At 32.2% G+C, this 57,108-nt stretch carries 72 protein-coding genes (1 of these 72 only partly in view); 70 read left to right on the top strand and 2 right to left on the bottom strand.

The genetic code is table 11. From position 1 onward, the window contains the following. Positions 1-671: 671 nt before the first annotated feature. The 54 genes from rpsJ (at position 672) to B2P65_RS14305 (ending at position 38,807) form a co-directional block, all read left to right on the top strand. Positions 672-980 (top strand): 30S ribosomal protein S10, encoded by a 309-nt coding sequence (rpsJ, locus tag B2P65_RS14040; RefSeq protein ID WP_035133283.1) that lies wholly within the window; start codon positions 672-674, stop codon positions 978-980. Positions 981-1,087: 107 nt separating this feature from the next. Continuing rightward, entirely contained in the window at positions 1,088-1,717 is a 630-nt protein-coding gene (rplC, locus tag B2P65_RS14045; RefSeq protein WP_346876707.1) for a 50S ribosomal protein L3, read from the top strand. Between the two features lie 17 nt (positions 1,718-1,734). Further along, a complete protein-coding gene (rplD, locus tag B2P65_RS14050; protein WP_035133287.1) occupies positions 1,735-2,355 on the top strand; it encodes a 50S ribosomal protein L4 in 621 nt (206 codons plus the stop codon). Then, a complete protein-coding gene (rplW, locus tag B2P65_RS14055; protein ID WP_150845873.1) occupies positions 2,355-2,651 on the top strand; it encodes a 50S ribosomal protein L23 in 297 nt (98 codons plus the stop codon). The genes rplD and rplW overlap by 1 nt, the downstream gene beginning before the upstream one ends. 52 nt (positions 2,652-2,703) lie before the next feature. Then, on the top strand, positions 2,704-3,537 hold the full coding sequence (gene rplB, locus B2P65_RS14060) for a 50S ribosomal protein L2 (RefSeq protein WP_035133291.1): 834 nt from the start codon (positions 2,704-2,706) through the stop codon (positions 3,535-3,537). Positions 3,538-3,599: 62 nt separating this feature from the next. Then, positions 3,600-3,881 carry a 30S ribosomal protein S19 gene (rpsS, locus tag B2P65_RS14065; RefSeq protein WP_035133294.1) on the top strand — a complete coding sequence of 94 codons (282 nt, stop codon included), beginning with the start codon at positions 3,600-3,602 and terminating at the stop codon, positions 3,879-3,881. A 22-nt stretch (positions 3,882-3,903) separates the two neighbouring features. Continuing rightward, positions 3,904-4,239 carry a 50S ribosomal protein L22 gene (gene rplV / locus B2P65_RS14070; protein WP_035133296.1) on the top strand — a complete coding sequence of 112 codons (336 nt, stop codon included), beginning with the start codon at positions 3,904-3,906 and terminating at the stop codon, positions 4,237-4,239. Between the two features lie 16 nt (positions 4,240-4,255). Then, positions 4,256-4,921, top strand: coding sequence for a 30S ribosomal protein S3 (gene rpsC / locus B2P65_RS14075; protein WP_150845876.1), 666 nt, complete (start codon positions 4,256-4,258; stop codon positions 4,919-4,921). Between the two features lie 27 nt (positions 4,922-4,948). Next, the gene (gene rplP / locus B2P65_RS14080; RefSeq protein ID WP_035133300.1) at positions 4,949-5,392 is read left to right on the top strand and encodes a 50S ribosomal protein L16; all 444 of its coding nucleotides are present in this window, start codon (positions 4,949-4,951) and stop codon (positions 5,390-5,392) included. Then, positions 5,382-5,594 carry a 50S ribosomal protein L29 gene (rpmC, locus tag B2P65_RS14085; protein ID WP_035133305.1) on the top strand — a complete coding sequence of 71 codons (213 nt, stop codon included), beginning with the start codon at positions 5,382-5,384 and terminating at the stop codon, positions 5,592-5,594. The genes rplP and rpmC overlap by 11 nt, the downstream gene beginning before the upstream one ends. Before the next feature lie 21 nt (positions 5,595-5,615). Continuing rightward, entirely contained in the window at positions 5,616-5,870 is a 255-nt protein-coding gene (gene rpsQ, locus B2P65_RS14090) for a 30S ribosomal protein S17 (RefSeq protein WP_035133308.1), read from the top strand. 23 nt (positions 5,871-5,893) lie between these two features. Further along, positions 5,894-6,262, top strand: a complete 369-nt coding sequence (rplN, locus tag B2P65_RS14095; RefSeq protein ID WP_035133311.1) for a 50S ribosomal protein L14 — start codon at positions 5,894-5,896, stop codon at positions 6,260-6,262. Positions 6,263-6,279: 17 nt separating this feature from the next. Then, positions 6,280-6,594 carry a 50S ribosomal protein L24 gene (gene rplX, locus B2P65_RS14100; RefSeq protein WP_035133314.1) on the top strand — a complete coding sequence of 105 codons (315 nt, stop codon included), beginning with the start codon at positions 6,280-6,282 and terminating at the stop codon, positions 6,592-6,594. A 22-nt stretch (positions 6,595-6,616) separates the two neighbouring features. Then, positions 6,617-7,159, top strand: a complete 543-nt coding sequence (rplE, locus tag B2P65_RS14105) for a 50S ribosomal protein L5 (RefSeq protein WP_035133316.1) — start codon at positions 6,617-6,619, stop codon at positions 7,157-7,159. A 14-nt stretch (positions 7,160-7,173) separates the two neighbouring features. Further along, positions 7,174-7,359: a type Z 30S ribosomal protein S14 gene (locus tag B2P65_RS14110; RefSeq protein WP_035133318.1), complete on the top strand. Its 186-nt coding sequence runs from the start codon at positions 7,174-7,176 to the stop codon at positions 7,357-7,359. Between the two features lie 32 nt (positions 7,360-7,391). After that, a complete protein-coding gene (gene rpsH / locus B2P65_RS14115; RefSeq protein ID WP_035133320.1) occupies positions 7,392-7,790 on the top strand; it encodes a 30S ribosomal protein S8 in 399 nt (132 codons plus the stop codon). A gap of 23 nt (positions 7,791-7,813) precedes the next feature. Next, positions 7,814-8,353 (top strand): 50S ribosomal protein L6, encoded by a 540-nt coding sequence (gene rplF / locus B2P65_RS14120; RefSeq protein WP_035133322.1) that lies wholly within the window; start codon positions 7,814-7,816, stop codon positions 8,351-8,353. A 25-nt stretch (positions 8,354-8,378) separates the two neighbouring features. Continuing rightward, positions 8,379-8,741 (top strand): 50S ribosomal protein L18, encoded by a 363-nt coding sequence (gene rplR / locus B2P65_RS14125; RefSeq protein ID WP_150845878.1) that lies wholly within the window; start codon positions 8,379-8,381, stop codon positions 8,739-8,741. Between the two features lie 17 nt (positions 8,742-8,758). Continuing rightward, the gene (gene rpsE / locus B2P65_RS14130; RefSeq protein ID WP_035133326.1) at positions 8,759-9,256 is read left to right on the top strand and encodes a 30S ribosomal protein S5; all 498 of its coding nucleotides are present in this window, start codon (positions 8,759-8,761) and stop codon (positions 9,254-9,256) included. 12 nt (positions 9,257-9,268) lie between these two features. Continuing rightward, positions 9,269-9,448, top strand: a complete 180-nt coding sequence (rpmD, locus tag B2P65_RS14135; protein WP_035133328.1) for a 50S ribosomal protein L30 — start codon at positions 9,269-9,271, stop codon at positions 9,446-9,448. A 17-nt stretch (positions 9,449-9,465) separates the two neighbouring features. Further along, the gene (rplO, locus tag B2P65_RS14140; protein ID WP_035133331.1) at positions 9,466-9,906 is read left to right on the top strand and encodes a 50S ribosomal protein L15; all 441 of its coding nucleotides are present in this window, start codon (positions 9,466-9,468) and stop codon (positions 9,904-9,906) included. Beyond that, positions 9,907-11,190 carry a preprotein translocase subunit SecY gene (gene secY / locus B2P65_RS14145; RefSeq protein WP_346847801.1) on the top strand — a complete coding sequence of 428 codons (1,284 nt, stop codon included), beginning with the start codon at positions 9,907-9,909 and terminating at the stop codon, positions 11,188-11,190. A gap of 25 nt (positions 11,191-11,215) precedes the next feature. Then, positions 11,216-11,878: an adenylate kinase gene (locus tag B2P65_RS14150; RefSeq protein ID WP_035133451.1), complete on the top strand. Its 663-nt coding sequence runs from the start codon at positions 11,216-11,218 to the stop codon at positions 11,876-11,878. After that, the gene (gene map, locus B2P65_RS14155) at positions 11,865-12,611 is read left to right on the top strand and encodes a type I methionyl aminopeptidase (RefSeq protein WP_346880370.1); all 747 of its coding nucleotides are present in this window, start codon (positions 11,865-11,867) and stop codon (positions 12,609-12,611) included. The genes B2P65_RS14150 and map overlap by 14 nt, the downstream gene beginning before the upstream one ends. 13 nt (positions 12,612-12,624) lie before the next feature. Then, positions 12,625-12,906 (top strand): KOW domain-containing RNA-binding protein, encoded by a 282-nt coding sequence (locus B2P65_RS14160; RefSeq protein WP_346847798.1) that lies wholly within the window; start codon positions 12,625-12,627, stop codon positions 12,904-12,906. A gap of 8 nt (positions 12,907-12,914) precedes the next feature. Beyond that, a complete protein-coding gene (infA, locus tag B2P65_RS14165; RefSeq protein ID WP_035133338.1) occupies positions 12,915-13,133 on the top strand; it encodes a translation initiation factor IF-1 in 219 nt (72 codons plus the stop codon). A 15-nt stretch (positions 13,134-13,148) separates the two neighbouring features. Then, a complete protein-coding gene (rpmJ, locus tag B2P65_RS14170) occupies positions 13,149-13,262 on the top strand; it encodes a 50S ribosomal protein L36 (RefSeq protein ID WP_003373491.1) in 114 nt (37 codons plus the stop codon). A 43-nt stretch (positions 13,263-13,305) separates the two neighbouring features. Continuing rightward, on the top strand, positions 13,306-13,674 hold the full coding sequence (gene rpsM, locus B2P65_RS14175; RefSeq protein ID WP_150845881.1) for a 30S ribosomal protein S13: 369 nt from the start codon (positions 13,306-13,308) through the stop codon (positions 13,672-13,674). Between the two features lie 15 nt (positions 13,675-13,689). Then, positions 13,690-14,082: a 30S ribosomal protein S11 gene (gene rpsK / locus B2P65_RS14180; protein WP_035133342.1), complete on the top strand. Its 393-nt coding sequence runs from the start codon at positions 13,690-13,692 to the stop codon at positions 14,080-14,082. Between the two features lie 19 nt (positions 14,083-14,101). Then, positions 14,102-14,722, top strand: coding sequence for a 30S ribosomal protein S4 (rpsD, locus tag B2P65_RS14185; RefSeq protein ID WP_150845882.1), 621 nt, complete (start codon positions 14,102-14,104; stop codon positions 14,720-14,722). A gap of 63 nt (positions 14,723-14,785) precedes the next feature. Continuing rightward, positions 14,786-15,733 (top strand): DNA-directed RNA polymerase subunit alpha, encoded by a 948-nt coding sequence (locus B2P65_RS14190; RefSeq protein WP_035133346.1) that lies wholly within the window; start codon positions 14,786-14,788, stop codon positions 15,731-15,733. Positions 15,734-15,745: 12 nt separating this feature from the next. Then, entirely contained in the window at positions 15,746-16,087 is a 342-nt protein-coding gene (gene rplQ, locus B2P65_RS14195; protein WP_035133348.1) for a 50S ribosomal protein L17, read from the top strand. Between the two features lie 91 nt (positions 16,088-16,178). After that, complete coding sequence (locus tag B2P65_RS14200) at positions 16,179-17,108, top strand: energy-coupling factor transporter ATPase (protein WP_084178155.1); 930 nt, start codon at positions 16,179-16,181, stop codon at positions 17,106-17,108. Next, positions 17,093-17,947: an energy-coupling factor transporter ATPase gene (locus tag B2P65_RS14205; RefSeq protein WP_346880371.1), complete on the top strand. Its 855-nt coding sequence runs from the start codon at positions 17,093-17,095 to the stop codon at positions 17,945-17,947. Before B2P65_RS14200 ends, B2P65_RS14205 begins: the two co-directional genes overlap by 16 nt. A gap of 30 nt (positions 17,948-17,977) precedes the next feature. Continuing rightward, on the top strand, positions 17,978-18,775 hold the full coding sequence (locus B2P65_RS14210) for an energy-coupling factor transporter transmembrane component T (RefSeq protein WP_346847796.1): 798 nt from the start codon (positions 17,978-17,980) through the stop codon (positions 18,773-18,775). A gap of 26 nt (positions 18,776-18,801) precedes the next feature. Continuing rightward, positions 18,802-19,536, top strand: coding sequence for a tRNA pseudouridine(38-40) synthase TruA (truA, locus tag B2P65_RS14215; protein WP_035133355.1), 735 nt, complete (start codon positions 18,802-18,804; stop codon positions 19,534-19,536). Between the two features lie 142 nt (positions 19,537-19,678). After that, entirely contained in the window at positions 19,679-20,113 is a 435-nt protein-coding gene (gene rplM / locus B2P65_RS14220) for a 50S ribosomal protein L13 (protein WP_035133357.1), read from the top strand. A 26-nt stretch (positions 20,114-20,139) separates the two neighbouring features. Then, entirely contained in the window at positions 20,140-20,532 is a 393-nt protein-coding gene (gene rpsI, locus B2P65_RS14225) for a 30S ribosomal protein S9 (RefSeq protein ID WP_035133359.1), read from the top strand. A gap of 294 nt (positions 20,533-20,826) precedes the next feature. Beyond that, positions 20,827-22,452, top strand: a complete 1,626-nt coding sequence (locus tag B2P65_RS14230; protein ID WP_346847795.1) for a Na/Pi cotransporter family protein — start codon at positions 20,827-20,829, stop codon at positions 22,450-22,452. A gap of 202 nt (positions 22,453-22,654) precedes the next feature. Continuing rightward, positions 22,655-23,314: an N-acetylmuramoyl-L-alanine amidase CwlD gene (gene cwlD, locus B2P65_RS14235; protein WP_346880372.1), complete on the top strand. Its 660-nt coding sequence runs from the start codon at positions 22,655-22,657 to the stop codon at positions 23,312-23,314. Between the two features lie 141 nt (positions 23,315-23,455). Next, positions 23,456-24,427 carry a winged helix-turn-helix domain-containing protein gene (locus B2P65_RS14240; RefSeq protein ID WP_346847793.1) on the top strand — a complete coding sequence of 324 codons (972 nt, stop codon included), beginning with the start codon at positions 23,456-23,458 and terminating at the stop codon, positions 24,425-24,427. A 17-nt stretch (positions 24,428-24,444) separates the two neighbouring features. Beyond that, entirely contained in the window at positions 24,445-24,858 is a 414-nt protein-coding gene (glmS, locus tag B2P65_RS14245) for a methylaspartate mutase subunit S (protein WP_150845891.1), read from the top strand. A 72-nt stretch (positions 24,859-24,930) separates the two neighbouring features. After that, the gene (gene glmL, locus B2P65_RS14250; protein ID WP_346847792.1) at positions 24,931-26,325 is read left to right on the top strand and encodes a methylaspartate mutase accessory protein GlmL; all 1,395 of its coding nucleotides are present in this window, start codon (positions 24,931-24,933) and stop codon (positions 26,323-26,325) included. A 21-nt stretch (positions 26,326-26,346) separates the two neighbouring features. Further along, entirely contained in the window at positions 26,347-27,801 is a 1,455-nt protein-coding gene (locus B2P65_RS14255; protein ID WP_035133368.1) for a methylaspartate mutase subunit E, read from the top strand. A gap of 71 nt (positions 27,802-27,872) precedes the next feature. Next, the gene (locus tag B2P65_RS14260; RefSeq protein WP_035133370.1) at positions 27,873-29,117 is read left to right on the top strand and encodes a methylaspartate ammonia-lyase; all 1,245 of its coding nucleotides are present in this window, start codon (positions 27,873-27,875) and stop codon (positions 29,115-29,117) included. Positions 29,118-29,278: 161 nt separating this feature from the next. After that, positions 29,279-30,121 carry a fumarate hydratase gene (locus B2P65_RS14265; protein WP_346880373.1) on the top strand — a complete coding sequence of 281 codons (843 nt, stop codon included), beginning with the start codon at positions 29,279-29,281 and terminating at the stop codon, positions 30,119-30,121. A 16-nt stretch (positions 30,122-30,137) separates the two neighbouring features. Beyond that, positions 30,138-30,695, top strand: a complete 558-nt coding sequence (locus B2P65_RS14270; RefSeq protein ID WP_150845894.1) for a Fe-S-containing hydro-lyase — start codon at positions 30,138-30,140, stop codon at positions 30,693-30,695. Positions 30,696-30,719: 24 nt separating this feature from the next. Beyond that, positions 30,720-30,983, top strand: coding sequence for a citrate lyase acyl carrier protein (citD, locus tag B2P65_RS14275; RefSeq protein ID WP_150845895.1), 264 nt, complete (start codon positions 30,720-30,722; stop codon positions 30,981-30,983). Positions 30,984-30,994: 11 nt separating this feature from the next. Next, positions 30,995-31,864: an HpcH/HpaI aldolase/citrate lyase family protein gene (locus B2P65_RS14280; protein ID WP_346876703.1), complete on the top strand. Its 870-nt coding sequence runs from the start codon at positions 30,995-30,997 to the stop codon at positions 31,862-31,864. 24 nt (positions 31,865-31,888) lie between these two features. Then, positions 31,889-33,427 carry a citrate lyase subunit alpha gene (gene citF, locus B2P65_RS14285; protein WP_346876702.1) on the top strand — a complete coding sequence of 513 codons (1,539 nt, stop codon included), beginning with the start codon at positions 31,889-31,891 and terminating at the stop codon, positions 33,425-33,427. A 161-nt stretch (positions 33,428-33,588) separates the two neighbouring features. Further along, complete coding sequence (locus B2P65_RS14290; protein ID WP_346880374.1) at positions 33,589-35,343, top strand: methyl-accepting chemotaxis protein; 1,755 nt, start codon at positions 33,589-33,591, stop codon at positions 35,341-35,343. Between the two features lie 389 nt (positions 35,344-35,732). Beyond that, positions 35,733-36,287 (top strand): sigma-70 family RNA polymerase sigma factor, encoded by a 555-nt coding sequence (locus tag B2P65_RS14295; RefSeq protein WP_346876700.1) that lies wholly within the window; start codon positions 35,733-35,735, stop codon positions 36,285-36,287. Between the two features lie 17 nt (positions 36,288-36,304). After that, positions 36,305-37,330: a DUF4652 domain-containing protein gene (locus tag B2P65_RS14300; protein ID WP_346847785.1), complete on the top strand. Its 1,026-nt coding sequence runs from the start codon at positions 36,305-36,307 to the stop codon at positions 37,328-37,330. Positions 37,331-37,490: 160 nt separating this feature from the next. Continuing rightward, on the top strand, positions 37,491-38,807 hold the full coding sequence (locus B2P65_RS14305; RefSeq protein ID WP_346880375.1) for a tetratricopeptide repeat protein: 1,317 nt from the start codon (positions 37,491-37,493) through the stop codon (positions 38,805-38,807). A gap of 205 nt (positions 38,808-39,012) precedes the next feature. Here the strand turns inward: B2P65_RS14305 and B2P65_RS14310 are convergent, their stop codons facing one another. Continuing rightward, positions 39,013-40,023, bottom strand: a complete 1,011-nt coding sequence (locus tag B2P65_RS14310) for a hypothetical protein (protein WP_346876698.1) — start codon at positions 40,021-40,023, stop codon at positions 39,013-39,015. A gap of 188 nt (positions 40,024-40,211) precedes the next feature. Here B2P65_RS14310 and cdaA point away from each other — a divergent pair, with 188 nt between their 5' ends. From cdaA to glmM, 16 genes are all read left to right on the top strand, one after another. Continuing rightward, a complete protein-coding gene (cdaA, locus tag B2P65_RS14315; RefSeq protein WP_035133386.1) occupies positions 40,212-41,060 on the top strand; it encodes a diadenylate cyclase CdaA in 849 nt (282 codons plus the stop codon). After that, the gene (locus B2P65_RS14320) at positions 41,030-42,268 is read left to right on the top strand and encodes a CdaR family protein (RefSeq protein WP_346880376.1); all 1,239 of its coding nucleotides are present in this window, start codon (positions 41,030-41,032) and stop codon (positions 42,266-42,268) included. The genes cdaA and B2P65_RS14320 overlap by 31 nt, the downstream gene beginning before the upstream one ends. Then, positions 42,258-43,859 carry an NAD(P)/FAD-dependent oxidoreductase gene (locus tag B2P65_RS14325; protein ID WP_346880377.1) on the top strand — a complete coding sequence of 534 codons (1,602 nt, stop codon included), beginning with the start codon at positions 42,258-42,260 and terminating at the stop codon, positions 43,857-43,859. The genes B2P65_RS14320 and B2P65_RS14325 overlap by 11 nt, the downstream gene beginning before the upstream one ends. 279 nt (positions 43,860-44,138) lie before the next feature. Continuing rightward, the gene (buk, locus tag B2P65_RS14330; protein ID WP_346880378.1) at positions 44,139-45,230 is read left to right on the top strand and encodes a butyrate kinase; all 1,092 of its coding nucleotides are present in this window, start codon (positions 44,139-44,141) and stop codon (positions 45,228-45,230) included. An 18-nt stretch (positions 45,231-45,248) separates the two neighbouring features. Beyond that, entirely contained in the window at positions 45,249-46,151 is a 903-nt protein-coding gene (gene ptb / locus B2P65_RS14335; RefSeq protein ID WP_346847779.1) for a phosphate butyryltransferase, read from the top strand. Positions 46,152-46,165: 14 nt separating this feature from the next. Beyond that, complete coding sequence (buk, locus tag B2P65_RS14340) at positions 46,166-47,236, top strand: butyrate kinase (protein WP_346867645.1); 1,071 nt, start codon at positions 46,166-46,168, stop codon at positions 47,234-47,236. Between the two features lie 9 nt (positions 47,237-47,245). Then, on the top strand, positions 47,246-47,923 hold the full coding sequence (locus B2P65_RS14345) for an ATP-binding protein (protein WP_346847777.1): 678 nt from the start codon (positions 47,246-47,248) through the stop codon (positions 47,921-47,923). A gap of 193 nt (positions 47,924-48,116) precedes the next feature. Then, entirely contained in the window at positions 48,117-48,326 is a 210-nt protein-coding gene (locus B2P65_RS14350; RefSeq protein WP_035133400.1) for a 4Fe-4S binding protein, read from the top strand. A gap of 16 nt (positions 48,327-48,342) precedes the next feature. Continuing rightward, positions 48,343-49,413 carry a 3-methyl-2-oxobutanoate dehydrogenase subunit VorB gene (locus tag B2P65_RS14355; protein ID WP_035133402.1) on the top strand — a complete coding sequence of 357 codons (1,071 nt, stop codon included), beginning with the start codon at positions 48,343-48,345 and terminating at the stop codon, positions 49,411-49,413. After that, entirely contained in the window at positions 49,413-50,165 is a 753-nt protein-coding gene (locus tag B2P65_RS14360; RefSeq protein ID WP_035133404.1) for a thiamine pyrophosphate-dependent enzyme, read from the top strand. Before B2P65_RS14355 ends, B2P65_RS14360 begins: the two co-directional genes overlap by 1 nt. Before the next feature lies 1 nt (position 50,166). Beyond that, positions 50,167-50,700, top strand: coding sequence for a 2-oxoacid:acceptor oxidoreductase family protein (locus B2P65_RS14365; protein ID WP_346847776.1), 534 nt, complete (start codon positions 50,167-50,169; stop codon positions 50,698-50,700). Between the two features lie 619 nt (positions 50,701-51,319). Further along, on the top strand, positions 51,320-52,114 hold the full coding sequence (locus tag B2P65_RS14370; RefSeq protein WP_346880379.1) for a polymer-forming cytoskeletal protein: 795 nt from the start codon (positions 51,320-51,322) through the stop codon (positions 52,112-52,114). Between the two features lie 79 nt (positions 52,115-52,193). Continuing rightward, entirely contained in the window at positions 52,194-52,817 is a 624-nt protein-coding gene (locus tag B2P65_RS14375; protein ID WP_346880380.1) for a DUF4004 family protein, read from the top strand. 27 nt (positions 52,818-52,844) lie between these two features. Further along, entirely contained in the window at positions 52,845-53,741 is an 897-nt protein-coding gene (locus B2P65_RS14380; RefSeq protein ID WP_346880381.1) for a polymer-forming cytoskeletal protein, read from the top strand. A gap of 40 nt (positions 53,742-53,781) precedes the next feature. Then, on the top strand, positions 53,782-55,077 hold the full coding sequence (locus B2P65_RS14385; RefSeq protein WP_346880382.1) for an MFS transporter: 1,296 nt from the start codon (positions 53,782-53,784) through the stop codon (positions 55,075-55,077). 217 nt (positions 55,078-55,294) lie between these two features. Next, on the top strand, positions 55,295-56,644 hold the full coding sequence (glmM, locus tag B2P65_RS14390; RefSeq protein ID WP_346880383.1) for a phosphoglucosamine mutase: 1,350 nt from the start codon (positions 55,295-55,297) through the stop codon (positions 56,642-56,644). Between the two features lie 48 nt (positions 56,645-56,692). Here the strand turns inward: glmM and B2P65_RS14395 are convergent, their stop codons facing one another. Further along, positions 56,693-57,108, bottom strand: the 3' portion of a protein-coding gene (locus tag B2P65_RS14395) for a hypothetical protein (RefSeq protein ID WP_346880384.1). 64 nt of this gene lie beyond the right edge of the window; the window shows 416 of its 480 coding nt (coding positions 65-480); the start codon falls outside the window, past its right edge; its stop codon occupies positions 56,693-56,695.

The raw sequence follows: 57,108 nt of genomic DNA on the forward strand, positions 1-57,108 counted from the left end.
GAATAATTAAGATTTAAAATAATAAATTATTTATTATCCTGAAAAGGAAATGTGCACAATAAAACCTAGGTAAAAAGAGAGATGGGGACGCCTATCTCTCTTTTTTTTATATCTAAATAACTTCTCCTACAATATATACAACAATAAAATATAGATTGCATATATAAATATGGAGAAAAATCTATTTTTATAGATTCAGCATAATTTTACCTATTGAATTTATATGCTATATGATGTACTATACATAAATATAACTTATATAGTATATTTAATTAAATATAAAAAAAGATTACTAATAACTTTATATATTCTGAATTTTAGGCAATTATATAAACAAATAGTTAGTAAAGTTACATATTAAATATATAATATTTTTATTAAAGAAAATTAAAGATATTAAAAATTTACAGGAGTAAAAAATGAATAAAAACTCTTGTCAAAGCTAACAAAATAATGTATACTATAGAAGTTGCAATATGGTAACAGCGATGAGGTAAGAGGTTGCCGGGCTTCCGGGGGAATTCTTAACCGAGCATGCTCAATCACGAATTGGGCGACGGGGTCTGTAGTGCTGTTGTGTTTCTTAAAATAAGAAACGCCAGGAGCAGTTTACAGAACTTCCGCTGTTGCGCGTAAGAAGTAATAGCGTGCGATGAAAAGGAGGGAATGAAATGTCAAAACAAAAAATCAGAATCAGATTAAAAGCGTTTGATCACACAATACTAGATCAATCAGCAGAGAAGATTGTTGAGACTGCTAAAAACACAGGAGCTAAAGTAGCCGGTCCAGTACCACTACCAACTGAGAAAGATGTAATAACTGTTCTAAGAGCTCCACACAAATACAAAGATTCAAGAGAGCAGTTCGAAATCAGAACTCATAAAAGACTAATCGATATATTAAGTCCATCACCAAAAACTGTTGATGCATTAATGAGATTAGACTTACCAGCAGGTGTAGATATCGAAATAAAATTATAATCGTACATAGTACATGAAATTGAACTATGATGTACGGGTAATAGAAAAACTATTACTAACTATTATGATCACAATGTGGTCCGCTAATAAGTAGGAGGTGTATTTAAATGAAAAAAGCTATAATGGGTAAAAAATTAGGAATGACTCAAATATTTGATGAAAATAGAAGAGTAGTACCTGTAACAGTTGTAGAAGCTGGTCCATGTGTAGTAATCCAAAAGAAAACAGTAGAAAATGATGGATATGAAGCCATAAAAGTTGGATTTGGAGATATAAGAGAAAAGTTAGTGAATAAACCTAAGAAAGGTGAATTCGCAAAAGCTGGTGTTGTTGTAAGAAGACACATAAAAGAATTTAGATTAGAGGATACAAGTGCTTACGAAGTAGGTTCTGAAATAAAAGCAGAAATCTTCGCAGCCGGAGATAAAATTGACGTATCTGGAATATCTAAAGGAAAAGGATTCGCTGGCGTTATAAAAAGATGGAACTTCCACAGAGGACCAATGAGCCACGGTTCTAAATTCCATAGAGCAGTAGGTTCAATGGGAGCATCATCAGACCCATCAAGAACATTTAAGAATAAAAAAATGCCTGGTCATATGGGAAATGTTAATACTACAGTGTTAAATCTAGAAGTAGTAAGAGTAATACCTGAAAAGAATATTATTCTTATTAAAGGCGGAATACCAGGACCAAACAAAGGTTTAGTAGTAATAAGAAACGCTGTTAAAGCATAAGGAAAGGAGGATGCAGAATGCCTACAGTAAAAGTGTATAACACTGAGAAAAAAGAAGTTGGAGAAATTCAATTAAATGATAGCATTTTCGGAGTAGAAGTTAGTGTTGAAGCAATGCACCAAGTTGTATTAGCTCAATTAGCTAATAAAAGACAAGGAACTCAAAGTGCTAAGACAAGAGCTGAAGTAAGAGGCGGAGGAATTAAGCCTTGGAGACAAAAAGGAACAGGAAGAGCAAGACAAGGTTCTATAAGAGCTCCACAATGGATTCACGGGGGTATCGTATTTGCACCAAAACCACGTGATTACAGAGTTTCCGTTCCAAAGAGTATGAGAAGAGTAGCTATGAAATCAGCTTTAACTTCAAAAGTACAAGATAATGAAATGATAGTATTAGAAAGCTTGGCTTTCGATGCACCAAAAACTAAAGATATGGTAAAAGTTCTTAATGCTTTTGAAACTAAAAAAACATTAATAGTTGTAGCTGAGTCTAATGAGAATGTTTATAAATCAGCAAGAAACATTCCTGGAGTAGCTGTAGTGCCTGTAAACAACATAAATGTTTACGACATATTAAAGTATGAAAACTTAATGATTACTAGAGACGCTGTATCAAAAATTGAGGAGGTGTATGCATAATGAAAATGACTAGTTATGATATAATAAGAAAACCTGTTATAACTGAAAAAAGTATGGCTGCTATGGCAGAAAGAAAATACACTTTCATCGTTGACATACACGCAAACAAAGTTCAAATAAAAAAAGCTGTTGAAGAAGTTTTCGGAGTAAAAGTTGAAGATGTTAAAACTCTAAGAAATTTAGGTAAAACTAAAAGAGTTGGAGTTCACATTGGAAAAAGAGCTGACTTCAAAAAAGCAGTTATTAAATTAGCAGCTGACAGCAAAACAATTGAATTCTTTGAAGGAATGCAATAATATAACGCATTTATTGGCTAGAGCCAGATAAGCGAAAAGGGAGGGAAACCTAATGGCAGTTAAAAAATTTAACCCTACCACTCCTTCAAGAAGAAATATGACTATGGCTTCATTTGAGGAAATAACAACAGATGTACCTGAAAAGTCACTTCTTGTAAGTAAGAAAAAAACTGGTGGTAGAAATGCTCAAGGTAAAATTACTGTTCGTCACCACGGTGGTGGAGCGAAACAAAAATATAGATTAATAGATTTTAAAAGAACTAAAGATGGTATACCAGCTAAAGTTGCAACTATCGAGTACGATCCTAATAGATCAGCTTACATCGCATTAGTTGTATATGCAGATGGTGAAAAGAGATACATAATAGCTCCAGTTGGATTAAAGGTTGGAGATGTTGTAGTATCTGGATCAGATGCAGACATTAAAGTTGGAAATACACTTCCAATAACTAACATACCAGTAGGTACAATAATTCATAACATTGAATTACAAGTAGGAAAAGGTGCTCAACTTGTTAGATCAGCAGGTTCTTCAGCTCAATTAATGGCTAAAGAAGGAGCTTACGCTCAAGTAAGACTACCAAGCGGAGAAGTTAGATATGTAAGAGTAAACTGTAGAGCTACAATAGGAACAGTTTCAAACTTAACTCACGAAATTGTTAATATAGGTAAAGCAGGAAGAAAGAGACATATGGGTATCAGACCAACAGTAAGAGGATCTGTAATGAACCCTAATGACCACCCACACGGAGGTGGAGAAGGTAAATCTCCAGTAGGTCATGCTAGTCCACGTACTCCATGGGGTAAACCAGCTCTTGGATACAAAACTAGAAAAACTAAGAAATACTCTGACAAATTTATTGTTAAGAAAAGAAATAGTAAATAGTTAGAAGAGAAATAAATTCTCTTCTGATTATAACTACTTTACATGAAGGGAGGCCACTAATAGTGAGTAGATCAATTAAAAAAGGACCTTTTGTAAAAGAGTCTCTTCTAAATAAAATAGAAGAAATGAACAAAGCTGGCGAGAAGAAAGTTATAAAGACTTGGTCAAGAAGCTCTACAATTTTTCCTCAAATGATAGGACACACAATTGCTGTACATGATGGAAGAAAGCATGTTCCAGTATATGTCCAAGAAGACATGGTAGGACATAAACTTGGAGAGTTCGCTTTGACTAGAACTTTTAAAGGTCATATCGCGAAGGAAAAATCAAGTAGAATGAGATAGTACGGGAAGGAGGAAATTACCAATGGAAGCTAAAGCTATAGCTAAATATGTAAGAATGTCTCCTATGAAAGTTGGGATTGTTCTTGACCTTATAAGAGATAAGAATGTAAATGAAGCTTTCGCTATATTACAATATACTCCAAAAGATGCAGCTGTTGTTGTTAATAAATTATTAAAATCAGCTGTTGCGAATGCAGAAAACAATTTTAATTTAGACAGAAATAGATTATATGTTGCAGAGGCTCATACAGGTGCAGGTCCAACATTAAAGAGATTTAGACCACACGCTCAAGGTAGAGCATTCAGAATTTTAAAAAGAACTAGCCATATAACTATAGTAGTTAAAGAAAGAGCATAAGAAGGAGGGATATAGAGTGGGTCAAAAAGTACATCCACACGGCCTAAGAGTTGGTGTTATCAAGGATTGGGACGCTAAATGGTATGCAGACAAGAAAAATTTTGCAGATAACTTAGTTGAAGATAATGCTATCAGAGAATATATAAAGAAAAGATTATTCACTGCTGGAATATCTAAAATTGAGATAGAAAGAGCAGCTAAAAGAGTTAAAATAAATATACATACCGCAAAACCTGGAATGGTTATAGGAAAAGGCGGTCAAAGTATAGAAGAGCTTAAAGTTGCATTAAAAGAAGTTGTTAAAGATAAATTTGTTTTAATTAACATAGTAGAAGTTAAAACACCAGAAAACAATGCACAATTAATGGCTGAAAACATAGCAGCTCAATTAGAAAAGAGAATATCTTTCAGAAGAGCTATGAAACAAACGATTCAAAGAGCTATGAGAACAGGTGTTAAAGGAGTTAAGACTGCATGTTCAGGAAGATTAGGCGGAGCTGAAATCGCAAGAACAGAGCAGTATCATGAGGGAACAATCCCACTACAAACTTTAAGAGCTGATATCGACTATGGATTTACAGAAGCTAATACAATCTATGGTAAAATTGGTGTAAAAGTTTGGGTGTATAAAGGTGAGGTTCTTCCAACTAAGAAAGTTCAGAAGGAAGAAAGTAACTCATAATAACGTGTAAGGAAGGAGGAATTTGACATGTTAATGCCTAAAAGAGTTAAACATCGTAAGGTACAACGTGGTAGAATGAGAGGTAAAGCTACAAGAGGTAACTTCATTGCTTATGGAGATTATGCTTTACAAGCAACAGAGTGCGGTTGGATTACAAGCAACCAAATCGAATCTGCCAGAATAGCTATAAATAGATACGTTAAAAGAGGAGGAAAGGTTTGGATAAAAATCTTCCCTGATAAGCCAGTAACTGAAAAACCAGCTGAAACACGTATGGGATCTGGTAAAGGTTCACCAGAGTACTGGGTAGCAGTAATTAAACCAGGTAGAGTATTATTTGAAATATCTGGAGTATCTGAAGAAGCTGCTAGAGAAGCTATGAGACTTGCGTCTCACAAATTACCAGTAACAACCAAATTTGTTACTAGAAGAGATTTTGAGGAAATGGGTGGTGAAATCAATGAAGGCTAATGAATTGAAAGAGTTGAGACAAAGTACTCCTCAAGATTTAAATGTAAAACTATCTGATCTTAAATCAGAATTATTTAACCTTAGATTTCAGTTAGCTACAGGACAGTTAGAAAACCCAATGAGAATTAAACAGGTTAAGAAGTCTATAGCCCAAATTAAAACCATCCTTAGAGAAGAAGAATTAAGGGCTTGTGAGCAGTAATACTGAAAGGAGGTTCATCTTGTGGAAAGAGGAAATAGAAAAAGTAGAATCGGAAGAGTAGTTTCTGACAAAATGGATAAGACAATTGTTGTTGCTGTTGAAACTAAAGTTAGACATCCATTATATGGAAAAACAGTTAATAGAACAACTAAATTTAAGGCTCATGATGAAAATAATGAAGCAAAAGTTAACGATAGAGTATTAATAATGGAAACAAGACCATTATCTAAGGATAAGAGATGGAGACTTGTTGAAATCATGGAAAGAGCTAAATAGTTAACTGAAGGGAGGGTATTTACATGATACAACAACAAACATTATTAAAAGTAGCGGATAACTCTGGTGCTAAAGAAATAATGTGTATTAGAGTACTCGGTGGTTCCAAAAGAAAATGGGGAAACATCGGAGACGTAATTGTTGCTAGCGTTAAAAGTGCAACACCAGGTGGAGTTGTTAAAAAAGGTGACGTAGTAAAAGCAGTTATTGTTAGATCAGTTAAAGGTTTGAGAAGAGCAGACGGGACTTATATCAGATTTGATGAGAACGCAGCTGTTATTATAAAAGACGATAAGAATCCAAAAGGAACTCGTATCTTCGGACCTGTTGCTAGGGAGCTAAGAGATAAAGAATATAATAAAATATTGTCACTAGCACCTGAAGTACTATAGGATAGGGGGTAGCAAAGATGAAAGTTCATGTTAGAAAGAAAGACACTGTTATGGTTATCTCTGGAAAAGACAAAGGTAAAACTGGAGAAGTTTTAGCTGTTTATCCTAAGACTGGAAAAGTTGTAGTTGCTGGCGTTAACGTAGTAACTAAACATCAAAAACCAAACAGACAAAATATGCAAGGTGGAATAGTTAACTTTGAAGCAGCTATTAACAGCTCAAAGGTTATGCTATATTGCGATAAATGTAAGAGCGTAACTAGAATAAGCAATAAAGTACTTGATGATGGTACAAAAGTTAGAGTTTGCAAAAAGTGCGGAGAAACATTTTAATTCGCGAAAGGAGGTTTAACAAATGGTTACAAGACTACAAGAGAAATACAATAGTGAAGTAATACCAGCTATGATGGATAAGTTCGGATACAAAAATATAATGCAAGTACCTAGACTTGAAAAAATAGTTATAAATATGGGAGTTGGCGAAGCTAAAGATAACTCTAAAGTTTTAGATGCTGCTGTAAGTGATATGCAATTAATCACTGGACAAAAAGCTGTATTAACTAGAGCAAAGAAATCAGTTGCCAACTTTAAAATAAGAGATAACATGGCAATTGGATGTAAAGTTACATTAAGAAAAGATAAGATGTTCCAATTTGCGGACAAATTAATGAATATAGCATTACCAAGAGTTAGAGACTTCAGAGGCGTTCCTACTAAGTCATTTGATGGAAGAGGAAATTATGCTTTAGGAATAAAAGAACAATTAATATTCCCTGAAATAGAATATGATAAAATTGATAAAGTAAGAGGAATGGATATAATATTTGTAACTACTGCAAAGACAGACGAGGAAGCAAGAGAATTATTAAGATTCCTTGGAATGCCATTTGCTCAATAAAAGGAGGGAATGACTTGGCACGTAAAGCTTTAATAGAAAAGTGGAAAAAAGAACCAAAATATTCAACTAGAGAATACTCTAGATGCAGATTATGTGGAAGACCACATTCTGTCTTAAAAAAATTTGGTATTTGCCGTATATGTTTCAGAGAACTTGCTTATAAAGGACAAATTCCTGGATGCAAAAAGGCAAGCTGGTAATATACAGATCATAGCGAAAGGAGGCACAATTAATGAATATGACTGATCCGATAGCAGATTTGCTAACACGTGTAAGAAATGCAAATATTGTTAGACATGAAATAGTAGAAGTTCCTTCTTCAACAATAAAGAAAGGCATAGCAAATATTATGCTTCAAGAAGGATATATTAAAAATATAGAAGAATATCAAGATGGAACTGTTTCAATGTTAAGACTTAGCATGAAATATGGCCAAAATAAAGAGAGAGTTATAACAGGACTTAAGAGAATATCTAAACCAGGACTAAGAGTTTATAGTGGTAAGGATGATATCCCTAAAGTTTTAAATGGATTAGGAGTTGCAATAATATCAACTTCTAAAGGATTAGTTTCTGATAGAGAAGCTAGAAAATTAGGATTAGGCGGAGAAGTTATCTGCTACATCTGGTAGTTTATGAACAAGGAGGTGCGATTATGTCAAGAGTAGGAAGACTTCCAATAGCTATACCAGCTGGTGTATCTGTTACAGTAACGCCAGACAACGTTGTTACAGTTAAAGGACCTAAAGGGGAATTAACTAGAACAATGGTGAAGAATATAAACATAGCTATAGAGGATAATCAAGTGGTCGTTACAAGACCAAGCGATATAAAAGAACATAGAGCTCTACACGGATTAACTAGAGCATTATTAAATAATATGGTAATTGGAGTAACTAATGGTTTCGCTAAGACATTACAATTAGTTGGTGTTGGATATAGAGCAACAGCAAAAGGTAAGGGATTAACTTTAAACCTAGGATTCTCACACCCAGTTGAAATAGCTGCTGTAGATGGAATTACATTTGAATTAACAGATGCTAATACTATAGTAGTAAAAGGAATCGACAAGGAATTAGTTGGTAAAGTTGCAGCTGATATAAGAACTTGGAGAAAACCTGAGCCTTACAAAGGAAAGGGTATTAAGTACTCTGATGAAGTTATCAGACGTAAGGAAGGTAAGACTGGTAAATAATAGCTATTAGAAAGGAGAGAATTTCATGTTCAATAAAGCTGATAGAAAGCTATCAAGAGAAAGACGTCATTTAAGAGTACGTAAGAAAATTCATGGAACAGCTGAAAGACCAAGACTTGCAGTGTTCAGAAGTGAAAAGAACATATACGCTCAAATTATAGATGATGTTGCTGGAAGAACATTAGTTGCTGCATCTAGTTTAGATAAAGACTTTTCTCTAAAAGTTGGTAGCAATAAGGAAGCTGCTAAACTAGTTGGTGAAGTAGTAGCTAAAAAAGCAATAGAAGCAGGAATTACTGAAGTTGTATTCGATAGAGGTGGATATGTATACCACGGAAGAGTACAAATGCTTGCAGAAGGTGCAAGAGAAGCAGGACTTAAATTCTAAAAAAAGGAGGTACACACATGAAAATAGATCCTAGCACACTTGATCTTAAAGAGAAAGTTGTACACATAAACAGAGTTGCTAAGGTTGTTAAAGGTGGTAGAAACTTCAGATTCAGCGCACTAGTAGTTGTTGGTGATGAGAACGGACACGTTGGTGTTGGAATGGGAAAATCTATCGAAATACCAGAAGCAATTAGAAAAGGTATCGAAGATGCTAAAAAGAACATCGTTAAAGTTGAATTAGATGGAACTACAGTTCCTCATACTATAGATGGTAAATTTGGAACTGGTACAGTTCACATAATGCCAGCTTCAGAAGGAACAGGTGTTATCGCTGGAGGTCCAGCAAGAGCAGTACTTGAGCTTGCAGGATTAAAAGACGTTAGAGCTAAATCATTAGGTTCAAATAACCCAAGAAATATGGTTAGCGCAACTATAGATGGATTATCAAAATTAAGAACAGCAGAGCAAGTTGCAAAACTTAGAGGCAAAACTGTTGAAGAAATTCTAGGATAGGAGGGGAAAACCTTGGCTAAAGTTAAATTAACATTAGTAAAGAGTTTAATTGGTAGAAAGAAAGATCATATTGCTACTGTAGAGGCTCTTGGATTAAGAAAAATAGGTAAAACTGTTGAGCACGAGGAGACTCCTCAGATCAGAGGTATGATTAATAAAGTAAGTTACCTACTAAAAGTAGAAGAAGCTTAAACTAAGGAGGTGTAAATATGAGACTTCATGAGTTAAGACCTGCAGAAGGTGCAAAAAAATCTCCTAAGAGAATCGGTAGAGGTACTGGTTCAGGTTGGGGTAAAACTGCTGGAAAAGGTCAAAAAGGACAAAACTCAAGATCTGGTGGCGGTGTAAGACCAGGATTTGAGGGAGGTCAAATGCCTTTATATAGAAGACTACCTAAGAGAGGATTTACAAATATATTTGCTAAAGAATATACTTGTATAAACGTAGATAGACTAAACATATTTGAGGATGGAACTGTAGTTACTCCAGAGTTACTTCGTGAATCTGGAATGGCTAAGAGAGTAAACGATGGGATAAAAATTCTTGGAAATGGTAACATTGAAAAGAAATTAACTGTTAAAGCTAATAAGATTTCCAAAGCTGCAGCAGAGAAGATTGAAGCGGCAGGAGGAAAAGTTGAGGTGATATAGATGTTATCAACCCTACGAAACGCTTGGAGAGTTCCTGAGCTAAGAAGAAGAATACTATTTACATTAATGATAGTAGTAATTTTTAGAATGGGTGTGTTTATCCCAGTACCAGGAGTGGATGCTAGTAAGATTGCAACTTTAGTTAGTAGTAATTCTGGTTCCCTTCTAAGTTTCTATGACATGATTGCAGGAGGGGCTTTTAGTAAGTTTAGTATATTTGCTTTAGGTGTTACTCCGTATATCAATGCATCGATTATAATTCAATTACTTACAATTGCAATTCCTTATTTAGAACAACTTTCTAAAGAAGGTCAAGAAGGAAGAAAAAAAATACAGAACTATACTAAATATGCAGCTCTAGTATTTGCTGTTATTCAAGCATATGCAGCATATGCCTTAATTAAAAGCTCAGGAGCTATATTGATAGAAGGTTCAATGGGCCTTTTACTAATAATACTAACAATGACAACAGGTACAGCCTTGTTAGTATGGATAGGTGAACAAATTTCAGTATATGGAATTGGAAGTGGTGTTTCTGTTATTATATTTGTAAATATAATATCTTCACTACCACAAACAGCTTATCAAATAGCAGGGCTTCTTAAAACAGGAGAAGTTAGTCCGGTAGAGGTTGTAATATTCGTAGCAGTAGCTTTAGCTTTATTAATTACAGTAATTGTTATAAATTTAGCAGAACGAAGAATTCCAGTGCAATATGCCGGTAAAGCAATAGGAAGAAAAGTTATAAAAGGTCAATCATCACATATTCCAATAGGATTAAATTCTTCTGGAGTTATGGCGATAATCTTTGGTATGTCAGTAATGCAATTTCCAGCGGTTATAGCACAAATATGGCCTGAATCTTCCTTTGCGGTATTTGTTAATAAGAGTTCTTGGAGTATATTTCAGCAAGATACTATGAAATATGTAGTAGCATACTTTTTATTAGTACTATTCTTTGCTTGGTTCTATACTATAATTACTTTCAAACCAGATGAGATGGCAGAGAATATGAATAAATCATCAGGATTTATTCCAGGTATAAGACCAGGTGAAAAAACTGAAATTTACTTAGAGAAGATTTTGACAAGAATATCCCTTTTAGGTGGAACATTTGCTGGAATTATAGCTATAGTGCCTATATTAGCAGCTATATTCAGTAATTTTAAGGGAGTTTCATTTGGTGGAACTAGTTTACTAATTTTAGTTGGTGTATCTCTAGATACTATGAAACAATTAGAATCTCAGCTAGTAATGAGACATTATGAAGGGTTCCTTAAATAAAAATTTTAATTTGGAGTTGATACTAGTGAGAGTTATTTTATTAGGTCCTCCTGGAGCCGGAAAAGGAACTCAGGCAAAGTCAATCTGTAATAAATACTCTATACCACACATATCTACTGGAGATATTTTTAGATATAATATCTCTCAAGCAACGCCTTTAGGGATTGAAGCTAAAAAATATATAGATAAAGGTCATCTAGTACCAGATGAATTAACTATCGATTTAATTAAAGATAGATTAAAGCAGGATGACTGCAAAAATGGATTTTTACTAGATGGTTATCCAAGGACTGTAAATCAAGCAGAGGCTTTAGAAGTTTTACTTAAAGAAATGAGTTTAAAACTAGACACTGCCTTATTGATTGAAGTTCCTAAGGGTTTTATTATAGATAGAATGACAGGAAGACGTGTATGTACTACTTGTGGAGCTAGTTATCACGTAAAATATAATCCTACTAAAAACGATGGAAAATGCGACGTTTGCGGTAGCGTTGTAATACAAAGAGCAGATGATAATGAAGCGACAGTAAGTGAAAGACTTGAAATATATGATGCACAAACACAACCGTTAATAGAATACTATAGAGAGAAAAATCTATTAGCAGAGGTTGATGGAACGCAAGCTATTAATGATGTTTTTAAGAATATCTGTGGTATCTTAGGAGCGATAAATAGTGATGAATATTAAGAGTGATACAGAACTAGAATATATGAGGAGTGCTGGTAAGGTTGTTGCCGATACCCTAGCAATGATTCAAAAGGTAATAAAACCAGGAATGACCACTGCAGAAATTGATAAACTTGCTGAAGAGTTTATATTAGCACAAGAAGCTATACCTTCTTTTAAAGGATATGGAGGATTCCCAGGATCAATATGTGCATCAGTAAATGATGTAGTAATACATGGTATCCCGAATAATACCGTATTAGTTGAAGGAGATATAATCAGTGTTGATTGTGGAGCAATACTTAATGGCTATCATGGTGATGCTGCACGAACTTTTCCAGTAGGAAATATTTCTAAGGAAGCACAACATCTAATAGATGTCACTAAAGAATCTTTCTTTAAGGGCATTGAAAAAGCAGTAGTGGGGAACAGACTTACCGATATTTCAGCAGCTATTCAAAAGCATGCTGAGAGTTTTGGATATTCTGTGGTTAGGGATTTTGTTGGACACGGCATAGGAACTGCTATGCATGAAGACCCACAAGTTCCTAATTACGGCACTGCTGGTAAAGGTCCTAAGTTAGTACACGGTGTAGTGCTTGCAATTGAACCTATGATAAACATGGGAAATTACAAAGTTAAAATTAAGCCAGATGGTTGGACTGTAGTGACTAGTGATGGAAAGTTATCTGCCCATTATGAAAATACTATAGCAATAACTAATGAAGGTGTAGAAATACTAACTTTGAGCTAATGAGGTGACTAATGTGGATGATGACAGCCTTTTAGGTAAGGTAGTACATTCAAAATCAGGAAGAGATAAAGGAAAATACTTTATCATTATTGGTATAATAGACGATGAGTATGTCTATATTTCAGATGGAGACCTTAGAAAAATTGATAGGCCAAAGAAAAAGAAAATTAAACATTTATCTTTTACAAATGTTTTGGCTGAAGATATTAGAAGTGCTATCTTATCTGATGGAAAGATCAGTAATTCTAAAATAAGAAAATTTTTGCAGGTTGAGGATATAATAGAGGAGGTTTGATTACCCTTATGTCAAAAGATGATATAATTGAAATGCAAGGTGTCGTTTTAGAAACTCTACCTAATGCAACTTTCCAAGTTGAATTAGAGAGTGGGCACAAGATACTTGCTCATATTTCTGGAAAGTTAAGAATGAACTTTATAAGAATTTTACCAGGCGATAAGGTTACAGTAGAACTTTCTCCATATGATTTGACTCGTGGGAGAATAACTTGGAGAGATAAGTAATAAGGAGGGTTAGCTATGAAGGTAAGACCATCAGTTAAACCTATATGTGAAAAATGTAAAGTTATAAAAAGAAAAGGAAGAGTAATGGTTATCTGTGAAAATCCTAAACATAAACAAAAACAAGGTTAATAAAAATAAATAAGTAGTGATACTTAGGAGGTGTAGATTGTAGATGGCAAGAATTGCAGGTATTGACCTACCAAAAGAAAAAAGAGTTGAGATAGGTCTAACTTATATATTTGGTATAGGACTACCAAAATCTCATGAAATACTTGAAGCTACAGGAGTGAATCCTGATACTAGAATCAAGGATTTAACTGAAGATGAAGTAAATACATTAAGAGATTATGTAAATAAGAGCTTAATGGTTGAAGGTGATCTTAGAAGAAAAGTTGCCTTAGATATAAAGAGACTTAAAGAAATCGGATGTTATAGAGGAATAAGACATAGAAAAGGTCTTACAGTTAGAGGTCAAAAGACTAAGACTAATGCAAGAACAAGAAAAGGTCCTAAGAAGACTATAGCAGGCAAGAAGAAATAGTAAGGAGGGAATATAATGGCTCAAAAGAAAGTTAGAAGTAGAAGAAAAAAAGAAAGAAAAAATGTTGAGCACGGTGCTGCACACATAAAATCTACTTTCAATAATTCCATCGTTACACTTACTGATGCAGCTGGAAACGCATTGTCATGGGCAAGTGCTGGTGGATTAGGATTTAGAGGTTCAAGAAAAAGTACTCCATTTGCAGCTCAAATGGCAGCTGAAACAGCAGCTAAAGCAGCGATGGAACATGGTTTAAAAAGCATAGAAGTTTATGTTAAAGGTCCAGGAGCAGGTAGAGAAGCGGCTATAAGATCACTTCAAGCTGCAGGATTAGAAGTTACTTTAATCAAAGATGTAACTCCAATTCCACACAATGGATGTAGACCACCAAAAAGAAGAAGAGTTTAATTAACAGGAGGTGTAATGAATGGCAAGATACACAGGCGCTACATGCAGACTTTGTAGAAGAGAGGGCCTTAAGCTTAACCTTAAAGGTGACAGATGCTTCACTGAGAAGTGCGCTTTTACTAGAAGAGGTTATGCACCAGGTCAACACGGTCAAAGCAGAAAGAAAATGTCAAACTATGGAACTCAATTAAGAGAAAAGCAAAAAGCTAAGAGAATATATGGAGTTCTAGAAGGACAATTTAGAAAGTACTATGAGAAAGCTGAAAAGCAAAGAGGAATTACAGGTGAAAACCTATTAAAATTCCTAGAATTAAGATTAGATAACGTTGTTTATAGATTAGGATACGGAAGCTCAAGAGTTGAAGCTAGACAATTAGTAAACCACGGACATTTCTTAGTAAATGGTAAAAAAGTAGATATTGCATCTTACTCTGTTAAAGCTGGAGATGTTATATCAGTTAGAGAAAAAAGCAGATCTTCTGAAAAATTCAAAGTTTTTGCTGAAAATCCAAAAACTCTACCAACTTGGTTAGAAGGAAATATTGAATCATTTGAAGGTAAGGTTGCTTCAATACCAGCAAGAGAAGACATAGACGTTCCTGTTAATGAAACATTAATCGTTGAGTTATACAGTAAATAGTCAATAATGTAATCAGTTGCCCTCGATATAAAAAAACCACTAAATTTAAAAGGAGGGTTATAAATGTTAGAAATTGAAAAGCCAAAAATAGAATGTGTTGAAACCGCTGAAAATGGTACATATGGCAAATTTGTTGTTGAACCATTAGAAAGAGGTTATGGAATAACTTTAGGTAATGCATTAAGAAGAATTCTTCTTTCTTCACTACCTGGAGTTGCTGCTAATTCGATTAAAATTGATGGTGTTTTACACGAATTCTCAACTATACATGGAGTTAAAGAAGATGTTTCTGAGTTAATTCTAAATATAAAGGAATTAGCACTTAAGATGTCTGGTGAGGGCCCAAGAACAATATATATTGATGCTGAAGGTCCTGGTGAAGTTACAGGAGCAGATATTAAAGTGGACGGAGATGTTGAAGTAGTTAATAAGGATCTTCATATTGCTACCCTAGATGATGGTGGAAAGTTATTTATGGAGATAAATATTAATAGTGGTAGAGGTTATGTTTCTCAAAATAAGAACAAAACTGATGATAAGCCAATATCAACTATACCTGTTGATTCAATATATACTCCAGTTAAAAGAGTTAACTTTACAGTTGAGAATACAAGAGTAGGACAGATCACAGATTATGATAAATTAACTATAGAAATTTGGACAAATGGAACTATTAGACCTGATGAAGCTATTGGTTTATCAGCTAAAATTCTTATTGAACACTTTAAACTATTTATGACATTAACTGATCATGCAGATAATGTTGAAATAATGATAGAAAAAGAAGAAGACAAGAAAGAAAAAGTTCTAGAAATGACTATAGAAGAACTAGATTTATCTGTTAGAAGCTTTAACTGCTTAAAGAGAGCTGGTATTAATACTGTTCAAGAGTTAACAGAAAAATCAATGGATGATATGATGAAGGTAAGAAACCTAGGAAAGAAATCTCTTGAAGAGGTTGAGCAAAAACTTGAAGGCTTAGGATTGGGATTCAAACCTAGCGAGGAGTAAGGAGGTATAGAGATGGCACAGCAACGTAAGTTAGGACGTCCAACTGATCAAAGAATGGCAATGCTTAGAAATCTTACGACTAGTTTCTTAAAGCACGGTAGAATTGAAACAACTGAAGCTAGAGCAAAAGAAACTAAAAGATTAGCTGAGAAAATGATAACTTTAGCTAAAAGAGGAGATCTTCATGCTAGAAGACAAGTGCTTGCATTTGTTACAGAAGAGGATGTTGTTAAGAATTTATTTGATAACGTAGCTCCAAAGTACGCTGAGAGAAATGGTGGATACACTAGAATAATGAAAATGGGACCTAGAAGAGGCGACGGAGCAGAGGTTGTTGTATTAGAATTAGTATAATAATTCAAGGGGATTAAGTAAGGCTAACTTAGTCCCCGTTTTGTTATAAAATTGAGTATTAGATAGTAACTCTCTAATGGAGGGATAATTGATGGAAACTAATATAAATTCTAGAGATAATCAAATTGAAAAGCTTAATGAAATTAATAAAATAGATAATTTAAATTCATCCAGTGAAAAAGTACCGGAAGTTATTAGTGAAAACTTGAGATACACTTATCCTCCGGATAGTGAAGGTAATATAAAATTGGCTATAGATGGTGTTAATATTACCATTAATAAGGGTGAGTTTGTAGTTGTATTAGGTCATAATGGATCAGGAAAATCTACTTTTGCAAAACATATAAATGCACTCTTAATTCCAACAGAGGGCAAAATTAGTGTGTCTGGATATGATACTAGCAAAGAAGAAAACATATGGAATGTAAGAAGCAAAGCGGGGATGGTTTTTCAAAACCCTGATAACCAAATTGTTGCAACTATAGTAGAAGAGGATGTAGCTTTTGGACCAGAAAATTTAGGCGTAGAGCCTAAGGAGATAAGAAGAAGAGTAGACGAGTCACTTAAGAGAGTAAACATGTATGATTATAAAAAACATGGACCACATCTTCTATCTGGGGGTCAAAAGCAACGTGTAGCTATTGCTGGTATATTAGCTATGATGCCTGAATGCATAGTATTAGATGAGCCAACAGCCATGCTTGATCCATCTGGAAGAAAAGAAGTTATAAATACGATAATGGATTTAAATAAAAACAATGGGATTACAATAGTATACATAACACACTTTATGGAAGAAGCTGTTGCAGCAGATAAGATATATGTTATGGATTCAGGAAAAGTTATAGTAGAAGGAAAGCCAAGAGAAGTATTTCAAAATGTAGAAATTATGAAAAACTTAGGTTTGGATGTACCACAAATGACAGAATTGGCTTATGAATTAAATAAATCAGGTGTTAATATAAAATCGGATATATTAACTATAGATGAGATGGTGAGAGAATTATGTCAATTAAAATAGAAAATTTAACTCATATATATATGGCTAAAACTCCCTTTGAAAAGGTTGCCCTTAGTAATGTTAATGTGAATATAAATGATGGCGAATTTGTAGCCCTCATTGGACATACAGGTTCAGGTAAATCTACTTTGATACAACACATGAATGGGTTATTAAAACCTAACAAAGGAAAGATATTTGTTGATGGTGTAGATATTACTGCTAGTGGAGTTAAGCTTACAGACATAAGAAAAAAAGTTGGATTAGTATTCCAATATGCAGAGTATCAACTTTTTGAGGAAACAATAGAAAAGGACATAATGTTTGGACCTAAGAATTTAGGGCTTAATGATGAGGAAGCTTTAGCAAGAACTAAAAGAGCCATGGACATGGTAGGTTTAGACTATGAAACTTACAGAAATAAATCTCCATTTGACCTAAGTGGAGGACAAAAAAGAAGAGTAGCAATAGCTGGAGTTGTAGCTATGGAACCAAGGGTTTTAATATTAGATGAACCAACAGCTGGATTAGATCCTAAGGGGAGAGATGAAATTCTAGGAGAGCTATATAAGCTTCATAAATCCTATAACATGACTATCATTCTTGTATCTCATAGCATGGAGGATGTGGCAAAGGTTGCAGACCGTATATTGGTAATGGATGAAGGAAAATGTGTATTAGATGGTACACCACAAGAAATATTCAAAGAAGTAGATACATTAGAAAATGTAGGTCTTGCAGTTCCACAGGTAACATATCTTATGCGAGAATTGAGAAGGGTTGGATTTGAATTACCTGATGATATTTTCACATTAGAACAAGCTAAAAAAGAGTTACTTAAGATACTAGCAAAAAACTAGGCTCTTTTATAAAGTTGTGGAGGAGTAAATATGATTAAAGATATTACCATAGGCCAATATATACCTGGAGAGTCATTTGTCCATAAATTAGATGCTAGGGTAAAAATACTATTTTCCTTACTCTTTATAATAGACTTATTTTTAATAAAAGAGTTCTCAGGATATATTGTTATTTTTATATTTACAATGATGGCTATAATTGTATCTAAGATTCAATTTAGATATATATATAAGGGATTAAAGCCTATATTTATATTAATGATAATAACGGCACTATTTAATGTGTTTTTAACTAGAGGTAACGTATTATTATGGCAATGGGGATTTGTTAAAATATATAAAGAAGGTATAGTAACAGCTATATTTATGATATTAAGACTTACTTTTCTTATTATAGGAACATCTCTATTAACATTAACTACATCACCAATAGAACTTACTGATGGAATAGAAAAATTACTAGGACCATTTAAGAAAATTGGTGTACCAGCTCATGAACTTGCCATGATGATGACTATAGCACTACGATTTATACCTACTTTAATGGATGAGACTGATAAAATAATGAAGGCTCAAAAGGCAAGAGGTGCAGATTTTGAAAGTGGAAGTATAGTTAATAGAGCTAAAAGCCTTATACCACTACTTGTACCGCTATTTATTAGCTCCTTTAGAAGAGCTGATGAATTAGCAATGGCAATGGAAGCTAGATGCTATAGAGGTGGAGAAGGCCGAACTAGAATGAAGATACTGAAAGTAACTTCGAGAGATTATGTAGGAATGATTGTTATGTCTGCATTAACTATAATAGTTATATATATGAGATTTTAGATGTAGTAGAATAAAGGGATATATATATGAAAAACATTAAGTTAATACTAGAATATGATGGAACTAATTATATGGGGTGGCAAAAACAGCCTAAGGGAGAAACCATTCAAGGAACAGTTGAAAATGCAATCTCTAAGATCACTGGGGAAAAAGTTGAAGTGATTGGTTGTAGCAGAACCGATAGTAAAGTACATGCTAAAGGATATGTGTGTAATTTTAAGACTAGTAGTAATATTCCTGTAGAAAAGTTTAGAGAAGCATTAAATCATGTATTACCAGAAGATATATCTGTAATTAAGTCCTCACAAGTTCATGATGATTTTCATGCTAGATATGATTCAAAAGGGAAGATGTATTGCTATACAATACTAAATACAGAAGTAAGAATGCCCATATGTAGAAATTTTTCATATCACTATAAAAAGAGTTTAGATATAGAGAAAATGAAGGATGCTGCAAAATTTTTTATAGGAACTCATGATTTTGAAGCTTTTAGGAATATTGGAAGTTCAGTTAAAACGACTACAAGAACTATTAGTAAAGTTGATATAGTTAAGAACGAACACTATATCAAAGTATATATAGCTGCTGATGGATTTTTATATAATATGGCAAGAATTATGATAGGAACGCTTATAGATGCAGGAAATGGAAAAATAAAAGCAGAAGATATACCTAAAATAATATTAAGTAGAGATCGAAAAAAAGCAGGCAAAACATGTTCACCCCAAGGTTTATGTTTAATTGAAGTTTATTATTAATAATAGTAAAAATCATTGACACACCCGGGAAATTGTATTATAATGAATTTTGTTCGTATAATAAATATTTGTGTGTAAGATCCATTAGCCCCGGATCTTTATCCATAGAATTATAATTGTTAAAAATCAGGGAGGTAGTAAGATGAAATCATACTTAGCTAAACCAAGTGAAATACAAAGAAAATGGTATGTAGTAGACGTTGAAGGAATGACTTTAGGTAGAGCTGCAAGTCAAATAGCTTCTATATTAAGAGGTAAAAATAAACCAGAATTTACTCCAAATGTAGATACTGGAGATCACGTAATAGTTGTAAATGCAGAGAAAATTGTTTTAACAGGAAAGAAATTAGATCAAAAAATGTTAAGACATCACTCATTATACCCAGGCGGATTAAAAGAGATCCCTTACAGAGAAGCATTAGCTAAGAAACCAGAATTTGTATTTGAAGAAGCTGTAAGAAGAATGCTTCCAAAAGGAGTTCTTGGAAGACAAATGGCTAAGAAGCTAACAGTTTACAGAGGACCAGAGCACAAAAATCATGCTCAAAAACCAGAAGTATTAGAATTAAAATACTAATATAGTATTGTAAGGAGGAATAAATAATGGCAAAAGTTCAACATTTTGGAACAGGTAGAAGAAAGAAATCAGTTGCTAGAGTAAGACTTGTACCTGGTGAAGGTAAAGTTGTAATAAATAAAAGAGATATGGATAACTACTTTGGATTAGATACATTAAAATTCATAGTTAACCAACCATTAGTATTAACAGGAACTAAAGACAAATTTGACGTTTTAGTTAATGTACACGGTGGTGGATACACAGGTCAAGCTGGAGCTATCAGACACGGAATATCAAGAGCTTTATTAAAAGCTGATGAGAGCTTAAGACCAGAACTTAAGAAAGCTGGATTCTTAACAAGAGACCCAAGAATGAAAGAAAGAAAGAAATACGGTCTTAAAAAAGCAAGAAGAGCTTCTCAATTCTCAAAAAGATAATATTTGTACATACAACTGTATGTTATATAAAAATAAGGAGTATATATGTAAATATATACTCCTTATTTTTATTTTGTGTAAATTTTTAGGTAAACTCATTTTATATATAATCATTAGTGAAGTTTAAATTATAACATTACTTAATATATTTATAAAAAGTTATGTTAAATTCGTGTTAAATATGTAAATAAGTATTAACATGTTTTTGATTATAGTGTATTATTAATATGGAATTTTAATGGACAAAGAAAAAGTACATATTGTGGAATGAGATTTATTGTAGGAGGTAAATTGATGTATAATATCATATTTTTGATTATTAACCTTTTAGGAGGATTAGGACTTTTTCTATATGGGATGAAGCTTATGGGGGATGGTCTTGAAAATGCAGCAGGAGATAAACTGAAGGGTATTTTTGACAGAATAACATCTAATCCAGTGAAAGGTGTGCTAACAGGTACCATTGTCACTGCTATTATTCAAAGTAGTAGTGCTACTACAGTAATGGTTGTTGGATTTGTTAATGCAGGACTTATGAATTTATTTCAAGCAACATCTGTTATAATGGGAGCTAATATTGGTACTACAATAACAGCCCAATTAATAACATTTAAATTTGATGCTTTTGCACCTGTATTTTTAGCTATTGGTGCAGTTATGATACTTTTTTGCAACAAAAGAAAAGTAAAAGAATTGGGTCAAATTATCCTTGGATTTGGTATATTATTTTTAGGATTAAAACTTATGTCAAGTGCAATGTCACCGCTTAAGGACTCAGTATTCTTTACAAATTTAATACTAAAATTAGAAGGACATACTATATTAGGTCTTTTAATAGGAATGATGATGACAGCTGTCCTTCAAAGTTCATCAGCTTCTACTGGTATACTAGTAGCATTAGCATCTACAGGAAGTTTACCATTAACAGTAGCAATACCAATATTATTAGGTAATAACATTGGTACATGTGTAACAGCATTAATATCTAGCATAGGAACTTCAATAACAGCAAAAAAAGCAGCAGTTATTCACTTGTTATTTAACCTTATAGGAGCTGTTATATTCTTAATTATCCCAGTTACATTCTTAGCTAATATAGTTTTATCAATAAGTCCAGATGTAGGTGCTGAAGCTATACCAAGACAGATAGCAAATGCACATACCTTATTTAATGTGGTAAATACCTTACTATTACTTCCTTTAATTAAATATCTTGTTTCCTTTGTTAATAAGATAATTCCTGGTGAAGATGAAAAAGATGTACCGGGTGTTAAATATATAGACGAAAGATTGCTAGAGACTCCAGCAATAGCTTTTGGTCAAACAACTAATGAAATAGTAAGAATGGGTGAGAAGGCAAAGGAAAATTTAAAAGTAGCTATGAATTCTTTTTTACAGGGAGATGAAGAGCTAATAAAGGTAGCATACAATAATGAAAAGATAATTAATCTATTAGAACATGATATAACAAGATATCTAGTTAAGTTATCTAACTCAGATTTAGGTGATGAACAGAGAGCAGAACTAGCTGCATATTTCCATGTGGTAAATGATATTGAGCGTATAGGAGATCATGCAGAGAATATCGCAGACCTTGCTAGTGAAAGAATCACTAAAAGGTTGACTTTTTCTCCAGATGCTATGAATGAAATAAAAGGTATGTTTGACTATACTATAAGTGCAGTAGAAATGAGTATAGATTGTTTTAAAAGTTATAATAGAGAAAAAGCAGCAGGTATAAGGGGAATAGAAGAAAGAATAGACTCCCTAGAAAAAGAATTAAGAGCATCACACATAAAGAGATTAAACAATGGGGTATGTAATGCTGTAGTGGGAACAATTTTCTTGGATTTGATAAGCAATCTAGAGAGAATAGGTGATCACTCAATAAATATAGCTGAAATAATATATGAAAATTAAATTAATAGTTTTTTATAGCTTTTATGTTAAAAACCTTTTGGATAATGTGAATCCAAAAGGTTTTTATTATATAGGTAAAAGAATAATAGTATGAATTTATGAATAAGTATAATTACAGAGTAATAAAAAAAAGGTGGGAGGAACCATTAAGAATACTAAATTAATATCAATACTTACAGTAATTATTTTAGGATTCATATGCATGTCTGTAATTAATGTAAACAATGTGGTTACAACTTATAAAAATGCTGAATCAGAACAAGAAAAAAATAAAACAATACTAATTGATCCAGGTCACGGAGGAATAGATGGAGGTGCTTCATCTAAAGATGGAACTACAGAAAAGGGTATAAACCTAAACATTGGACTTCTATTAGGGGCAAATTTAAAAAGTCAAGGATATAAGGTTGAATTTACAAGAACAGAGGATATAGGACTTTATACTGAAGGAAAATCAGTAAAAGAGAAAAAATATGAGGACTTAAATAAAAGAGTAAGTTTGAAGGAAGAAACAAAGTGTGACATATTTGTTAGTATACATCTAAATACATTTCCAGAATCATATTGTAAGGGTGCTCAAGTATGGTACTCAAATTATGAAGGAAGCGAAAGGTTAGCAAATATCATGCAAGGTACATTAAAGGATAAATTGGACCAGTCCAATAAGAGAAAAGCAAAGGCTGCAGGCACTCAATATAAAGTATTGAGAGGAAATGATACTATGGCAGGAGTTATTGTAGAGTGCGGATTCCTAAGTAATCCTGAAGAATATCAAAAGTTAAAGGATGAAGAATATCAAAAGAAAATTGCAGATGCGTTAGCTGAATCTATAAGCATTTACTTGAAAGAAGGAGCAAATTAAAGATAAGAGCCTACTTTTTCTATAAAAGGTGGGCTCTTTATAGAATATACAAAAATGTGAAATTGCAAATGATTAGTCCATATGATATTATGATTAAGGATTGGATTAAGCCATTGGTCCAAAGGGTCAGGAGATGAGATTTTGAACATTACAATTGATAAAAAAAATGGGATACCTCTCTATATCCAAGTAAAAAAACAAATAATGCATCTTATAAAAGATGGAACTTTGAGAGTTGGAAGTAAAATGCCGACAGAAAGAGAATTGTCTCAAGAGTTAGTTGTTAGTAGAAATACCATTAGCGCTGCCTATAATGAACTAGAAGCTAAGGGCGTATTAAAATCTATTCGAGGAAAAGGGACTTTCGTAGCAGAAGAAGTAGTATCATGGCAAAGTTATGATAGTAGAAGGAAAATTAATAAATTTGTGGATTTAGCTCTAGAAGAAGCTTTAGAATGCGGTATAGATCCAGATGATTTTTTGGACATAGTAACAAATAGGGTTAGTGAGAAAAAGGATGTTATGAATAAAGTTACTTCAGCATTTGTAGAATGTAATATTGAGCAAGCGAGAATGTTTAGTAAAGAAATAACATCAATAACAAGTATGAATACGATACCATTTACTTTAACAGACTTAGAAAAAATGAGTGACGACACAAAGGACAAGCTTTCGACTTGTGAAGTAATTATATCACCATTTAACCATGTAAATGATGTAGATGGATTTTTAAAAGGCATGAACAAGGAAATACTGGGAGTAGCAGTAAACCCTAATCTAGAATCCATTGTAAGAATCGCTAGACATCCTTCAGAAACAAAGTTTACTTTTATTTGTTTATCTGAAGAGTTTATATTTAAAATTAAGTCGGCACTTGATAATGCAGGTCTTTCAGATTTATCAGTTGAGTATTTTAGTATAACTGAAGAAGCTAAATTAAAACACATAATTGATAAATCGGAGGTACTAATAGTAACTCCAGGTAGATATAAGGATGTTTGTAAGCTCAATCATGAAAATAAAGAGCTTATAGAGTTTTCTTATAACTTAGACTCTACATCAGTGAAGGCACTTAAGTCAAAAATTGTAGAATTAAAGTATCAAAAAAATTAATTCAGGAGGAATTAAAAATGGAAAAGAAGACATTAGTTCTTGGTGTTATTGGAGCAGATTGTCATGCTGTAGGTAACAAAATCATGGATTATGCATTAACAGAAGCAGGGTTTGAAGTCATCAATATTGGGGTGCTATCACCACAAGAAGACTTTATAAATGCTGCAGTGGAAACAAATGCTGATGCAATAATTGTTTCTTCTCTTTATGGACATGGAGAGATTGACTGTAGAGGCTTAAGAGAAAAGTGTGATGAATCAGGATTAAAAGATATCCTTATCTATGTTGGTGGTAACATAGTTGTAGGTAAACAAGATTGGGATGATGTTTATTCAAGATTTAAAGCAATGGGCTTTAATAGAGTTTATCCACCAGGAACAAGTATAGACACTACTATACATGACTTAAAAGAAGATTTAGGAATAGAATAGACAGAAGCACATAAACTAACTAACTAAAGTAGATTTTACTTGGAGTTTTAATAGAGAGCTGGAGTGATTTAAATGAATGCATATTTACTTTTAGACTTTGGTAGTACTTATACCAAATTGACTGCAGTAGATATAGATAATGAAGAAATATTAGCTACAGCAAAGGACATAACAACTATCGAAGATGATATAATGATAGGATTTAATAAAGCTTATGATAAGCTAATGAATAAGCTAGAAGGTAAAGAAGTAAATTTTGTTGAAAAACTTGCTTGTTCATCTGCAGCTGGAGGCTTAAAGATGGTTGCAATTGGGCTTGTGCCAGATCTTACAGCAGAAGCTGCTAAGAGAGCTGCTTTAGGAGCAGGAGCTCGAGTTATAAAAGTATATAGTTATGAATTAACTAAGGACGAAGTATTAGAGATAAAAAATTCTGATGTAGATATAATTCTTTTAGCCGGTGGTACTAATGGAGGAAATAAACAATGTATTCTACATAACGCAAAGATGCTAGTAGATTTAGATGTCAATCTTCCTATAGTTGTTGCTGGAAATAAAAGTGCTAATGATGAGATAAAAGAAATATTTCAAAAGGCTGGGTTCTATTTCAGCATAACAGAAAATGTTATGCCTCAATTAAATGCTTTAAATGTGGAACCAGCAAGAGAAGAAATAAGAAAAGTATTTATGGATAGGATAACTGATGCAAAAGGACTATCCAACGCAGAAAATTATATAAATGGTATACTAATGCCTACACCAGCAGCTGTACTTAAAGCAGCTAGAGTGTTAGGAGAAGGTACTGATGAAGAAGAAGGTATTGGAGACTTAATCATTGTTGATATAGGAGGAGCTACTACTGATGTACACTCTATAGGATATGGAGAGCCAACAAAGGGTGGAGTAAATATGAAGGGGTTAGAGGAACCTTTTGCAAAAAGAACTGTAGAAGGTGACTTAGGTATGAGATATTCAGCTGTGTCTCTTTGGGAAGCTGCAGGTAGTAGAAAGCTTAGATCATATTTAAATGATAAAGATAGAAAAGTACAAATTGAAGAAAGATGTAAATATAGGAATAGCAATATTAAAATGGTACCTGAAACAGATGAAGATATAAAATTTGATGAAGCTATGGCAAAGGCAGCTACAGAACTTTCTATGGAAAGACACTGCGGCACTGTTGAATGCATATATACTCCAATGGGAGCTGTATATAATCAATTAGGAAAAGATCTTATGGATGTAAAATATATGATTGGTACAGGTGGCGTTTTAGTTCATAGTAAACATCCAGGTGAAATATTGAAAGCAGGAACCTTTAATAAAGAAAATGCTACTTCTTTAAGACCTAGAAATCCAAAAACTTTAGTAGATAAAACTTATATATTATCATCAATGGGTTTGTTAGCTCAGGATTATCCTGACAAAGCAATAAGAATAATGAAAAAATATTTAGTGGAAGTGTAAATTACTAGGAGGTAAATTAAAGTGGAACTAAAAAACAAAAAGTGGACCGAGGAAGAGTTTTTTAAGACAAGAGAAGAGGTTTTAGCACAATGGCCAACAGGTAAAGAAGTAGATTTACAGGAGGCTATAGACTACAACAAAAAAATTCCAGCACACAAGAACTTTGCTAAAAAATTAATGGAAGCAAAGGAAGCGGGCATAACATTAGCTCAACCTAGGGCCGGTGTAGCTTTATTAGATAGCCACATAGAATTACTAAACTACTTAGACAAAGAAGGTGGAGCGGATCTTCTACCATCAACAATAGATAGTTACACAAGACAAAATAGATATGAAGAATGTGAAGTTGGGATACAAGAAAGTATAAAAGCTAGAAGATCACTTTTAAATGGATTTCCAGGGGTTAACCACGGGGTTAAAGGATGTAGACAAGTATTTGAATCTGTTAACTTACCATTAGAATCAAGACACGGTACTCCAGATGGTAGATTACTTGCAGAAATTACTCATGCATCAGGTTGGACATCAAATGAAGGTGGCGGTATATCATATAATATACCATATGCTAAAAGTGTTACTCTAGAAAAAACTATTCTTGATTGGCAATATTGTGATAGATTAGTAGGTTTCTATGAAGAGCAAGGTATATCTATTAATAGAGAGCCATTTGGTCCATTAACAGGAACTTTAGTACCACCAAGTACATCTAATGCAGTTGCAATAGTAGAAGCACTACTTGCAGCAGAACAAGGTGTTAAGAATATTACAGTTGGATATGGTCAGTGTGGTAACTTAATACAAGACGTAGCAGCAATTAGAGCACTTGAAGAGCAATGTAGCGATTACTTAAGAGCTTATGGTTATGGTGATGTTTACCTAACAACAGTATTCCATCAATGGATGGGAGGCTTCCCAGCTGATGAAGCTAAGGCTTTTGGTGTTATATCTACTGGAGCAGCAGCTGCAGCATTAGCAGGAGCTACAAAAGTTATAGTTAAAACTCCACATGAAGCTATAGGCATACCAACTAAAGAAGCAAATGCTCAAGGTATAAGAGCAACTAAAATGACTTTAAACTTATTAAAAGGTCAACAAATGCACTTATCTGATGAACTTAGAACTGAAATTGCTATAATTAAAGCTGAAACAAGATGCATGGTAGATAAGTTATACGAAGTAGGAAATGGTGACTTAGCGAAAGGTGCTGTTAAAGGCTTTGATATGGGAGTTATAGATATTCCATTTGCACCAAGTAAATATAACGCTGGTAAAATGATGCCTGCAAGAGATAATAATGGAGCAGTAAGATATCTTAAATTTGGAAATGTTCCATTTACAGCAGAGCTTAAAGCTTTCAATATGAAGAAGCTAGACGAAAGAGGAAAATACGAAAATCGTCCAGTTGGATTCCAAATGACAATAGATGATATATTTGCTGTAGGAAAAGGAAAGCTTGTTGGAAGACCAGAAAAATAACATTTATAATTTATAAGCTAACAATAAACTAATATAAAATTCTTAAATTATAGAAAGCAAGGTGTATTTAAATGAAAATTGTTGATGTAGTATGTTCTGCAGGAAGAACTGGATTTTATTTTGATGACCAAAGAGCAATAAAAGCTGGAGCTGGTCATGATGGATTTACTTATATTGGAGAGCCAGTAACTGAAGGATTTACATCTATAAGACAAGCAGGAGAATCTATATCTGTAATGTTAATACTTGAAGATGGTCAAGTAGCACACGGTGATTGTGCAGCTGTTCAATATTCAGGAGCAGGTGGACGTGATCCATTATTCTTAGCTAAAGATTTCATACCAGTTATAGAAAAGGAAATAGCACCAAAACTTATAGGTAGAGAATTAACTAACTTTAAATGTTTAGCTGAAGAATTTGATAAAATGTTGGTAAATGGAAAAAGACTTCATACAGCTATAAGATATGGAGTAACTCAAGCTATCCTTGATGGTGTAGCAAAAGCTAAAAAAGTTACTATGGCTGAAGTTGTAAGAGATGAATATAATACTGGAGTAGAAATTAATAGAATTCCTATATTTACTCAATCAGGAGATGACAGATACAACAACGCTGATAAGATGATTATCAAGGGAGCAGATGTTTTACCTCATGCTTTAATAAACAATGTAGAAGAGAAATTAGGCTTAAAGGGCGAAAAGCTTCTTGAATATGTTAAGTGGTTAAGTGATAGAGTTTTAAAATTAAGAACTAGTGAAGACTATAACCCAATATTCCATATAGATGTTTATGGAACTATAGGAGTTGCATTTGATTGTGATACAAAAGCAATGGCAGACTACATAGCAACATTGGAAGAGGCTGCTAAACCATTTAAATTAAGAATAGAAGGACCAATGGATGTAGAGCATAGAGAAAGACAAATGGAAGCATTAAAAGAGTTAACAGATGAACTTGATAATAGAAATATCAATGTAGAATTAGTTGCAGATGAATGGTGTAATACTTATGAAGACGTAGCATTCTTTGCAGATAACAACTCAGGACATATGCTCCAAATAAAAACTCCAGATCTTGGAGGAGTAAATAATACAATAGAAGCTATATTGTATTGTAAGAAGAAAAAGGTTGGAGCTTACTGTGGAGGAACATGTAACGAAACAAATAGATCAGCAGAAGTTTGCACTAACATTGCTATGGCTTGTGGAGCAGACCAATGCTTAGCTAAGCCAGGTATGGGTGTTGATGAAGGTTACATGATAGTGAACAATGAAATGAATAGGGTTGTTGCCTTAGTAAATAGAAGAAATAAATAATACATTAGGTATATAGTAAAAAGGCGGTTTAATTAAAACTGCCTTTTTACTTATAATAATTATAAAAATGAGATATATTATTCATGGGATTTAAATTAAACTGTATTAGTGAATTAATATTGAAATAATATATTTAATCAATGAGTTTAGGAGGATTATATATGAGAGAAATTAAAGTTTCACAGATAACAGAAGCTATAAGAAAATTATGTATAGATGCAAATTACTATCTAGGTAATGATATTAAAAACAGACTTATAAAATCTCATGAGGAAGAAGATTGGGATATTGCAAAGGGAATATTAAACAAAATATTAATCAATGCTGATATAGCTAAAAATGAAGATATGCCTATGTGTCAAGATACTGGTGTGGCATGTGTATTTATAGAAATAGGTCAAGAGGTTCAGGTAGTTGGAGGAGCACTAGAAGATGCAATAAATGAAGGTGTTAGACAAGGATATAAGGATGGCTACCTAAGGAAATCTGTAGTTAAGGATCCTTTAGATAGAGTAAATACAAAGGATAATACTCCAGCTATGATCTACTATAATATAGTTCCAGGAGATAAGCTAAAAATCACTGTAGCACCTAAAGGATTTGGTTCTGAAAATATGAGTCAAATAAAAATGTTAAAACCTTCTGATGGACTTCAAGGTGTTAAAGATTTTATAATAAAAGTAGTTAAGGAAGCAGGTCCAAATCCATGTCCACCAATAATTGTTGGAGTAGGAATTGGAGGAACCTTTGATAAGGCAGCAACAATTGCTAAAAAAGCACTTATTAGATCCATAGATGTAAGAAATGAAAATCCATTCTACGCAGAGTTAGAAGAGGAACTAGTAACTATGATAAATGAACTAGGTATAGGGCCTCAAGGATTTGGTGGGAAAACAACAGCATTAGCTGTAAATATAGAAACATATCCAACTCATATTGCAGGCCTTCCAGTAGCTGTAAATATTAATTGTCATGCTACAAGACATGCAGAAATAGAGCTATAATTAGGGGGTAAGGTTTATGGAAAAGAGAATAACTACACCACTAACAGAAGAAAAGGTAAAAGATTTAAAAGCTGGAGACAGTGTTTTATTAAGTGGAGTTATATACACAGGTAGGGATGCTGCTCATAAGAGGCTTGCAGAACTTTTAGAAAAAGGAGAAGAACTTCCTATAGATGTAAAGGATGCTGTTATATATTATGTAGGGCCAACTCCAGCAAAAGAAGGAATGGCCATAGGTTCAGCAGGACCAACTACTAGTTATAGAATGGATGCATATACACCAGCACTTTTAGACCATGGTTTAAGAGGAATGATTGGTAAAGGATTAAGAAATGCTGAAGTAATAGAATCTATGAAAAAGAATAAAGCTGTATACTTTGGAGCTATAGGTGGAGCTGCAGCCCTTATTGGTAAATGCGTAAAGAAAGCAGAAATAGTGACTTATGAAGATTTAGGAGCTGAAGCTATAAGAAGACTTGAAGTAGAGGATTTACCTATAGTTGTAGTAATAGATTCAGAAGGAAATAATTTATATGAAGTAGGTAGAGAAGCTTACTTAAGTAGTAAAAAATAAGTTTTATAGGTAGAGGTGATTTAGATGGAAATTAATAAAATTTCAAAGGCTGGAACCCTAGAATCCAATGATATATACGTTATAATCATGCCTAACGAAGAGGGCGGAATAGCTATAGAACTTGAGAGTATGGTTATGAAACAATTTGGAGCAGAAATAGAAAGAGCTATTAGAGAAACTTTAGATACTTTACAAGTAAAAAATGCCATTGTCAAAGCTCAAGATAAAGGGGCTCTTGATTATACAATAAGAGCTAGAATTGAAACTGCAGTAAAAAGAGCGCAGTAGGGGGTATAAATATGAAATTAAGAAGAACTATGCTTTTTATGCCTGGAAATAATCCAGGAATGTTACAAGATGCTGCAATCTTAGGTTCAGATTCTATAATTCTTGATTTAGAGGATGCAGTAAGTCTTACAGAAAAAGATAGTGCTAGAATTCTTGTTAGAGAAGCAATTAAAAATGTTGATTATAGTGGAGTAGAGGTGGTAGTTAGAATAAATCCACTTACTACAGAATTTTCAAGTGAGGATATAGAAGTTATTGGAAGAGTTAAGCCAGATGCACTAATGGTTCCAAAGGCAACGGAAGATGAACTTATAGAGATTAGTAGTAGACTTGAAAAAATAGAAAAAGAAGAAGGCTTTGAAGACAAAGCTATAAGGTTAATACCAATAGTGGAAAGTGCTTATGGTGTTGAAAATGTATATACCATTATAAAATCATCAGACAGAATAGTAGCAGTTCTTTTAGGTGGAGAAGATTTAACTTCTGATATGGGAATTAAGAGAACTAAAGAAGGCAGTGAGATATTTTATGCTAGAAACAGGGTAGCTGTAGCTTGCAAGGCTATGAGAGTAGGGGCTATTGATACTCCATTTACAGATACTAATGACTTTGAAGGATTAGAAAAGGATACTCTACTTGCAAAATCCCTTGGAATGACTGGCAAAGCATCAATTAATCCAAGACAAATTGATACAATACACCAAGTATATGCTCCAACTAAAGCGGAGATAATCCATGCTCAAAGGGTATTAGATGCTATGGAAGAAGCTGAAAGAGAAGGTAAGGGAGTATTTTCTCTAGATGGTAAAATGGTAGATGCACCAGTTATAAATAGAGCAAAAACCACTGTAGAATTAAGTAAAAAACTAGGCCTTATTTAATGAGGGGATTGAGGTGATAATAATATGAAGAATGTATTAGGAAGAGAAATTCCGGAGTATATAGATGGATACGGAAATGTAAAGATTTTTGAAGGTGCTTTTAAAAATATGAATCCTTTAAAAAAGGTGTCAGCAAAGATTAAACCTGTAGTTCCTGGAGATGCAAAGTTAGTAAATTCTTTAGAAGAAGTTTTAGATAAAGTGGAAATTAGGGATGGAATGTGTATATCTTTTCACCATCACTTAAGAAATGGGGATTATATTCTTAACATGGTTGTAGAATCCATGGCTAAAAGAGGAATAAAGAATTTAACTGTGGCAGCAAGTTCTATATTTCCAACTCATAAGCCGCTAGTTGCTTATATTGAAGATGGTACTGTATCTAAAATATATGCAAATTATATATCAGGACCTGTAGCAGATGCTATATCACAGGGAAAATTAAAATATCCAGCTATAATGCATACCCATGGTGGAAGATCAAGAGCTATTGAAAGTGGAGATTTACATATCGATATAGCCTTTTTAGCAGCACCTTCTAGTGATATGTACGGTAATATAAATGGACTTACTGGCAAATCTGCTTGTGGTGCTTTAGGATATGCAGTTTCTGATTCAGAATATGCAGACACTGTAATAGCTATTACAGACAACTTAGTGCCATATCCAAACTTCCCAATGGAAATAAACCAAGTTTATGTAGATTATGTAGTTAAGGTAGATTCTATAGGAAATCCGGCAGGAATAGTATCAGGAACTACACAAATTACAAAGGATCCTATAGGCCTTAAAATTGCAAAGAATGCTTTAGATACTATGATAGCTTCAGGACTAGTTAAAGAAGGTATGTCATTTCAAACAGGAGCTGGAGGAATATCTCTAGCTGTAGCTGCAGAGCTTAGAGAATATATGAATAAGAATGAAATCAAAGGTAGTTTTGCATCTGGTGGAATAACTGGCTATATTGTAGATATGTTTGAAGAAGGATTATTCCAAAGTTTACTAGATGTACAATGTTTTGATTTAAAGGCAGTAGAGTCTTGTGATAAAAATGAAAAACATATAACTATGTCAGCTTCTATGTATGGAAATGCTCATAACAAAGGAGCTGTAGTAAATAACTTAGATATAGTAATACTTGGAGCAACAGAAATAGATACAAACTTTAATGTAAATGTTACTACTGCTTCAGATGGAACTATAATGGGGGGTTCTGGTGGTCATGCAGACACCGCAGCAGGCTCTAAACTTACTATAATAGTAACAAAACTAACTAAGGCAAGGTTACCAATAATAAAGGATAAGTTGACTACTATAACTACTCCAGGTGAAACTATTGATGTAATAGTAACTGAAAGAGGAATAGCTGTTAACCCTAAGAGGGTTGATTTAATTGAAAAATTAAAAGAAGCAAACCTTAATGTGGTAACTATAGAGGAATTAAAGGAAATAGCTGAAAAAATAACAGGTACTCCTAAAGCAATAGAATTATCTAAGGATATAGTTGCAGTTGTAGAATATAGGGATGGAACTGTTATAGATGTAGTTAGAAAAACATTATAAATAAAATAACACCTGTCTAAGATATTTTATTCTTAGATAGGCGTTATTTTTTGTGTTAAATCTCGGTTAGGAAGTTTAAATTTTCTTAATATAAGTACAAAATTATTTGGCAATAAGTTAAATTTATATTGTTAAATAAAATAAGAAAGAGTGATGAAATAATGTGGCCTAAAGAAAAATTAAAATTCAATAGAATATTTAAGAAAAAGTTTAACATCAAGACCAGATTAATTTTAGCTTTATCAGTATTAAGCATTAGTACAATAATATTTGGAGTATATTCTATATTTCAAATGATGAAATTACATAATAGTATAGAAGGTATATCAAGTATATATGGTGGTAAAATTCAAAAGTCAGATGAACTTAGTTATCATGTTTTAAATTTTAGAACTAAAGAATATGGATATATAATGGAGACATTTTCAGAAGAAAAAAATAGAATAGAACAAGAAATGAAAGAATCAAAAGGAAATATACAATTAATTTTAGAGGATTATTTTAATTATTGTGATAGCAATAGTGAAAAAAAGGATATTGAAAATATACAAGAAAAACTTAAAGTTTACTTAGAGGTTAACAATGAAGTTATAGAAATAAATAAAAAAAATAAAGAAATGAGAAATGTTTTAACTTTAATTAAGGGAAAATCTAAAAATCAATTTGATGAATTGATAAGCTCTATTGATGAACTTAAACAAAAGAATTTAATTTATTTAGACAGTATAAATAAAGAAGCTAATGAACGTTATAAAATAGTATTAATTACATTTATAGGCGTAACTTTTGGAATAATTTTATTTACTATTGTAGTGTGTATATATTTAACAATTTCAATTGTATATCCATTAAATAGATTAAAGGGGAAGATAAATGAATTAGTAAATAAAGGTGGTGATTTAACTCAAGATATAATTGTTGAGTCAGGAGATGAAATAGGAGAATTATCACAAGCTATCAATGTGTTTATGAATAATATAAGAAAGATAATAGTGGAAGTTAATAATTCCTCAGATAATGTTTTAAGCTCTTCTAGGGATACAGCTAGGTATATAAAAGAGCTTCATATGAATGCAGAAAGAACAACGAATACTGTAGATGAAATTTCCATGGCCATTGAGGAAGCGGCAGTAAACTCTAATGAGGTTAGTGGTTTATCTTTAGGAGTAGAGAGTTTTATAAATGATATAACCCATAAGGCTAAAGAAGGAGAGAAAACTGCAATAGATATTAGAGGGAGGGCTAATGAATTAAAAGACAATGTGGAGGTATCTAACAAGAAGGCACTTCAAATATTAGAAGAAACAAAGAAAAATCTCATAGAAGCTTTGGAAAAATCTAAATCCGTCAGTGAGATAGAAAATTTATCAGGATCAATATTAGATATTGCAAATCAAACAAATTTACTAGCTTTAAATGCATCTATAGAAGCAGCTAGAGCGGGTGAGTACGGTAAAGGCTTTACTGTGGTTGCAAATGAAGTTAGAAATTTAGCGGAACATTCAAGAGTTACCGTAGAAAATATGCAACAGGTAATTAAAAATGTTAAGGAATCTGTAGATACTCTATCTATAAGCTCCAATAAGATTTTAAAATTTATAGATGATATAATAATTAAAGACTATAAAAAAATGTACATCATAGGGGAAAAATATAATAGAGATTCTATAATTATAAATGAGTTAACAGAAAGATTTAGTCACATGGCAAAAGAATTAAAGGCTGTTGTATCTACTATAACAAGTTCCATGGTAAATATAAGTGAAACAGTAAATAAAGGATCAACAGGTATAGTTGAAGTTGTAGAAAAGACCAGTTGTTTATACATCAATATTGGAGAGATAGAAAATCAGATGTTGCGAAATGAAGAAAGTGCTAGGGGATTAAAAGTGATTATATCTAAATTTACAATATAAGTTATATAATAAAGTTTTCATTATAAATTATTAATGAAGACTTTTTTTATATTGCAATTAGAATTTATATTACAATACAAAATGGGGAATAAAGATTTTATTTACAGTGCTACTATGATAACATATAAGGAGAAAGTAAATTATTTACTTAGGAGGTTTTTCAATGTCTAAGTTAAAAGATCCTTTTAAGAATGTATGAAAAAGAGAATATAATGGAGGCAAGTATGCCTATAATACCACATTAATAGCAGGAATTATAATAATAAGTATGTTATTTATTATATTAATTTGTCTGTCCTAATATTATAATAAAATTTTTAGTCAACTTATTAATAAAGTAAACTTTATTAAATTAATATCGTATTATTTATATAAAGAGAGGGAAGAAGATGAAAGAATCGCAAGGAAGAGCTCCTGTAGAAGATGCCATTCTTGTAAGCAATGTATTAAAGGGAGACGTAGATAGTTTTCAAGTTATAGTCGAGAAATATCAGCTTAATATACTTAGATTTATTTATGGAATGATAAAACAGAAGGAAGCAAGTGAGGATATTACTCAAGAGGTATTTATAACTGTATATAATAAATTAGATATGTATAATAATAAATATAGTTTTATAAATTGGGTTTTGCAGATCGCAAAAAATAAAACCATAGATTATATGAGGAAATATAGAAAGGTTTATGAAAGTGATATTGATGAAGCATATAATATATCATCTTCTGAGATGGGACCGGAAGAATCTTTAGAATATTTAGAAGTAAAAGAAAATGTAAATAAATATATAAAAACTCTAGATCAAGTTGATAAGCAAATATTAAATTTAAGGTATTCTCAGAATTTAACTTTTAGAGATATAGGTGAAACTCTAGATATTACAGAAACTACTGTGAAAAGGAGATACTATAAAGTAAGAGATGGATTCAAAGTCTTTTGCAAGTAAGGTTAGGAGGAGTCACAATGAAATGTAGTCAGTTCAAAGATAAGTTAACAGAATATATTGAAGAAAATTTGTCAGCCGAAGCAGATGAAGAAATGAGGAGTCACCTTTTAACCTGCCAAAGTTGTAAAGATGATTATGACAAAGAAGTTTTAGAATATAAAACTTTTAAAGAGGCCTTTTCTTATGAAAACATTAACTTTAAAAACTCTACAGAAAAAATAATGGAGAGTATAGATAAAAATAAATATACAAGGGGGAGAAGAGGAATGAAAAGAAAATACAAAGGAGCATTAGCTATTGCAGCTGCATTTTTATTAGGGGTTATAGTTACTCCTGTAGCTATGAAATTAATGGATGGTAAAGAAATATTTTCAGCAGCTTCATCAGGAAAGGAAGAGAATTCTACTAAGCAAGAAAATATAGTTAAATCTGAAATTGCAGAAGAAAACAACAGTAACGAACCTATAGAAAGCGTTCCAGAGACATCATCAAATGAAGAAAAGACTAGTGATGATATAAAGAAATCAGTAAATGTGAATATTGTTGACTTATATAGTAAAGCGGAAGTGACTATGTCTAAGGAGTTAACTTTTAATACACCATTTATAGCTACAGAAGATGGTAAATATGAAGCTAGTATAGAAGGTAAAGGAGAAAAGGCTATAGAAGAGGGAATAGGTATACTTTATGTAAAAGATACGTCTACAAATAAGATGTATGAGTATACTGCAATAGAGAAAAAAAGTCAGCAATCACCACTATCAATAAGTTGGTATGATGACACTCATCTTATGATAGTTCATGGTTTAGGATATGGAACATTAGTTAATGGTGAACGTATTATAATCGTAGATGTAACCACAGGTGAACAAATGCTTATAGCTACGGCTAAGGATAAAGAGCGGTTTGTATCTATAACAAGAAAAGATGATAGCTTAATATTAAAATATGTTCTTTATTTAGATGACATGATGAATGATAAAGAAGACAAATCTAAAACTTTTGACAATTATATTCTTGGAGATGTAATAGAAATAGAATAAGATAGTGTATTGCAACTAAAGGTTGCAATACCTTTTTTCTTATTCATAGTTATTGATAATAAAACTAGTAACATGATAAAATTAGTTGTAAAAAGATATATAGGAATAGATACTATAAAATATATAATAAGTTATAAAATAAAATATAAGTGGTGAAGTGATGGTTAATATAAATAAGACTTATAAAAAGGCAATGGATTTTTATTGTGATGGAAGATTAGATAAAGCATTAAATTATTGTGATAGGGTATTAAACAAAGATAGAAGTCATTCTCCTACATTGAATTTAAAGGGACTAATATATTATATTCGTGGACAATTAGAAGAAGCAAAGACTCTTTGGAAGTTAAGCTATAAATTAAATGGAGATATGGTATCTAAAAAGTATTTAGATGATTCTAGACATGATGAAGGGGATATATATATATTTAGTCAAGGTGTACATCTATTTAATGAATTTAAGGTAAAAGATGCTTTAAGGTGTTTTCTAAAGTGTGAAAGTTCCCATTTTAACAGTATAAATCTTTGGAAATACATAGCTAAGTGCCATATGCAATTAGGGCAGCATAATAAAGCTGTTAAATATATAGAGGATATTTTAACTATTGATAAACATAATCCAGAAGCTTTAAGCTTAAAAAAGCAGTTAATAGAATTAAATTTTATACCCAAAGAGACTAGGGTAAAATTTAAGAAGTTTATGGTGGTATTAGGAACAAGTATAGTTGCAGTGTGTATTGTATTATTAATAGGCATTGGAATATTTAAAGGATACAACAAAACTCATCAATGGTTACAAATCAAACAAGAAAAAAAGAATGAAGCAATTAATAAGGATAAAACAAATTTAGACAATTTCCAAGGAAATAGTGAAAAAATAGAGGGGAATTCTCATAAAGAATCAGAAAGTGATGAAATTAAAAAAGAAATAGAAAAAAATGAGAGTTCTAATATTGAAAATGAAAGTTTTAATGTAAGTACATTAAAATCCTACGTAAGAGCGAAAGACTATGAAAACATTATTAAATACATAGAAAAATATGATATAGAAAGTTTAAGTATAAATGATAGGAACATAGCTCAAAATGCAGTAACTTTAATAAAGGAAAAAGGAGTATTGTCCTTATATGAAAACGGAGTTAGTTATATTGCAGATAAGAGATATGATAATGCGATAAAGAACTTCACCTTAGTTTATAAATATAGTGAGGGTATGTATCTAAATGAACATATACTATTTATGATGGCCAGTTCCTATGAAGGTTTAGAAGATATAGAAAATGCAAATAAGTATTATGAGATATATGTAGACAAGTATGAAAAAAATGGTTCATATATAGAACAATGTCTTTACTCTCTAGCAATAAATAATGAGGGAATAGATAAAGAAAAGTCAAAAAAATATGCTAAAATTCTTACTAATAGATTTAGCAAATCAGAATATAACAATAGTAGGATAAAGGCTATATTAAAATAGAACCTATTTATAGTTCTACCATAAATAGAGAGAATGGGCTACTTTATAGCTCCATTCTCTCTATTTTTATTTTAAAGTTATTAGACTTCTATTCTAGTAGGATTAACTCTATTAAGGGTATCTATGTGATATGGAGATACGATAATGATGTTACAGAAAAGTAAAAGAATCAAAATGAATTTTTTCATATAATTCATCTCCTTTTTCAGTAATTGCTATTTAGGTTATTATACTCCTTAGTAAAATTTTTATACATTTTTTCTATTTTATCATAGGCTTCATTACTTGAAGCATAAAGTGAGTCCATAAAATCTTCTCTTACATCCTTACTATCTCTACGAACTTTTTCAGTTAAAATAGCATACTTAATTTCATATAAGTAGTCATTATATGAAGATACAACTTCCGTAAAATCTTTATATAGTGATGAAAAATCATCAGGTATAGACATTTGAGATAAAATGTTTTGTACTGAAGCTAATTTTTTAGAAGTATCATCTATATTAGAAATTAAAAGTTCATAGGTCATATTGCCACTACGACATTTTAAGACATCTTCATAGAAGTTATATTTTAAGCTATCTAGTGATATAACTAGCTCTCTTAAAGTATGAATAAATTTAGTAATATCTGATGATTTTAAATCAGATATTTTCTTTAAATTATTAGAAGATATACAATAGTCTATAGTTGAATCAATTACTGAATACATAGGAACACCTAAATCATAATTATAATCTTTTTTTAGCTTGATTAAGTCATAATAGTTTTCTGTAGCATCTCTGAAGGCTTTTAAATTATTAACTGCTAGCTGAATATCACTTCCATTAGGATTTTTCAGCATTGCTTCAAGTTGCTCTATAATGAGAATATTTTCATTTAGGCCCTTAGATAAATTCTCATAATTTTCTGGTGAGATTACTTCTTTAGCAGAAGGGTTTGAATTTAAATCTATAGATATATCTATCAAGTCAGCTTTCATTTTGGTTAAAACACTAAGAGCTTTTTCAACATCTATATTATTATCTATTAGGATTTTACAGCTATTATTAACCTTCCATATAGATTTCATAGTGTTAGAAATATATCTTTCTTCTTTGTTAAAAGAAAACTTACTAAAAAAACCATAACTCATAAAAAACAAAATTATACCTATAATAAAAAAGCATAAATATTTCATTACTATGTTGTCTATTTTAATTTTTTTTCCACTCACTTACAGCATCCCCCTTTGTATTTGTAAAAAATATATTATAATTCTTTATATTAAAGTTAAAACTAAAATATTCGTAGTTATTAACATTTATTTAATTAAAATATTTTTGGTCTAAAAATTAAAATTTATATTACAAATAGAAGTATTGGTGTATAATTAAAATAGTATTATCGTTAGGTGGTGACTATATGGAAAGCTTTAATGCACTCATAAATATTTTTAAGGGAATGACTATATTTTCTCTAATTGACATTATTGTAGTTTCTTTTATATTTTATAAAGGTTATACATTAATAAAAGAGACAAGAGCAGAACAATTATTAAAAGGAATTGTACTTATATTTTTATTAATACCAGTAAGTGATGTTTTAAACTTAACAACCCTAAATTGGATATTAGAGAATACTTTAACAATTAGTGTTATTTCTATTATAATTATATTTCAGCCTGAAATTAGAAAGGCTTTAGAACATATTGGAAGAACTTCTTTTGTAGATAAAATAATTTATGAAGATGAAGAAGTTATGAAGAGTGTGGTTAATGAAATAGTAGATGCTGTGGAAGTATTGGCTGAGGATAGAGTTGGAGCACTTATAATAATAGAACAAAAGACTGGTCTTGGAGATATTATAAACACGGGAACTAAAATAAACGGTGATGTATCTTCAGCACTTCTTCAAAATATTTTTGTTGTAAATACTCCACTTCACGATGGTGCCACTATCATAAGGAATGATAAGGTTGTAGCATCAGGTTGCTTTTTACCCCTTACAAATGATGATAAGTTAAATAAACAGTTAGGCACAAGGCACAGGGCTGGAATAGGAGTTACAGAGGTAGCAGACTGTATAACTATTATAGTTTCAGAAGAAACAGGGGTAATTTCTTTAGCTATAAATGGAAGATTACTTAGAAATTACGATAAAGATAAGCTGAGAAATGTACTACTTAAAATAATGAAGAGTAGACAAAATAGAAAAGAATCATTTAAAGAGAGGGTAAAGCTATGGATAAGCAAAAAAGACAAGACATCATAATAAGAATTTGTTGTGTAATAGCAGCACTAGTATTGTGGATGTATATTCGTAGTAGCGAAGACCCTGTCACTACTAGTGTAATAAAATATGTACCGGTAAAGATACTAAATGAAGATACTCTTGCAGATAGAGATTTAGTACTAATACCAAATCAAGATTTTTATATAAATTTAACAGTAAAGGCTCCGGCATCTACAATTAAAGATTTAGATAAAAAAGAGTTCACTCTAGTAGCAGACCTTCAAGGGTATGCACTAACCCCGGGAGAAAATAAAGTTCAAGTTAAAGTAAAAGAAGCAATTCCTGGAGTTTCTGTTGTAAACTCTGATGGTCTTCTAATGAAAGTAGATGTGGATACTTTAGCAGATAAATATGTAAATGTAACATCTGGAATTGTAGGTGAAGTAGCGAAAGGATATTATAATGATGATTCTGTAATATCACCTAATTCTGTAAAAATTTCAGGGCCACAAAGATATTTAGATCAAGTGGTAGGAGCAGTAGCTCAAGTAGATATAACTAATGCAAGCACTGATATAGATAAAAACTGTAAGGTTACTTTAGTAGATTCAGACGAAAGAGAAGTTACTGGACTATCTATATATCCAGAATATGTGCAGGTGAAAATCCAGGTGAAAAAAGGAAAATATTTGGGGATAAATATACAGACTACTGGAACGGCAGTACCAGGAGTAACTATAGTAAGTACGGAAGCAGCACCAAAGAGTATAGAGGTAGCTGGTGTAAGTGAAATAATAGATAACATAAAAAGCATTAATACAGAACCTATAAATATTAGTAATATAACTGAAAGCACTACGGTAGATGCAAATCTAATAATGCCGGAAGGTGTACACAGTGTAAATAATGAGAAAACTGTAAAAGTTAAAATTACAGTTAAGAAAATTAGTGAAAAGACTTTAAGTATACCAATAAACTATACTAATTTGGGAGAAAAACTTACACTAGAAAACTCAACTCCAACATTAAAGTTAGTTATTACAGGAGAAGAGAGTGAACTAAGTAAAATCAGTGAAGATAAACTTAAGGCTACAGTAGATTTGAAAAGTTTAACAGAAGGCTCCCATGAAGTTAAGATACAATTAGCAGGAGTACCAAATACAGTACAAGTTAAGAGCCAAACACCTGAAAATATAACTATAACCATAAAAGCCAAAACAGAGGAGACAGGTAATAATGACGGTTAAGATAAATAATTTAGTTTTAGGAATAAATGAAGATAGTTTAGCCACCTTAAAATCAAAGGTGGCTAATAAACTTAGAATAAAAGAAAGTGATTTTAAATCCTTTAAAATTACTAAGGAATCTATAGATGCTAGAAAAAAATCAGAAATAAAAATAAATTATGCTGTAGAAATTGAATGTGATAATGAAGCTAAAGTAATAGCTAGAGTAAATAGTAATGATGTTAAATTAGGTGGAGATAATTATAAAGCTGATTTTGAAATTGGAACAAAGAAGCTAGAGAGTAGACCTATAGTAGTAGGAATGGGACCAGCAGGGCTATTTGCTGGACTTCTTTTAGCTGAAAAGGGATATCACCCTCTTATAATTGAGAGAGGTGAAGATGTAGACAGTAGAACTAGAACTATAGATGGCTTTTGGAATAATAGGATACTTAATGCAGAAAGTAATGTTCAATTTGGAGAAGGTGGAGCCGGTACTTTTTCAGATGGAAAGCTAACAACTAGAATTAAAGATCATAGATGTGGATATGTTCTAGAAAAACTTGTTTTAGCAGGTGCACCAGAAGAAATTACATATATGGGGAAGCCTCATATCGGAACGGATATATTAAAAAATGTAGTGAAAAATATAAGAGAAAAAATTAAGGAATATGGTGGAGAAGTAAGATTTTCATCTAAACTTGAAGATATATCAATAAGAAATGGTAAAATTTCTGAGATAGTAGTAGAAGGTGAACATATACCTTGTGATAATCTTATACTTGCTACAGGTCATAGTGCTAGAGATACTTATGAAATACTATTTTCAAAAGGTGTTTCTATATCACCAAAACCCTTTGCCGTTGGTTTTAGAGTTGAACATTTACAGCATATGATAGATGAAAATCAATATGGTAAATATGCAACTCATCCAAAACTAAGGGCTGCGGATTATAAACTAACCTATACTAGTAATAAACTATCTAGATCTGTATACAGTTTTTGTATGTGTCCAGGTGGTCAGGTAGTGGCTTCAGCATCAGAAGAAAATACTGTAGTAGTAAATGGTATGAGCAATTATAAGCGAGATGGGATAAATGCTAATTCTGCTTTAGTAGTATCAGTAGATCCTAGTGATTTTGAAGGAAATACCCCATTAGGGGGAATTGCTTTTCAAAGGCGTTATGAAGCTTTAGCTTATGAAGTTGGAGGAAGAAATTATAACGCCCCTGTTCAGCTTGTAAAAGATTTTTTAAATGACAAAGTATCAAAGAATTTTGGAAGGGTGAAACCAACATATACTCCAGGAACTGAATTTGTAGATTTAAAAAGCTGTGCACCAAATTTTGTTGTAGATGCTATAAAAGAAGCATTACCTGTATTTGATAGGAAAATACCAGGATATGCAGGAGAAGATGCAATATTAACAGGTATGGAAACAAGGACTTCTGCCCCTGTAAAAATAAATAGAAATGAAAATTATGAAAGTGTTAATGTTAGAGGATTGTATCCAACGGGTGAAGGTGCTGGATATGCAGGAGGAATTGTATCAGCAGCAGTAGATGGACTTAGAGTGGCAGAACAGATTATCACAGAATATTCACCAAAATAAAACAAAGAGAAACTTGATATTTATATTATCCATTGATAATATAATATTTAAGAAGATTATTTTATCCATTCTTCTTTTCTTTTACGGGGATATGAGTTTGCAGCAAGAAGTGAAGATAGGATTTAGGATAAACAGATTTCTTAGAGCTTTTGCTCATTAGAGATTGTTATCCTTTAGGATAAATTTTGCTAAGATTTAGAAATATATAAATTTTATATACTTCTAAATCTAATGCAAAAAAATTAAAGCTAATATAAATATTTATGTGGAGGTATAGTGATGAGGGAAGATAAGCAAGTATTAGTGATTAATCCAGGATCGACATCTACGAAAATAGCTGTATTTTTGGGGGAGGAATGTATAGCCTCAGCTAGTTTATCTCACAGTGCAGAGGAAGTGAAAAAGTATTCTCATATATGTCAACAAAAGGACATGAGAACGGAAGTCATATATAATTGGCTTAATGAAAACGATTATTCACTTGAAAAGTTTCATGCCGTGGTAGGTAGAGGTGGACTTTTAAGACCTATGCCAGGAGGAACTTATAAGATAACTTACAAGATGTTAGACGACCTTATTGTTGGGTTTCAAGGACAGCATGCTTCAAATTTAGGTGGAGTTATTGCCTTTGAAATTGCAGAGAAGGCAGGAATACCATCTTATATAGTAGATCCTGTTGCTGTTGATGAAGTTGACGAAGTAACAAGAATATCAGGCATGGAAGATATATCTAGGCGTTCTCTTGTGCATGCTTTAAACATTAAAGCTGTAGTAAGAAAAGTATGTGCTGATAAAAACTTAGATTTTGAGAAAAGTAATTTCGTAGTAGCACATATAGGTGGAGGAATAACTGTATCACCAGTAAGAGGTGGCAGAATAATTGATTGCAACAATGCAAATGAAGATGGACCTTTCTCACCAGAAAGAACAGGAGGTCTTCCAGTAGGAGATTTAGTGAAGCTTGCCTTTAATAATAAGTATACAATGCAAGAATTAAAAAACAAAATTACAAGAGAAGGTGGATTAGTAGCTTATCTTGGAACTAATGACGGAAGAGAAGTTGATAGACGTATCGATGAAGGCGATAAAAAAGCAGAATTAATATTAAGAGCTATGGCATATCAACTTAGTAAAGAAATAGGTGGAATGGCTACTGCACTATGTGGTAACATTGATGCTATAATTTTAACTGGTGGAATAGCTTATAATAAAAGAGTTACTAACTGGATTACTGAAGATGTAAAATTTATTGCACCTGTAGAAATTGTACCAGGTGAAAATGAAATGTTAGCCCTTGCAGAAGGAGCATTAAGGGTATTAAATGGTGAAGAAACACCAAAGATATATGACGATGAAGTTAAATTTGATTAACATTTGGGGGGAATCATAATGATTAAAACATTTGATGAGGTAATTTCTAAGGTTAAATCTCAATCAATGAAGAAGGTAGCAGTAGCAGTAGCGCAAGATGAACCAGTGCTTGAAGCTATAAGAGATGCTAAAAAAAATGGCATTGCAGATGCTATCTTAGTTGGAGATAAGGAAGAAATAGTAAAAATTGCAGAAACAATTGGAATGAACATAGATGAGTATGAAATTATAGATGAGAAAGATGTAAACAAGGCATCTATAGAAACTGTTAAACTTGTATCTTCAGGTAGAGCAGATATGATGATGAAGGGCTTAGTTGATACAGCTACCTTCTTAAGAGCAGTACTTAATAAAGAAGTAGGACTTAGAACAGGAAAACAGATGTCACACATTGCAATATTCGAAGTTCCTGGCTATGATAGATTATTATTCGTAACAGATGCAGCTTTTAATATGTATCCAGAACTTAAAGAAAAGATAGATATTATAAAAAATGCAGTTCAAGTAGCTCATGCTCTTGAAAATAACATGCCAAAGGTAGCGCCAATTTGTGCAGTTGAGGTTGTAAACCCTAGTATGCCAGCTACACTTGATGCTGCAAACCTTTCCAAAATGAGTGAGAGAGGTCAAATTAAGGGTTGTATAATTGATGGACCATTGGCTCTTGACAATGCACTTTCAAAAGAAGCTGCAGCACATAAAAAAATATCAGGTCCAGTAGCGGGAGAAGCTGATATATTATTAATGGCCAATATAGAAGCAGGAAATGCTGTTTATAAATGCTTAACATATACTACAGAATCTAAAAATGGTGGATTATTAATGGGAGCAGCAGCACCTGTTATAGTAACATCAAGAGCAGATTCACCAGAGACGAAAATGAATTCTATTGCCCTTGCATCATTAGTAGCAGGAAGATAATAAGGAGGAAGAAAATGGGACATAAACAATTGATAATAAATCCAGGTTCAACATCAACAAAGATAGGGGTATATGATGATGAAAATCCTATATTAGTTGAAACTTTAAGACATTCAGCAGAAGAAATAGGTAAATACAAAGAAATATATGACCAATTAGAATTTAGAAAAGAAGTAATATTACAAGTACTAAAAGAAAAAGGCTTCGATATAAAAGAATTATCAGGAGTAGTAGGTAGAGGCGGACTCTTAAAACCTATCGAAGGTGGAACTTATAGTGTAAATGATGCTATGATTAAGGATTTAAAACAAGGAGTTTTAGGACAACATGCCTCTAACCTAGGTGGAATAATAGCCCATGAAATAGCAACAGAAATAAATGTACCATCTTTTATAGTAGATCCAGTTGTGGTTGATGAGTTAGAAGATGTGGCTAGAATATCTGGTATGCCAGAAATTGATAGAAAGAGTATATTCCATGCCTTAAATCAAAAGGCTGTAGCAAAGAGATATGCTAAAGAAACAAATACTTCTTACGAGGAACTAAACCTTATAGTAGCTCATATGGGTGGAGGAATATCAGTAGGAGCTCATAAACAAGGAAGAGTTGTAGATGTAAACAATGCACTAGATGGAGAAGGACCATTCTCACCTGAAAGAAGTGGAGGACTTCCAGTAGGAGATTTAGTTAAACTTTGCTTTAGTGGAAAATACACCATGGATGAAATAAAGAAAAAGATAAATGGTAAAGGTGGAATAGTAGGTTATCTACAAACTAATGATGCTAAACTTGTGGGAGACAGAGTAGCAGAAGGAGATAAGGAAGCTAAATTAATATTTGATGCTATGGCATATCAAGTAGCTAAAGAGATAGGAAGATGTGCTACAGTATTACAAGGAAAAGTTGATGCAATATTACTAACTGGTGGAATTGCATACGGAAAATATATAGTAGAATACATTAAAGAAAGAGTAGAATTTATATCACAAGTAGTTGTTTATCCAGGTGAAGATGAATTACTTGCCTTAGCAGAAGGTGGACTAAGAGTATTAACAGGTCAAGAAGCTGCTAAGGAATATAAATAGGGTGAAGATATGAGTAGAATAAGGGTTTTTACAGGTCACTTTGGAAGTGGAAAGACAGAAATAGCAATAAATTATGCAATTAAGTTAGCTAAAGAAGGGAAAAAAGTAGCCCTTGTAGATTTAGATATAGTAAATCCATATTTTTGTATTAGAGATCTTACACAGGAACTTAAGGAAAAATATAATATAAAGGTTATTTCTTCAAATCCTGAGTATGTTAATGCTGAACTTATGGTGGTACCAGCAGAAGTTAGAAGTGTATTTAACGATAAAAGTTATGAGGTAATTTTTGATATTGGAGGAGATGATTCAGGAGCAATAGCTCTTGGTCAATATAACAAACATTTTAAAGAAGAACCTTATGATATGTACTTTGTGATAAATGGTAATAGACCATTTACATCTAATGACAAAGATACTATAGAGTTTCTTAGAGATATAGAAAGAGCTTCAAGATTAAAAGTAACTCATCTAGTATCTAATACAAACTTATCATATGAAACTACAAAGGAACATATAATTAAAGGGGATATGGAAATAGCAGAGATTTCTAAAGAATTAGATATTCCTCATGCATATACTGTGTGTTCTGAAGAACTTGTAGATGAAGTGGAAGGTAAAGTTTCAGGAAAGATATTTCCAATTCACATATATATGTTGCCACCATGGAGAAAAGATTCAATTTAGCACTAATTATCAAGTGCTAAGTTGACATCTTGTACTAAAAAGTGATAAATTATATATATGTAAACGTATTTATTCTATTATCCTTAGGTATATGGGACAATAAAATGTAAACGTATTACAGCTTAAATGTAGGTCTTAAACAATATATAGTAAATAAAACATTCTAAACTTTCTATATAAGGAGGTAAGTATTATGGCAAAGGTAACTTTTAGGGAAGAAAGATGTAAGGGATGTGGACAATGTATAATTGCATGTCCAAAACAAATCATAACTTATTCTGAGGAACTAAATGTAAAAGGATATCATCCAGCTACAGTTACAGAAGAAAATATGCCTAAGTGCATTGGTTGTGCATCATGTGGAAAAATGTGTCCAGATCTTGTAATTACAGTGGAGAAATAATAGGGGGGAAAGATTCATGTCAGAAAAAGTTTTAATGAAGGGTAATGAAGCCATAGGTGAAGCAGCTATCCAAGCTGGTTGTCAATGTTTCTTCGGATACCCTATAACACCACAAACAGAAATATCAGCATATCTTTCAAGAAAAATGCCTAAAATAGGTAGAGTTTTTCTACAAGCTGAAAGTGAAATAGCTGCAATAAATATGGTATATGGAGCAGCAGGAACTGGAGTAAGATGTATGACATCTTCAAGTTCACCTGGAATAAGCTTAAAAGCAGAAGGAATATCTTATATAGCAGGTGCAGAACTTCCTTGTGTTATCATTAATATAGTTAGAGGTGGTCCAGGCCTTGGTGGAATTCAACCAGCTCAATCAGACTACTTCCAAGCTACTAAAGGTGGTTCTCATGGAGATTTCAATATGCCAGTATATGCACCATGTTCAATTCAAGAAATGGTAGATTTAGTACAAGATGCTTTCGATGTAGCTGATATGTACAGAACTCCAGTTATGGTTATGGGAGATGGAATGCTTGGACAAATGATGGAGCCAGTAGAGTTTAAAGAAAGAAGTGAAAAAAACCTTCCAGAAAAAACTTGGGCTGCTAATGGATTAAACGGAAGAGCTAACCATAATGTAATAAACTCCTTATACTTAAAACCTGAAGGCCTTGAAGCTCATAACCTGAAATTACAAGCAAAATATAAAGCTATAAAAGAAAATGAAACTAAATATGAATTATACAATTGTGAAAATGAAGTAGATTTAATAATGGTTGCATACGGAACAACTTCAAGAATATGCAAGACTGTTATAAAATTAGCTGAAAAAGAAGGAATAAAATTAGGTTTAATAAGACCAATAACATTATGGCCTTTCCCAGTAGAAGCTTTTGAAAAAACTGTGGACAAAACTAAACATGGTTATGCATCAATAGAGCTTAGCTGTGGTCAAATGGTAGAAGATGTTAGACTTTCTGTTGAAGGAAGAAAACCAGTATTCTTCTTTGGAAGATCAGGTGGAATGGTTCCAAGCCCTAATGAAGTCCTTGAAAATGTTAAAAAATTCATAGGAGGTGCTAAATAATGGCAATAGTATTTCAACCAACAAAAGCATTATTAGACGTGCCTACCCATTACTGCCCAGGATGTACCCATGGAATAATCCACAGACTAGTAGGGGAAGTACTTGAAGAATTAAATGTTATAGATAAAACAATAGGTGTAGCTCCAGTTGGATGTTCAGTTCTGGCATATGACTACTTTGCATGTGATATGTTTGAAGCTGCACACGGAAGAGCACCAGCAGTAGCTACAGGAATAAAAAGATCTAATCCTGATAAAGTTGTATTCACATATCAAGGAGATGGAGACTTAGCAGCTATAGGAACAGCAGAAATCGTACATGCAGCTACAAGAGGAGAGAACATAGTTACAATCTTCGTAAATAACTGTATTTATGGTATGACAGGAGGACAAATGGCTCCAACAACATTACCAGGACAAGTTACAGAAACTTCTCCATATGGAAGAGATGTTAAACTTCAAGGTCATCCAATAAGAGTTTCTGAAATGATATCTACATTAGATGGCGCTTGCTATGTAGAAAGAGTATCAGTAGATAATGTACCACATGTAAATAAAGCTAAAGCTGCTATTAAGAAAGCTTTCCAAAATGCCATTGCTGGAAAAGGTTTCTCAATGGTTGAGGTTCTATCAATATGCCCAACTAACTGGGGATTATCAACACAAGAGTCACTTGGATGGTTAAGAGATAACATGATGCCATTCTACACTCTAGGTGTTAAAAAAGATACAACAACTGAGGAGGGGAAATAATATGGCATCACAAGAAATAATATTTGCTGGATTTGGTGGACAAGGAATATTATCAATGGGTAAATTCTTAGCTTATGCTGGAATGGATGTTAATATGAATGTTTCATGGTTACCTTCTTATGGACCAGAAATGCGTGGAGGTACTGCAAACTGTTCTGTTATTGTTTCAGATGAAGCTGTTGGTTCTCCAATAGTAACTAACCCTACATCACTAGTTGTTATGAATAGACCTTCCCTTGATAAGTTTGAAAAAGAAATTTTACCAGGTGGACTATTAATATTAGATAGTGACTTAATTGAGAGACCAGTTGAAAGAGAAGATATTGAAGTTATAAAAATACCAGCTCAAACAGAAGCTGATAACCTTGGAAGTAAACAAATTGCAAACATGGTGCTTCTAGGAGCATTAGTTGCAAAAACACAAATAGTTTCTATGGAAACTTTACTTCAATCTCTAAGAGATCACGGAAAAGAAAAATTCTTTGAAATCAATAGAAAAGCTTTAGAAATTGGAGCATCATACGTAGTAAAATAAGCATATTAGCTAAAAGTGGCTTTCGCAAAATTAGCTAATCTAAAAGAAATGTTGAGCATGCCCATATATTATTAACGCTCAGCCGTTTCGGAATATTGATTTACTAAAGCATTTATTCAAGGTAAAATCTACAATACAACAACTCGTATACACTCAAACAGGTTGTATTGCTTACGATTTTACCATTCATAAATGCTAAGTAGTCAATGTTTTGGAGGTTCTTCTAACAAGTTAGAAGAACTAAGTTCGAATAACTAAATTAAAGATTTAGATTCTTACTTATGCAAATGGCATTCGCTAACAATAATATAAAAGGCAAGCTCAACATTTTTAAGATTAGTAATATATTTTGCGAAAGCCACTTTTTTATATATAACTAAGTAAGAGAATAAGGATAAAAGTAAAAAGTATAAAACTTATTGTTTAAGTTTTATACTTTTTATTTATGACAACAATTGTATAAAAATTGAAAAAAACTATTTACAAGCGTAACAATGTTATGTTACTATAATATTATGATAAAAGATGGTTGAATATATGGCTATTTACTATATTAAGGAGATGTGTGTAATTATTTGATGTAACATTATTACGTGAAAATAAAATGGAGGTATAAATTATGGTGAGTAATGAACAGTTTGGAGATTTAAAAATATCAGGTTCAGGGAGTGCGGCAGGAGGAAGATATAGGATTGCATCTATCAGTGGAAGTGGAAAAATTGTTGGAGATGTAAACTGTGAAAAATTTAGTATTAGTGGTAGTGGAAAAGTTGAAGGTGCTGTTATAAGCAATGGTTTTAGTATTAGTGGATGCGGAAAGGTAAGTGGAGACTTAAACTGCGTTACTGGTAGTATCAGCGGAAGTGGTTCTGTTCTTGGTTCTATTCATGCAAAGAAATTTAACATCAGTGGAAGTGGTAAAATAGGTGGTAACTTTAAAGGTGAAGAGCTCACTGTGGCAGGATCAGGAAGAATTGAAGGAAGAATAAATGCAACTAATGTTAAGCTTTTAGGTTCAATTAAAGTAGGTCATGGTATTGAGGGAGAGATTATAAATATTAAAGGTGTACTAAAAACCCTAGGAATGGTAAATGGGGATGAAGTAAATATAGAGTTAAATGGTGGTTGTGAGGTTGAAGAAATTGGAGCAACTAAGGTAAGAGTTTTAAAGGAATACTCTACTATGAATGCTATAGGAAGATTTATTTGTAAATTATTTAGTAAGAACTTTGGATATTTAACTATTAGAACTATTGAAGCTGATGAAATTTACTTGGAAAACACCATAGCAGATGTGGTTCGTGGAGGAAAAATTACCATAGGAGAGGGGTGTAAGATTAAAAGAATAGAATACAGTGAGAGTCTTGAAAAACTAAATTCAGAATCTGTTATTGAAGAGGAAATGAAACTATAGATTTTATAATATTTAAAATACTAAAGATAAAAAGTTTAATTAAAGCTAAAAACTAAACTAAAAAAGAGGAGGAAATAAAGTGGAAGAAGAGTTAATTTCTAAAAAAGAAATATTAGATATGACGGGAATATCTTACGGACAACTGTATAGATGGAAGAGAAAAGAACTTATTCCAGAGGAGTGGTTTATAAAAAAATCAAGTTATACAGGTCAAGAAACATTTTTCCCTAGGGAAAAGATAATAAATAGAATAAATAAAATTATAGATCTTAAGGATGATATGCCTTTAGATGATTTAGCAGCTATGTTTACTAACAAACCTAAGGTAGATGATGTAAGTGAAGAGTATCTTATAGAAAAGGAAATTATAAGAGAAGAAACCCTTCCTATATATAAGGATATATTTAGAGAAAAGGAAGAATATAATTTTAAAGATGTGTTACTCATGGATATTCTTCAAAGGGAATTTGACTTAGGAAAATTAACCATTAGTGAAATAGAAATTATACTAAAGCTTATTAATAAGGAATATAAAAATATAGAAGAAAAGGATGGAACACTATATATCATAAGAAGATTAGGAATTGGAATTTGTGTAGTAGCATACAGAGAAAAAATAATTGTGGATGATGGTAGTAAAATCATAGGAGAAATAAACATTAAAAATATTATAGAAAATCTTAAAATGAGATTAACGCTATAGTTAATAGTATAAAAATGGGGTGTAAAAATGAATTACGACAATTGTAATGATTTAAAAATAAATGATGACTGGATATCAGAAGGTGGAAATTATAGAGATATAAAAATAAGCGGAGATGGAACTATAAAAGGGGATGTTAATTGTAGAACTATCAATGTTAGTGGAGATGCAGAATTAAAAGGAAATGTATACTGTGAAGATTTGTTCAAGGTAAGTGGAGATGTGGACATAAAAAATAACCTGCAATGTGGAACTTTAAGGGTTAGTGGCGATGTAGATATCCATGAAAACTTATATGTAAAAGACGAATTAAAGGTAAGTGGAGATGTAAATGTTGATGGAAGAGTGGAGTGTGGAACTCTTAAAATAAGTGGGGATATAGAGGTAAAAAGTAATCTATATTGCAGTGGTCTATTTCATTTAAGCGGAGATGCGGATATGGGAGGAAACTTGAAAGCAGATAAAATAGAAGCTTCAGGAGATATAGAATGTGGAGGTAAAGTTACTGGGGGAGATATAGTCATATCTGGAGATATAGCTGTAAAGGATGGCATAGAAGGAGAAAAGATAACTATAAGTGGAGATATAAACAGTAATGGACTAATAAATGGTGATGAGATATACATTACCATGTCAGGAAACCATCATATTAAAGAAATAGGTGGAAGATTTGTAGCAGTAACAGAAAATATATCAAGGAATGGAATAATAGGTTCACTATTTTCAAGTTCATTTAAAAATAAAGGAAGCCTTCAATGTGAATGTATAGAAGGAGATGACATACTACTTAAAAATTCTAAGGTTGATATAGTAAGAGGCAAAAATGTTACTATAGGAAAAGGTTCAATAATTAACAAAGTTGAATACTCAGGTGAACTTATTATAGAAGATAATGGAATAGTTAAAGAATCTGTAAGGATATAAGAAGTTAGCAGTAAATGTATTTTACAATGAGGGGGAAATCATGGAGGATAAATTAAAAAATCATGGAGAAAATATAAGGTTATGGAATAAGAATTTTTTCTTGCTTTGGCAAGGACAGCTAGTATCTATGCTTGGGGACATATTATATATGATGGCATTAAACTTTTGGATACTAGACATTACTGGATCTACTGGACTTATGGGACTTTTAAGTGCTCTTACAATGCTACCAAGGATAGTTTTAGGACCTTTTGCAGGAGTCTTTGTAGATAAGTGGAATAGAAGGAATATCATAGTTATAACAGATTTTATAAGAGGTGTAGTTGTTACTTTTGTGGGTATTGCAGGTATATTTGGATTTATACAGGTATGGATGGTATTTGTAGTAGGGATAATTAGTGGATTATGTTCTGCTTTCTTTGGTCCAGCAGTAAGTTCTATAAAACCAGAATTAGTTCATGAGTCTAAATTTGTGAAGGCTAATTCGGTTACAAGTCTTGCAACATCTGGTATGGATATGATAGGGAGTGCTATTGGTGGACTTATATATATTACTATAGGTGCTCCGTACATGTTTTTAGTTAATGGTATATCTTATTTAATTTCAGCTTTTACAGAAATGTTTATAACTGAGCCTAAAAGAGAGAAAAAAGATGAAAAAGTTACTTTTGTAGATGACTTTAAAGAAGGATTTAAATTCCTTTGGAACTTTAAGGCATTAAGAAACTTATTCTTACTTGCATCATTACTAAATCTGTTTGCTAATGCTGCATTTATATTAATACTCCCATATTTTAAAACTATGCCCTTCCTAGGTGAAGAAAGGTACGGATTTTTTATGGCAGTGATTCCTATGGGAATGTTAATAGGTAGTGGACTTTTATCAATAATTAATATAAAAAAGAATCACAAATTTAAAATTTATAAATTTGGTGCATTGATATGTCTTGGAACATTACCTTTTGTATTTATAGTGGAAAATTTTTATGTAATGATACCTATAGCATTTATATCTTTTTTATGCAATGTAGTATTTAATACAATATTTAATTCTGCAATAATGCTTGTAGTACCGTCAGATAAGAGAGGTAAGATTGGAGCATTAATGAATACCATAAGTGGAGGTTTACAGCCAATAGGAGCTTTAGTTGGTGGAGTCTTAGGTGAAATTTTGCCTATAAGAGTAGCAGTATTATCTCTTCTAGGAATGTCATTTATATTCACTATAGCCTTGGTTTTTGTTAAAGGAAGTAAAGAATTAATGGAGTATGAAAGCAGTGATGGTACTGTAGAAGAGCTTATAGAGAAAACAAATGGTATTATATTAGAAAGTTAATATGAGATAGGAATAATATATAATAAAAGCAACACAGTTTTTGTGTTGCTTTTATTCGTATAGAATGTATAATGGTAAACTGTTATTGTTATGATACATAATTTGTATTATAATTAACCTGTATGTTGTAATGAGAATTTCACATAGTAATGTAAACTTAATAGAAAAATGAGATTATTTAAGATAAAAAATCATACTAAGAGGAGAAGATTTATATATGAGTAGAATGTTTGGAACTGATGGAGTAAGAGGAATTGCTAATAAGGAATTAACTGTAGACCTTGCATATAAACTTGGAAAAGCGGGAGCATTAGTTTTAACTCAGTGTACTAGCAAACCTAGAATAATCGTAGGAATGGATACAAGAATATCTGGAGATATGCTTGAATCAGCTTTAGTTGCAGGGATTTTATCAGTAGGAGCAGAAGCTCTTTGTTTAGGAGTAGTTCCAACTCCAGCCGTTGCATATTTAACAAGAAAGTATAAGGCGGAAGCAGGAGTTGTAATATCTGCATCACATAATCCTGTTGAATATAATGGTATTAAGTTTTTTAATAAAGATGGATTTAAATTAAGCGATGAATTAGAAGATAAAATTCAGAAGTTAATAGAAAGTGATTTTGAAGGAATCAATATTCCTACAGGAGGAATGTTAGGTAGAAAATACATAGGAGAAGATGCTATAAATGACTATGTAGAATTTGCTAAATCTACTATTGATGGTGATCTAAGTGGTATGAAAATTGCCGTTGACTGTGCCAATGGTGCAGCTTATAAAACATCAGTAAAAGCATTAAAAGAACTAGGAGCAGAAGTTTTTATCATTAATAGTGATCCAGATGGAATCAATATAAATAAGGATTGTGGATCAACTCATCCTGAGGATCTAATGAAATTTGTTGTTGAAAATAGATGTAACTTAGGATTAGCTTTTGATGGAGATGCAGATAGATGCCTGGCAGTAGATGAAAAAGGAAATCTTGTAAATGGAGATTTCATGATGGTAATAGCAGCTAAACACCTTAAGTCTATAGGTAAATTAAATCATGATACAGTTGTTGTAACTGTTATGAGTAACCTTGGACTTCACATAGCTTTAAAAGAAGCTGGAATTAAAACTGTTAGTACTAAAGTTGGGGATAGATATGTATTAGAAGAGATGGCTAAAGAGGGCTATTCTATTGGAGGAGAGCAATCAGGTCATGTTATATTCTTAGATTTCAATACCACAGGAGATGGTTTAGTTTCAGGTCTTCAACTTGCAGAGACAGTAAAAAGTACTGGAAAGCCTTTAAGTGAACTTGCAGCAACAATGAAGGAATTACCACAAGTATTAGTAAATGCTAAGGTGCCAAACAACATGAAGGACATCCATGAAAAAGATGAAGAAATCATGGCAGATATAAAAGCAATGGAAGATAAAATGGCAGGTTGCGGTAGAGTGTTAATAAGACCTTCAGGTACAGAACCGCTAGTAAGAGTAATGCTAGAAGGTGAAAATCAAGCAGAGATAGACAAAATGGCTCATGACCTAGCTAAAAAAATAGAAGAAAAAGCAAATAGATAAATAGTAGAACCCGTGAAAACTCACGGGTTCTTTACTTATAAAATTCAATTAAAGTTTTTTACTATAGTATACTTGTAGGATAACAAATATAACCATAAATATAATAAGGACAGTCCATAGAGTCCAGAATACAGCAAGGTTAAAGATTCCAGATATCATCAAACCGATATATGCAAGAATATTTAATATAATAGCAGCAGAGTATAAAGATTTTTGTGTGATCAATTGATTTCTTTCATCTTGTTCTTCTAATCTTTTTTCTTTTAATTTATTTTCATCTTTTAAAAGTTTTTTTATCTTAATGATAAATATTAAACCTATTGTAATTAGTGAAGCACCGATTCCTGTATAAAATCCACTTAAAAAATCAGGTAGATAATCATATTTTCCAACAGAGAATATAAAGCTAATAGCTAGAGTGGCTACTCCTAGAATAATCACAATGTAAAGTAAAGAAATTCTTT

Origin of the sequence: Clostridium sp. UBA3061, from assembly GCF_002367465.1 — a bacterium.
In the GTDB taxonomy this organism is placed as follows: domain Bacteria; phylum Bacillota; class Clostridia; order Clostridiales; family Clostridiaceae; genus Clostridium_J; species Clostridium_J sulfidigenes.

What these genes read in the sequence shown, in the direction of transcription:
- rpsJ (WP_035133283.1), top strand. Translation starts at nt 672, where the DNA reads ATGTCAAAACAAAAAATCAGAATCAGATTAAAAGCGTTTGATCACACA.
- rplC (WP_346876707.1), top strand. Translation starts at nt 1,088, where the DNA reads ATGAAAAAAGCTATAATGGGTAAAAAATTAGGAATGACTCAAATATTT.
- rplD (WP_035133287.1), top strand. Translation starts at nt 1,735, where the DNA reads ATGCCTACAGTAAAAGTGTATAACACTGAGAAAAAAGAAGTTGGAGAA.
- rplW (WP_150845873.1), top strand. Translation starts at nt 2,355, where the DNA reads ATGAAAATGACTAGTTATGATATAATAAGAAAACCTGTTATAACTGAA.
- rplB (WP_035133291.1), top strand. Translation starts at nt 2,704, where the DNA reads ATGGCAGTTAAAAAATTTAACCCTACCACTCCTTCAAGAAGAAATATG.
- rplV (WP_035133296.1), top strand. Translation starts at nt 3,904, where the DNA reads ATGGAAGCTAAAGCTATAGCTAAATATGTAAGAATGTCTCCTATGAAA.
- rplP (WP_035133300.1), top strand. Translation starts at nt 4,949, where the DNA reads ATGTTAATGCCTAAAAGAGTTAAACATCGTAAGGTACAACGTGGTAGA.
- rpmC (WP_035133305.1), top strand. Translation starts at nt 5,382, where the DNA reads ATGAAGGCTAATGAATTGAAAGAGTTGAGACAAAGTACTCCTCAAGAT.
- rplN (WP_035133311.1), top strand. Translation starts at nt 5,894, where the DNA reads ATGATACAACAACAAACATTATTAAAAGTAGCGGATAACTCTGGTGCT.
- rplX (WP_035133314.1), top strand. Translation starts at nt 6,280, where the DNA reads ATGAAAGTTCATGTTAGAAAGAAAGACACTGTTATGGTTATCTCTGGA.
- rplE (WP_035133316.1), top strand. Translation starts at nt 6,617, where the DNA reads ATGGTTACAAGACTACAAGAGAAATACAATAGTGAAGTAATACCAGCT.
- rpsH (WP_035133320.1), top strand. Translation starts at nt 7,392, where the DNA reads ATGAATATGACTGATCCGATAGCAGATTTGCTAACACGTGTAAGAAAT.
- rplF (WP_035133322.1), top strand. Translation starts at nt 7,814, where the DNA reads ATGTCAAGAGTAGGAAGACTTCCAATAGCTATACCAGCTGGTGTATCT.
- rplR (WP_150845878.1), top strand. Translation starts at nt 8,379, where the DNA reads ATGTTCAATAAAGCTGATAGAAAGCTATCAAGAGAAAGACGTCATTTA.
- rpsE (WP_035133326.1), top strand. Translation starts at nt 8,759, where the DNA reads ATGAAAATAGATCCTAGCACACTTGATCTTAAAGAGAAAGTTGTACAC.
- rplO (WP_035133331.1), top strand. Translation starts at nt 9,466, where the DNA reads ATGAGACTTCATGAGTTAAGACCTGCAGAAGGTGCAAAAAAATCTCCT.
- secY (WP_346847801.1), top strand. Translation starts at nt 9,907, where the DNA reads ATGTTATCAACCCTACGAAACGCTTGGAGAGTTCCTGAGCTAAGAAGA.
- infA (WP_035133338.1), top strand. Translation starts at nt 12,915, where the DNA reads ATGTCAAAAGATGATATAATTGAAATGCAAGGTGTCGTTTTAGAAACT.
- rpmJ (WP_003373491.1), top strand. Translation starts at nt 13,149, where the DNA reads ATGAAGGTAAGACCATCAGTTAAACCTATATGTGAAAAATGTAAAGTT.
- rpsM (WP_150845881.1), top strand. Translation starts at nt 13,306, where the DNA reads ATGGCAAGAATTGCAGGTATTGACCTACCAAAAGAAAAAAGAGTTGAG.
- rpsK (WP_035133342.1), top strand. Translation starts at nt 13,690, where the DNA reads ATGGCTCAAAAGAAAGTTAGAAGTAGAAGAAAAAAAGAAAGAAAAAAT.
- rpsD (WP_150845882.1), top strand. Translation starts at nt 14,102, where the DNA reads ATGGCAAGATACACAGGCGCTACATGCAGACTTTGTAGAAGAGAGGGC.
- B2P65_RS14190 (WP_035133346.1), top strand. Translation starts at nt 14,786, where the DNA reads ATGTTAGAAATTGAAAAGCCAAAAATAGAATGTGTTGAAACCGCTGAA.
- rplQ (WP_035133348.1), top strand. Translation starts at nt 15,746, where the DNA reads ATGGCACAGCAACGTAAGTTAGGACGTCCAACTGATCAAAGAATGGCA.
- B2P65_RS14200 (WP_084178155.1), top strand. Translation starts at nt 16,179, where the DNA reads ATGGAAACTAATATAAATTCTAGAGATAATCAAATTGAAAAGCTTAAT.
- B2P65_RS14205 (WP_346880371.1), top strand. Translation starts at nt 17,093, where the DNA reads ATGTCAATTAAAATAGAAAATTTAACTCATATATATATGGCTAAAACT.
- B2P65_RS14210 (WP_346847796.1), top strand. Translation starts at nt 17,978, where the DNA reads ATGATTAAAGATATTACCATAGGCCAATATATACCTGGAGAGTCATTT.
- truA (WP_035133355.1), top strand. Translation starts at nt 18,802, where the DNA reads ATGAAAAACATTAAGTTAATACTAGAATATGATGGAACTAATTATATG.
- rplM (WP_035133357.1), top strand. Translation starts at nt 19,679, where the DNA reads ATGAAATCATACTTAGCTAAACCAAGTGAAATACAAAGAAAATGGTAT.
- rpsI (WP_035133359.1), top strand. Translation starts at nt 20,140, where the DNA reads ATGGCAAAAGTTCAACATTTTGGAACAGGTAGAAGAAAGAAATCAGTT.
- B2P65_RS14230 (WP_346847795.1), top strand. Translation starts at nt 20,827, where the DNA reads ATGTATAATATCATATTTTTGATTATTAACCTTTTAGGAGGATTAGGA.
- cwlD (WP_346880372.1), top strand. Translation starts at nt 22,655, where the DNA reads ATGTCTGTAATTAATGTAAACAATGTGGTTACAACTTATAAAAATGCT.
- glmS (WP_150845891.1), top strand. Translation starts at nt 24,445, where the DNA reads ATGGAAAAGAAGACATTAGTTCTTGGTGTTATTGGAGCAGATTGTCAT.
- glmL (WP_346847792.1), top strand. Translation starts at nt 24,931, where the DNA reads ATGAATGCATATTTACTTTTAGACTTTGGTAGTACTTATACCAAATTG.
- B2P65_RS14260 (WP_035133370.1), top strand. Translation starts at nt 27,873, where the DNA reads ATGAAAATTGTTGATGTAGTATGTTCTGCAGGAAGAACTGGATTTTAT.
- B2P65_RS14265 (WP_346880373.1), top strand. Translation starts at nt 29,279, where the DNA reads ATGAGAGAAATTAAAGTTTCACAGATAACAGAAGCTATAAGAAAATTA.
- B2P65_RS14270 (WP_150845894.1), top strand. Translation starts at nt 30,138, where the DNA reads ATGGAAAAGAGAATAACTACACCACTAACAGAAGAAAAGGTAAAAGAT.
- citD (WP_150845895.1), top strand. Translation starts at nt 30,720, where the DNA reads ATGGAAATTAATAAAATTTCAAAGGCTGGAACCCTAGAATCCAATGAT.
- B2P65_RS14280 (WP_346876703.1), top strand. Translation starts at nt 30,995, where the DNA reads ATGAAATTAAGAAGAACTATGCTTTTTATGCCTGGAAATAATCCAGGA.
- citF (WP_346876702.1), top strand. Translation starts at nt 31,889, where the DNA reads ATGAAGAATGTATTAGGAAGAGAAATTCCGGAGTATATAGATGGATAC.
- B2P65_RS14290 (WP_346880374.1), top strand. Translation starts at nt 33,589, where the DNA reads ATGTGGCCTAAAGAAAAATTAAAATTCAATAGAATATTTAAGAAAAAG.
- B2P65_RS14295 (WP_346876700.1), top strand. Translation starts at nt 35,733, where the DNA reads ATGAAAGAATCGCAAGGAAGAGCTCCTGTAGAAGATGCCATTCTTGTA.
- B2P65_RS14300 (WP_346847785.1), top strand. Translation starts at nt 36,305, where the DNA reads ATGAAATGTAGTCAGTTCAAAGATAAGTTAACAGAATATATTGAAGAA.
- B2P65_RS14305 (WP_346880375.1), top strand. Translation starts at nt 37,491, where the DNA reads ATGGTTAATATAAATAAGACTTATAAAAAGGCAATGGATTTTTATTGT.
- cdaA (WP_035133386.1), top strand. Translation starts at nt 40,212, where the DNA reads ATGGAAAGCTTTAATGCACTCATAAATATTTTTAAGGGAATGACTATA.
- B2P65_RS14320 (WP_346880376.1), top strand. Translation starts at nt 41,030, where the DNA reads ATGGATAAGCAAAAAAGACAAGACATCATAATAAGAATTTGTTGTGTA.
- B2P65_RS14325 (WP_346880377.1), top strand. Translation starts at nt 42,258, where the DNA reads ATGACGGTTAAGATAAATAATTTAGTTTTAGGAATAAATGAAGATAGT.
- buk (WP_346880378.1), top strand. Translation starts at nt 44,139, where the DNA reads ATGAGGGAAGATAAGCAAGTATTAGTGATTAATCCAGGATCGACATCT.
- ptb (WP_346847779.1), top strand. Translation starts at nt 45,249, where the DNA reads ATGATTAAAACATTTGATGAGGTAATTTCTAAGGTTAAATCTCAATCA.
- buk (WP_346867645.1), top strand. Translation starts at nt 46,166, where the DNA reads ATGGGACATAAACAATTGATAATAAATCCAGGTTCAACATCAACAAAG.
- B2P65_RS14345 (WP_346847777.1), top strand. Translation starts at nt 47,246, where the DNA reads ATGAGTAGAATAAGGGTTTTTACAGGTCACTTTGGAAGTGGAAAGACA.
- B2P65_RS14350 (WP_035133400.1), top strand. Translation starts at nt 48,117, where the DNA reads ATGGCAAAGGTAACTTTTAGGGAAGAAAGATGTAAGGGATGTGGACAA.
- B2P65_RS14355 (WP_035133402.1), top strand. Translation starts at nt 48,343, where the DNA reads ATGTCAGAAAAAGTTTTAATGAAGGGTAATGAAGCCATAGGTGAAGCA.
- B2P65_RS14360 (WP_035133404.1), top strand. Translation starts at nt 49,413, where the DNA reads ATGGCAATAGTATTTCAACCAACAAAAGCATTATTAGACGTGCCTACC.
- B2P65_RS14365 (WP_346847776.1), top strand. Translation starts at nt 50,167, where the DNA reads ATGGCATCACAAGAAATAATATTTGCTGGATTTGGTGGACAAGGAATA.
- B2P65_RS14370 (WP_346880379.1), top strand. Translation starts at nt 51,320, where the DNA reads ATGGTGAGTAATGAACAGTTTGGAGATTTAAAAATATCAGGTTCAGGG.
- B2P65_RS14380 (WP_346880381.1), top strand. Translation starts at nt 52,845, where the DNA reads ATGAATTACGACAATTGTAATGATTTAAAAATAAATGATGACTGGATA.
- B2P65_RS14385 (WP_346880382.1), top strand. Translation starts at nt 53,782, where the DNA reads ATGGAGGATAAATTAAAAAATCATGGAGAAAATATAAGGTTATGGAAT.
- glmM (WP_346880383.1), top strand. Translation starts at nt 55,295, where the DNA reads ATGAGTAGAATGTTTGGAACTGATGGAGTAAGAGGAATTGCTAATAAG.